The sequence below is a fragment of the Terrabacter sp. AAH1 genome (genome assembly GCF_054456855.1).
On sequence record NZ_JBTJJV010000003.1, the window covers coordinates 165,573 to 223,081 of the forward strand.

48 protein-coding genes (2 of these 48 cut by a window edge) are annotated in these 57,509 nt (G+C 71.9%); 21 read left to right on the plus strand and 27 right to left on the minus strand.

Translation table 11 applies throughout. The features are described from left to right. On the plus strand, positions 1–818 hold the 3' portion of the coding sequence (locus ACXR8F_RS06870) for a hypothetical protein (protein WP_458799302.1). The gene continues 214 nt to the left of window position 1, outside the view; only the last 818 of its 1,032 coding nucleotides appear in the window; its start codon lies beyond the left edge, outside the window; the stop codon is at positions 816–818. A 100-nt stretch (positions 819–918) separates the two neighbouring features. After that, complete coding sequence (locus ACXR8F_RS06875; RefSeq protein ID WP_458799566.1) at positions 919–3,186, plus strand: heavy metal translocating P-type ATPase; 2,268 nt, start codon at positions 919–921, stop codon at positions 3,184–3,186. Positions 3,187–3,297: 111 nt separating this feature from the next. On the opposite strand, the gene purB is transcribed toward ACXR8F_RS06875, so the two are convergent. The 3 genes from purB to ACXR8F_RS06890 form a co-directional block, all read right to left on the minus strand. After that, the gene (purB, locus tag ACXR8F_RS06880; protein ID WP_458799303.1) at positions 3,298–4,710 is read right to left on the minus strand and encodes an adenylosuccinate lyase; all 1,413 of its coding nucleotides are present in this window, start codon (positions 4,708–4,710) and stop codon (positions 3,298–3,300) included. Between the two features lie 108 nt (positions 4,711–4,818). Beyond that, a complete protein-coding gene (locus ACXR8F_RS06885; RefSeq protein WP_458799304.1) occupies positions 4,819–5,589 on the minus strand; it encodes a VOC family protein in 771 nt (256 codons plus the stop codon). Between the two features lie 26 nt (positions 5,590–5,615). Next, entirely contained in the window at positions 5,616–6,170 is a 555-nt protein-coding gene (locus ACXR8F_RS06890; RefSeq protein WP_045189736.1) for a low molecular weight protein-tyrosine-phosphatase, read from the minus strand. A 197-nt stretch (positions 6,171–6,367) separates the two neighbouring features. Here ACXR8F_RS06890 and ACXR8F_RS06895 point away from each other — a divergent pair, with 197 nt between their 5' ends. Next, entirely contained in the window at positions 6,368–6,784 is a 417-nt protein-coding gene (locus ACXR8F_RS06895; protein ID WP_458799305.1) for a YybH family protein, read from the plus strand. 9 nt (positions 6,785–6,793) lie between these two features. Next, a complete protein-coding gene (locus ACXR8F_RS06900) occupies positions 6,794–8,149 on the plus strand; it encodes an MFS transporter (protein WP_458799306.1) in 1,356 nt (451 codons plus the stop codon). 51 nt (positions 8,150–8,200) lie between these two features. On the opposite strand, the gene ACXR8F_RS06905 is transcribed toward ACXR8F_RS06900, so the two are convergent. Together ACXR8F_RS06905 and ACXR8F_RS06910 are read right to left on the minus strand one after the other, a co-directional pair. Then, positions 8,201–8,881: a response regulator gene (locus tag ACXR8F_RS06905; protein ID WP_458799307.1), complete on the minus strand. Its 681-nt coding sequence runs from the start codon at positions 8,879–8,881 to the stop codon at positions 8,201–8,203. Next, the gene (locus ACXR8F_RS06910; RefSeq protein WP_458799308.1) at positions 8,878–10,269 is read right to left on the minus strand and encodes a sensor histidine kinase; all 1,392 of its coding nucleotides are present in this window, start codon (positions 10,267–10,269) and stop codon (positions 8,878–8,880) included. Before ACXR8F_RS06910 ends, ACXR8F_RS06905 begins: the two co-directional genes overlap by 4 nt. Positions 10,270–10,415: 146 nt before the next feature. Here ACXR8F_RS06910 and ACXR8F_RS06915 point away from each other — a divergent pair, with 146 nt between their 5' ends. From ACXR8F_RS06915 to ACXR8F_RS06925, 3 genes are read left to right on the plus strand one after another with little or no spacing between them, the layout of a single operon-like run. Next, a complete protein-coding gene (locus tag ACXR8F_RS06915) occupies positions 10,416–13,544 on the plus strand; it encodes an efflux RND transporter permease subunit (protein ID WP_458799309.1) in 3,129 nt (1,042 codons plus the stop codon). After that, positions 13,541–13,981, plus strand: a complete 441-nt coding sequence (locus ACXR8F_RS06920) for a hypothetical protein (protein WP_458799310.1) — start codon at positions 13,541–13,543, stop codon at positions 13,979–13,981. Before ACXR8F_RS06915 ends, ACXR8F_RS06920 begins: the two co-directional genes overlap by 4 nt. Then, a complete protein-coding gene (locus ACXR8F_RS06925) occupies positions 13,978–17,130 on the plus strand; it encodes an efflux RND transporter permease subunit (protein ID WP_458799311.1) in 3,153 nt (1,050 codons plus the stop codon). Before ACXR8F_RS06920 ends, ACXR8F_RS06925 begins: the two co-directional genes overlap by 4 nt. Positions 17,131–17,218: 88 nt before the next feature. Here the strand turns inward: ACXR8F_RS06925 and galE are convergent, their stop codons facing one another. The 7 genes from galE to ACXR8F_RS06960 are packed head-to-tail and all read right to left on the minus strand — an operon-like array spanning position 17,219 to position 25,625. Next, positions 17,219–18,235: a UDP-glucose 4-epimerase GalE gene (galE, locus tag ACXR8F_RS06930; protein ID WP_458799312.1), complete on the minus strand. Its 1,017-nt coding sequence runs from the start codon at positions 18,233–18,235 to the stop codon at positions 17,219–17,221. A 33-nt stretch (positions 18,236–18,268) separates the two neighbouring features. Further along, complete coding sequence (locus ACXR8F_RS06935) at positions 18,269–19,165, minus strand: M56 family metallopeptidase (protein WP_458799313.1); 897 nt, start codon at positions 19,163–19,165, stop codon at positions 18,269–18,271. Between the two features lie 3 nt (positions 19,166–19,168). Next, complete coding sequence (locus ACXR8F_RS06940) at positions 19,169–19,582, minus strand: BlaI/MecI/CopY family transcriptional regulator (RefSeq protein ID WP_458799314.1); 414 nt, start codon at positions 19,580–19,582, stop codon at positions 19,169–19,171. Positions 19,583–19,594: 12 nt separating this feature from the next. Beyond that, positions 19,595–21,382 carry a thiol reductant ABC exporter subunit CydC gene (cydC, locus tag ACXR8F_RS06945; RefSeq protein ID WP_458799315.1) on the minus strand — a complete coding sequence of 596 codons (1,788 nt, stop codon included), beginning with the start codon at positions 21,380–21,382 and terminating at the stop codon, positions 19,595–19,597. Next, entirely contained in the window at positions 21,379–23,064 is a 1,686-nt protein-coding gene (gene cydD / locus ACXR8F_RS06950) for a thiol reductant ABC exporter subunit CydD (protein WP_458799316.1), read from the minus strand. The genes cydC and cydD overlap by 4 nt, the downstream gene beginning before the upstream one ends. Positions 23,065–23,083: 19 nt before the next feature. Further along, entirely contained in the window at positions 23,084–24,133 is a 1,050-nt protein-coding gene (gene cydB, locus ACXR8F_RS06955) for a cytochrome d ubiquinol oxidase subunit II (protein ID WP_458799317.1), read from the minus strand. Positions 24,134–24,149: 16 nt separating this feature from the next. Continuing rightward, complete coding sequence (locus tag ACXR8F_RS06960) at positions 24,150–25,625, minus strand: cytochrome ubiquinol oxidase subunit I (RefSeq protein ID WP_458799318.1); 1,476 nt, start codon at positions 25,623–25,625, stop codon at positions 24,150–24,152. Positions 25,626–25,741: 116 nt separating this feature from the next. Between ACXR8F_RS06960 and ACXR8F_RS06965 the strand changes: the two genes are divergently transcribed. Continuing rightward, complete coding sequence (locus ACXR8F_RS06965) at positions 25,742–26,122, plus strand: GntR family transcriptional regulator (protein ID WP_458799319.1); 381 nt, start codon at positions 25,742–25,744, stop codon at positions 26,120–26,122. A gap of 323 nt (positions 26,123–26,445) precedes the next feature. Next, positions 26,446–26,994, plus strand: a complete 549-nt coding sequence (locus tag ACXR8F_RS06970) for a hypothetical protein (protein ID WP_458799320.1) — start codon at positions 26,446–26,448, stop codon at positions 26,992–26,994. 98 nt (positions 26,995–27,092) lie between these two features. Here ACXR8F_RS06970 and ACXR8F_RS06975 read toward each other — a convergent pair whose 3' ends face one another. The 5 genes from ACXR8F_RS06975 to ACXR8F_RS06995 form a co-directional block, all read right to left on the minus strand. Further along, on the minus strand, positions 27,093–27,542 hold the full coding sequence (locus ACXR8F_RS06975) for a nitroreductase/quinone reductase family protein (RefSeq protein ID WP_458799321.1): 450 nt from the start codon (positions 27,540–27,542) through the stop codon (positions 27,093–27,095). A 117-nt stretch (positions 27,543–27,659) separates the two neighbouring features. After that, on the minus strand, positions 27,660–28,979 hold the full coding sequence (gene paaK, locus ACXR8F_RS06980; protein WP_458799322.1) for a phenylacetate--CoA ligase PaaK: 1,320 nt from the start codon (positions 28,977–28,979) through the stop codon (positions 27,660–27,662). 105 nt (positions 28,980–29,084) lie between these two features. Then, positions 29,085–29,942 (minus strand): amino acid ABC transporter ATP-binding protein, encoded by an 858-nt coding sequence (locus ACXR8F_RS06985; protein WP_458799324.1) that lies wholly within the window; start codon positions 29,940–29,942, stop codon positions 29,085–29,087. Next, complete coding sequence (locus ACXR8F_RS06990) at positions 29,942–30,895, minus strand: amino acid ABC transporter permease (RefSeq protein WP_458799325.1); 954 nt, start codon at positions 30,893–30,895, stop codon at positions 29,942–29,944. Before ACXR8F_RS06990 ends, ACXR8F_RS06985 begins: the two co-directional genes overlap by 1 nt. Continuing rightward, positions 30,892–31,794: an ABC transporter substrate-binding protein gene (locus ACXR8F_RS06995; protein WP_458799326.1), complete on the minus strand. Its 903-nt coding sequence runs from the start codon at positions 31,792–31,794 to the stop codon at positions 30,892–30,894. The genes ACXR8F_RS06990 and ACXR8F_RS06995 overlap by 4 nt, the downstream gene beginning before the upstream one ends. A 435-nt stretch (positions 31,795–32,229) precedes the next feature. Here ACXR8F_RS06995 and ACXR8F_RS07000 point away from each other — a divergent pair, with 435 nt between their 5' ends. Further along, positions 32,230–33,834, plus strand: coding sequence for a DEAD/DEAH box helicase (locus ACXR8F_RS07000; protein ID WP_458799327.1), 1,605 nt, complete (start codon positions 32,230–32,232; stop codon positions 33,832–33,834). A 169-nt stretch (positions 33,835–34,003) separates the two neighbouring features. On the opposite strand, the gene paaI is transcribed toward ACXR8F_RS07000, so the two are convergent. Together paaI and ACXR8F_RS07010 are read right to left on the minus strand one after the other, a co-directional pair. Continuing rightward, positions 34,004–34,438 carry a hydroxyphenylacetyl-CoA thioesterase PaaI gene (gene paaI / locus ACXR8F_RS07005; protein WP_458799328.1) on the minus strand — a complete coding sequence of 145 codons (435 nt, stop codon included), beginning with the start codon at positions 34,436–34,438 and terminating at the stop codon, positions 34,004–34,006. After that, positions 34,435–35,667, minus strand: coding sequence for a 3-hydroxyacyl-CoA dehydrogenase NAD-binding domain-containing protein (locus tag ACXR8F_RS07010; protein ID WP_458799329.1), 1,233 nt, complete (start codon positions 35,665–35,667; stop codon positions 34,435–34,437). The genes paaI and ACXR8F_RS07010 overlap by 4 nt, the downstream gene beginning before the upstream one ends. 82 nt (positions 35,668–35,749) lie before the next feature. Here ACXR8F_RS07010 and paaN point away from each other — a divergent pair, with 82 nt between their 5' ends. Both paaN and ACXR8F_RS07020 read left to right on the plus strand, forming a co-directional pair. Continuing rightward, positions 35,750–37,474 (plus strand): phenylacetic acid degradation protein PaaN, encoded by a 1,725-nt coding sequence (gene paaN, locus ACXR8F_RS07015; RefSeq protein ID WP_458799330.1) that lies wholly within the window; start codon positions 35,750–35,752, stop codon positions 37,472–37,474. A 54-nt stretch (positions 37,475–37,528) separates the two neighbouring features. Further along, positions 37,529–38,854, plus strand: a complete 1,326-nt coding sequence (locus tag ACXR8F_RS07020; protein ID WP_458799331.1) for an MFS transporter — start codon at positions 37,529–37,531, stop codon at positions 38,852–38,854. Between the two features lie 97 nt (positions 38,855–38,951). Here the strand turns inward: ACXR8F_RS07020 and ACXR8F_RS07025 are convergent, their stop codons facing one another. The 5 genes from ACXR8F_RS07025 to ACXR8F_RS07045 form a co-directional block, all read right to left on the minus strand. Next, a complete protein-coding gene (locus ACXR8F_RS07025) occupies positions 38,952–39,332 on the minus strand; it encodes a DUF1304 domain-containing protein (RefSeq protein ID WP_458799332.1) in 381 nt (126 codons plus the stop codon). Positions 39,333–39,562: 230 nt separating this feature from the next. Further along, a complete protein-coding gene (locus ACXR8F_RS07030) occupies positions 39,563–42,556 on the minus strand; it encodes an AAA family ATPase (RefSeq protein ID WP_458799333.1) in 2,994 nt (997 codons plus the stop codon). A gap of 1 nt (position 42,557) precedes the next feature. Beyond that, positions 42,558–43,754, minus strand: a complete 1,197-nt coding sequence (locus ACXR8F_RS07035; protein WP_458799334.1) for an exonuclease SbcCD subunit D — start codon at positions 43,752–43,754, stop codon at positions 42,558–42,560. Between the two features lie 114 nt (positions 43,755–43,868). Further along, positions 43,869–44,246: a phage holin family protein gene (locus ACXR8F_RS07040; RefSeq protein WP_045189596.1), complete on the minus strand. Its 378-nt coding sequence runs from the start codon at positions 44,244–44,246 to the stop codon at positions 43,869–43,871. Between the two features lie 4 nt (positions 44,247–44,250). Continuing rightward, positions 44,251–45,339 (minus strand): 6-phosphofructokinase, encoded by a 1,089-nt coding sequence (locus ACXR8F_RS07045; RefSeq protein ID WP_045189594.1) that lies wholly within the window; start codon positions 45,337–45,339, stop codon positions 44,251–44,253. A gap of 147 nt (positions 45,340–45,486) precedes the next feature. Here ACXR8F_RS07045 and hisC point away from each other — a divergent pair, with 147 nt between their 5' ends. The 4 genes from hisC to ACXR8F_RS07065 all read left to right on the plus strand — a co-directional run bounded on the left by hisC (position 45,487) and on the right by ACXR8F_RS07065 (position 48,492). Then, entirely contained in the window at positions 45,487–46,602 is a 1,116-nt protein-coding gene (gene hisC / locus ACXR8F_RS07050) for a histidinol-phosphate transaminase (RefSeq protein ID WP_458799335.1), read from the plus strand. Between the two features lie 63 nt (positions 46,603–46,665). Beyond that, a complete protein-coding gene (locus ACXR8F_RS07055; protein WP_458799336.1) occupies positions 46,666–47,343 on the plus strand; it encodes a hypothetical protein in 678 nt (225 codons plus the stop codon). A gap of 20 nt (positions 47,344–47,363) precedes the next feature. Further along, the gene (locus ACXR8F_RS07060; protein WP_458799337.1) at positions 47,364–48,026 is read left to right on the plus strand and encodes a hypothetical protein; all 663 of its coding nucleotides are present in this window, start codon (positions 47,364–47,366) and stop codon (positions 48,024–48,026) included. Positions 48,027–48,084: 58 nt separating this feature from the next. Then, positions 48,085–48,492 carry a glyoxalase superfamily protein gene (locus tag ACXR8F_RS07065; protein ID WP_045189583.1) on the plus strand — a complete coding sequence of 136 codons (408 nt, stop codon included), beginning with the start codon at positions 48,085–48,087 and terminating at the stop codon, positions 48,490–48,492. On the opposite strand, the gene ACXR8F_RS07070 is transcribed toward ACXR8F_RS07065, so the two are convergent. Beyond that, complete coding sequence (locus ACXR8F_RS07070) at positions 48,476–48,901, minus strand: nitroreductase family deazaflavin-dependent oxidoreductase (RefSeq protein ID WP_458799338.1); 426 nt, start codon at positions 48,899–48,901, stop codon at positions 48,476–48,478. The genes ACXR8F_RS07065 and ACXR8F_RS07070 overlap by 17 nt on opposite strands. Positions 48,902–49,037: 136 nt before the next feature. Here ACXR8F_RS07070 and ACXR8F_RS07075 point away from each other — a divergent pair, with 136 nt between their 5' ends. The 4 genes from ACXR8F_RS07075 to ACXR8F_RS07090 all read left to right on the plus strand — a co-directional run bounded on the left by ACXR8F_RS07075 (position 49,038) and on the right by ACXR8F_RS07090 (position 54,339). Next, complete coding sequence (locus ACXR8F_RS07075) at positions 49,038–50,471, plus strand: AAA family ATPase (protein ID WP_458799339.1); 1,434 nt, start codon at positions 49,038–49,040, stop codon at positions 50,469–50,471. A 236-nt stretch (positions 50,472–50,707) separates the two neighbouring features. Further along, positions 50,708–51,862 (plus strand): pyruvate dehydrogenase (acetyl-transferring) E1 component subunit alpha, encoded by a 1,155-nt coding sequence (gene pdhA / locus ACXR8F_RS07080; RefSeq protein ID WP_045189579.1) that lies wholly within the window; start codon positions 50,708–50,710, stop codon positions 51,860–51,862. Further along, positions 51,862–52,848, plus strand: a complete 987-nt coding sequence (locus ACXR8F_RS07085) for an alpha-ketoacid dehydrogenase subunit beta (protein ID WP_458799340.1) — start codon at positions 51,862–51,864, stop codon at positions 52,846–52,848. The genes pdhA and ACXR8F_RS07085 overlap by 1 nt, the downstream gene beginning before the upstream one ends. A gap of 15 nt (positions 52,849–52,863) precedes the next feature. Next, positions 52,864–54,339, plus strand: a complete 1,476-nt coding sequence (locus tag ACXR8F_RS07090) for a dihydrolipoamide acetyltransferase family protein (RefSeq protein WP_458799341.1) — start codon at positions 52,864–52,866, stop codon at positions 54,337–54,339. A 77-nt stretch (positions 54,340–54,416) separates the two neighbouring features. On the opposite strand, the gene ACXR8F_RS07095 is transcribed toward ACXR8F_RS07090, so the two are convergent. Next, the gene (locus ACXR8F_RS07095) at positions 54,417–55,250 is read right to left on the minus strand and encodes an oxidoreductase (RefSeq protein WP_458799342.1); all 834 of its coding nucleotides are present in this window, start codon (positions 55,248–55,250) and stop codon (positions 54,417–54,419) included. Positions 55,251–55,277: 27 nt separating this feature from the next. Beyond that, on the minus strand, positions 55,278–57,401 hold the full coding sequence (locus ACXR8F_RS07100) for an MDR family MFS transporter (protein ID WP_458799343.1): 2,124 nt from the start codon (positions 57,399–57,401) through the stop codon (positions 55,278–55,280). Between the two features lie 74 nt (positions 57,402–57,475). Between ACXR8F_RS07100 and ACXR8F_RS07105 the strand changes: the two genes are divergently transcribed. Continuing rightward, positions 57,476–57,509: the beginning of a TetR family transcriptional regulator gene (locus ACXR8F_RS07105; RefSeq protein ID WP_458799344.1), read on the plus strand. 575 nt of this gene lie beyond the right edge of the window; only the first 34 of its 609 coding nucleotides appear in the window; its start codon is at positions 57,476–57,478; its stop codon lies off the right edge, out of view.

The window sequence follows — 57,509 nt, forward strand, 5'->3', positions numbered from 1 at the left end:
CGGTCTCGTCCGCGCTGCCCGGCGGGCTCACCGTCGCCCAGGACGGCTACGCGCTGCGCCTGGCCTCCGCGACTGCCGTCGCGGGCCGGGCCGTCCCCGTGTCTTTCACCGTGACGGGGCCGGGCGGGACCGCGGTCACGGCGTTCGACGTCCAGCACGAGAAGCGGCTGCACCTCATCGCGGTGCGCCGCGACCAGAGCGGCTTTCAGCACGTCCACCCCACGCTCGCCGCCGACGGCACGTGGACGACGGCCCTCGACCTGACACCGGGCACGTGGCGGCTCTTCGCCGACTTCAAGGCCTCGGGCGGCGAGGCGCTCACCCTCGGCAGCGACCTGTCCGTGGCCGGCGCCTTCACGCCGGTCAGCGCGGCGCCGGTCTCGCGCACCGCCGTCGTCGACGGCTACACCGTCACGCTGACCGGCGACCTCGTCGCGGGCCGCGACGCCCGCCTAGGCCTCACCGTCACCAAGGACGGCCGGCCGGTCACCGACCTCGACCCCTACCTCGGCGCGTACGGCCACCTCGTCGCCCTCCGCGACGGCGACCTCGCCTACCTGCACGTCCACCCGGACGGCGAGCCCGGCGACGGTCGCACCACCGCCGGCCCCGAGGTCGTCTTCCACACGACGGTGCCGAGCGCCGGCGGCTACCGCCTCCACCTCGACTTCCAGCACCACGGCGTGGTGCGCACCGCCTCGTTCGTCGTGACGGCCTCCGAGGCCGCCGAGGCCGCCAAGGCCCCCGCGCCCGAGCCGGCGACTGCCCCCACCTCCGAGCCGACGCAGACAGGAGACTCCGATGGCCACGGCCACTGACCCGACGCCCGTCCTGGCCTCGCTGCGCCTCCCCGACGCCAGCGGGGCTCCTGGCGCGCCGACCCTGCCCGACGCGACGGTCGAGCTCGACGTCACGGGCATGACCTGCGCCTCGTGCGCCAACCGCATCGAGCGCAAGCTCAACAAGCTCGAGGGCGTCACCGCGACGGTCAACTACGCGACCGAGAAGGCGCGCGTCACGGTGCCCGACACCGTCTCGGTGGCCGACCTCGTCCGCACCGTCGAGGAGGCCGGCTACGGCGCGACGGTGCCGGCGCCGCCGGCGACGACGTCGCAGGGGCAGGGCGACGAGGCCGGCGTGGGCGCCGAGGGGAACGACCCGGCATACGACCGCGTGCGTCGGCTGCGCGAGCGCCTCCTCGTGTCCACGGTGCTCACCGTTCCGGTCATCGCGATGTCGATGGCGCCGGCGCTGCAGTTCACCTACTGGCAGTGGGCCTCGCTGACGCTGGCGGCGCCCGTTGTCGTCTGGGGAGCGTGGCCGTTCCACCGCGCGGCCTGGACGAACCTGCGGCACGGCACCACGACGATGGACACGCTCGTGTCGATGGGCACGATCGCGGCGTTCGGCTGGTCGCTGTGGGCCCTCTTCCTCGGCGAGGCCGGCGCGCCCGGCATGGTGCACCCGTTCGAGCTGACGGTGGCGCGTTCCGACGGCTCGGGCAACCTCTACCTGGAGGTCGCGGCCGGTGTCACGACGTTCCTGCTCGCCGGACGCTACGCGGAGGCACGCTCGAAGCGGCAGGCCGGCGCGGCCCTGCGGGCCCTGCTCGAGATGGGTGCCAAGGACGTCGCGGTCCTGCGGCCCGGTCTCGACGGACGTGAGGTCGAGGAGCGCGTGCCGGTCGGGTCCCTCACCGCCGGAACGCGGTTCGTCGTCCGGCCGGGCGAGAAGGTCGCGACCGACGGCGTCGTCGAGGACGGCTCGTCGGCGGTCGACGCGTCGATGCTCACGGGCGAGTCGGTGCCCGTCGACGTCGGCCCCGGAGACGCCGTCGTCGGCGCCACCGTCAACGCCGGTGGCCGCCTCGTCGTGCGCGCCACCCGGGTGGGCGCCGACACCCAGCTCGCCCAGATGGCCCGCCTCGTCGAGGACGCCCAGAACGGCAAGGCCCAGGTTCAGCGGCTCGCCGACCGGGTGTCGGGCATCTTCGTGCCGGTGGTCATCGCGATCGCCGTCGCGACGCTCGGCTACTGGCTCGGCACGGGGAACGGGACCGCGACCGCCTTCACCGCAGCCGTCGCGGTTCTCATCATCGCCTGCCCGTGCGCCCTGGGCCTCGCGACGCCGACGGCGCTCATGGTCGGCACCGGCCGCGGGGCCCAGCTGGGCATCCTCATCAAGGGGCCCGAGGTGCTGGAGTCGACGCGCCGGGTCGACACCGTCGTGCTCGACAAGACGGGCACGGTGACGACCGGCCGGATGCAGCTGCGGGACGTCGTGCCGACCGGGGGCGCGTCGGCCGACGAGGTGCTGCTGCTCGCGGGCGCCGTCGAGGACGCGTCCGAGCACCCCGTGGCCCGGGCCGTCGCGTCGGGCGCCCGCGACCGGCTGGACGGGTCGGCGGGCCTGCCGACCGTGACGGACTTCGCGAACAGCGAGGGCCTCGGGGTCCGGGGCGTCGTGACCGTGGACGGGGCGGCTCACGAGGTCGTCGTGGGGCGCGCGTCGTTCGTGGAGCGGCGCGGCGTCGACATGCCGGTCGAGCTGGCCACCGCGATGCGGCGGGCCGAGGAGTCGGGTGGCACGGCGGTCGTCGTCGCCTGGGACGGGACGGCGCAGGGCGTGCTCGTCGTCGCCGACACGGTCAAGCCGACGTCGGCGGAGGCGATCAGCCGGCTGCGCGGGCTGGGCCTGCGGCCCGTGCTGCTCACGGGCGACAACGCGGCGACCGCGCGCGCCGTCGCCGCCGAGGTCGGGATCGCCCCGGAGGACGTCGTCGCCGAGGTGCTGCCTGCCGGCAAGGTCGACGTCGTCAAGCAGCTGCAGGACGAGGGCCGGGTCGTCGCCATGGTGGGCGACGGCGTGAACGACGCCGCGGCGCTCGCCCAGGCCGACCTCGGCCTCGCGATGGGCACCGGCACGGACGTGGCGATCGAGGCCGGCGACCTGACGCTCGTGCGTGGCGACCTGCGCGTGGCCGCCGACGCGATCCGGCTCTCGCGGCGCACGCTGGCGACCATCAAGGGCAACCTGTTCTGGGCCTTCGCCTACAACGTCGCTGCCCTGCCGCTGGCCGCGGCCGGTCTGCTCAACCCGATGCTCGCGGGCGCGGCGATGGCGTTCTCGTCGGTCTTCGTCGTGACGAACAGCCTGCGCCTGCGCGGCTTCCGCCCGGGCGCCTGAAGGGGGATCCCCCCGTCGATGCACGAACCCGCCTCGCGGTGGGCCACCCTGCGTGGGTGGCCCGCTCGGGGCGGGGTTCGTGCGTCCGGCCGGGAACCGGGGCGCAGGCCGTCAGGCGAGGTGGTCGTCGACGAGGCGGCTCGCCAGCGCGGTGTAGGTCTGCGGGGTCAGCGCGACGAAGCGGGCCTCGACGTCTGCCGGCAGCCCGAGGCCGCGCACGAACTCGCGCACCTCATCGCCGCCGACGCGGCGGCCACGGGTCAGCTCCTTGAGCCGCTCGTAGGGCTCCTCCATGCCCGGAACGCCCTGCGCGCCAAGGGCCCTCATGGCCGACTGGATCGGCTCGCCGAGCACCTCCCAGTTGGCCTCGAGGTCGGCGGCCATGCGCTCGGGCACGGCGTCGAGCCCGGCGAGGCCACGCGCCACGTTGTCGAGGGCGAGCATCGAGTGCCCGAACGCAGTGCCGATGTTGCGCTGCATCGACGAGTCGGTGAGGTCGCGCTGCAGACGGCTCTGGACCAGCGTGCCGCCGAGCACGTCGAGCAGCGCGTTGCTCACCTCGAGGTTGGCCTCGGCGTTCTCGAAGCGGATCGGGTTGACCTTGTGGGGCATCGTCGAGCTGCCGACCGTGCCCTGGCCGCGCACCTGGGCGAAGTAGCCCATCGAGATGTAGGTCCACACGTCGGTGCAGAGGTTGTGCAGGATGCGGTTGAAGCGCGCGACGTCGGCGTAGAGCTCGGCCTGCCAGTCGTGGCTCTCGATCTGGGTCGTCAGCGGGTTCCACGTGAGGCCGAGGCCCTCGACGAAGGCGCGCGACACGGCGGGCCAGTCGACATCGGGCAGCGCGAGCGCGTGGGCGCCGAACGTGCCGGTGGCGCCGTTGAACTTGCCGAGGTACTCCTGCTTGTCGATGCGCCGCAGCTGACGGCCGAGACGGTGCGCGAGGACGGCGAGCTCCTTGCCCATCGTCGTCGGCGTGGCCGGCTGGCCGTGGGTGTGGGCGAGCAGCGGGACGTCCTTGAGCTCGCGCGCCATCTGCGACACCTGCTCGACGAGCGACTGCGCCTTGGGCAGCCACACCTGCTCGACGGCGCCCTTGACCATGAGGGCGTAGGAGAGGTTGTTGATGTCCTCGCTCGTGCAGCCGAAGTGGATGAGCTCGGCGAGGCCCTTGTCGGCCTCGGCCGGGGCGATCTCGGCGAGGCGCTTCTTGAGGAGGTACTCGACCGCCTTGACGTCGTGCACCGTGACCCGCTCGATCTCGCCGAGCTCGGCCACCTCGTCGGGTCCGAAGTCCTCGACGACCGCGCGCAGCGCCGCCACCTCGTCGTCGCTCAGCTTGCGCACACCCGGCACGACGCCGTTGGTCGTCTGGTGCACGAGCCACTCGACCTCGACGTGCACGCGCTGCCGGTTGAGGGCCGCCTCGGAGAGGTGGTCGACGAGGGGCGCGACGGCGGCGCGGTAGCGGCCGTCGAGCGCCCCGAGCGCGATGGGCGGGGTTGCGTCAGCAAGCGAAGCCATGCCGACATCCTCCCAGAGCGGGAGGAGTGGTTCGTATGCCGTCCGCCGCGCTCGGGAGGCGACGTGCAGTCCCGGCCACACGGCATACGCCACCGGTCTGTGCGAGCGTCAGTCCAGGTCGGGCACGAGGAGTGAGAAGACCTCTCCCTCCGGCCCGCTCAGCACGGCACCGAGCCCGAACGGCCCGTCGAACGGCGGCTGCAGCACGGTGGCGCCGTTGACGAGGGCCCGTTCCAGCGAACGGTCCACGTCGTGCGTGGCGAACGACGCGACCCAGTGGGAGGGGATCGTCGCCGGCCAGTCGTCGCTGATCTCGGAGAGGCCGTATGCCGGGTTGCCGTCGCCCGTGTGCGCGGTCGACCAGCGCGGGCCGTCGGGCTCGGTCTCGTCGGTGAACTCGTGGCCGAAGACGGCGTGCTGGAACGCCTGCACCTGGTCGTAGGCGCGGGTCAGCAGCTCGTTCCACGTCAGCGACCCGGGCTCGTCGAGGAGGCCGCTGCCGGGCAGGTCGCGCGGCTGCCACACCCCGAAGTACGTGCCACCGGGGTCGACGGCGATGAGGGTGCTCGCCAGGGCGCCGAGGGGGACGGGCCGACCGATCGTGCGGCCGCCGTAGGTGTTGATGGCCTGCGCGGCGACGTCGATGTCACCGACGCGCAGGTAGGTGGTCCACTGGCTGGGGATCGGGGCGTTGTCGGGCTTGCGGCTGATCCCGGCGACGGGGTGGCCGTCGAGCAACGCCATCGTGTAGCCGCCGGTGGCGGCGTCGCCGGCGATCCACTGCCAACCGAAGAGCTCGGTGTAGAAGCGTTTCGCCTGGGGGACGTCGCTGACGAGCAGGTCGACCCAGCAAGGGGATCCATAGGGATAGTCGGGCACAGTCAGGCTCGGGTCTCGCGTCGGGGTCAGGGCCGACCGGTCTCAGGCCGGTCGTCGAGGACGCCCGGTCGACCGTCCAGCCGGCGGTCCAGCTGGTCCCTGACGTGGTGAAGGATGCCACGGCAGGCCGCCTCCACCTCAACGAAACACCGGGCGAAGTGGTCCTCGCCGCCGTACCAGGGGTCGCCGGTCTCGAGGGTGCCCGCCGCGACCGCCTCGGGGTCGAACTCGCGCACGAGCCGGATCTTGCGGCGGTTGGCCTCCGTGCGGGCCAGCCGCTGGAGCGTGCGCACGTGTCCCTCGTCGGACGCCAGCACGAGGTCGACGTCGTCGAACTCGGCAGGGTCGAACTCGCGAGCGCGGTGCCGGCTGCCGTCGTAGCCGTGCCGGGCCAGCTCGGCGACGGTGCGGGGGTCGGCGTGCTCGCCGACGTGCCAGTCACCGGTGCCGCTCGAGCTGACCGTCACGTGCTCGCGCAGACCGGCGTCGTCGACCATCCGCTGGAGGATCACGTGACCCATGGGCGACCTGCAGATGTTGCCGCTGCACACGAACGTGACGTGGACGGGGCGAGGCGACATGATCCCCATTGAACACCGCGAACGTCGGCGGGAAGGCCGAAGCGATCCGACTCGTCGACCGGACATTCCGGACAGTCGTGCACGGCCCGGTGGCGGGGTGGCTGCGCGCCCCGTCGCAGTGGCGGACGAGCGGTGTCGGGGCCGGTGTCGGGGCCGGTGTCGGGGCCGGTGTCGGTGGGGGATGACATGGTCCTCGCATGACGACGACACCGCAGGCGGCACAGGGGACGGGCGCCCCGGAGGCGCTCGAGGCCCGTTTCGTCGAGCTCGCGCTGGCCCGTGACCTCGACGGCATCGTCGGGCTGTATGCCGCCGACGCCGTCGTGAGCCTGCCGCTGGGCCGCGAGGCGGCCGGGCACGAGGCGATCCGCGCAGCCTTCGCCGCGGCGCTCGCGGCCGAGGCCCTCGGGCCGTTCGACGGCGCGGTCCTGTCGCGGGCCGTCGTCGCGGGTGACCTCGCGATGACCACGTCGTCGTGCAGCGACGGTTCGGTGCGCACCCAGGTCGCGCGTCGCACGTCTGACGGGCGGTGGGTGTGGGTGCGCGATGGCTCGCGGCTGCGCGGCGTCCCGGCGTGCCTGCCCGTCGACTCGGCGCCCCTCGCCGTGGCGTAGCGTCGCTCTGTGACTGACGCCTCCCCCGGACCGGACACCCGTGTCGAGGCCGCCGCACCCGGGCGCCGGTCACACCTCATCGACCTCACCCCGCTGCGTGTCAGCCCCGCCTTCGCGCGGCTGTGGTTCGGCAACACCCTCGCCGGCATCGGCACCTTCGTCACCAACACCGCCGTCGGCCTGCACATCTACGACCTGACGCGCTCGACCTTCATGGTCTCGCTCGTGGCGTGGTTCTCGTTGCTCCCGATGGTCGTCGCCGGGCTCTACGGCGGGGCGATCGCCGACCGTTTCGACCGGCGCACCGTCGCGTTGTCCGCGTCGACCGTGGCCTGGGCCTCGACCGTGGTCCTCGCGACGGTCGCGTGGCTCGGGGCCGAGCACGTCTGGATGTTCTACGTCATCACGACGGTCAACGCCGTCGCCGCGACGATCGCGTCGGCGACGCGGCAGGCGATCACCCCACGGCTGCTGCCCAAGGAGCAGCTGCCGAAAGCCGCTGCGCTGCTTGGTATCTCGGCGGGCGTGATGGTGACGGTCGGGCCGGGTGTCGCGGGGGTGCTCGTCGCCCGCGCCGGCTACGCCTGGACCTACACGATCGACGTCATCCTCTTCTTCGCCGGGTTCTTCGGCCTCTGGACGCTGCCCCGCATCCGGCCCGAGGGCGACCGGCCGGCGGCCGGGGGGTTCCGGTCGGTCGTCGACGGGCTCGCGCACCTGCGCCGGGCGCCGAACGTCCGCATGAGCTTCGTCGTCGACATCATCGCGATGACCTTCGGGCAGCCCATGGTGCTCTTCCCGGCGGTCGGCGCCATCGTCATCGGCGGCGGCTCGGTGACGGCCGGCATCCTCCTCGCGTCGTTCGCCGTCGGCGGCATCCTCTCCAGCCTCGGCTCGGGGCGGGTGACCGGGCTGCGCTGGCAGGGCAGGGCGATCCGCGACTCGATCGTCGCGTACGGCCTCGGCATCCTCGCCTTCGGCACCGTGCTCGCGGTCACGACCCTCAGTGGCTCCGCCGTCGCGTCGATGGACTTCGGCGACGTCAACCGGTGGGCGCTCGCCGGCGCGGCCCTGTGCCTCGCCGTCTCGGGTGGCGCCGACAACATCAGCGCGATCTTCCGCCAGTCGATCCTGCAGTCGGCCGTGCCAGACCAGCTGCGGGGGCGCACCCAGGGCGTCTTCACCGTCGTCGTGACCGGCGGGCCACGGCTGGGTCAGATGTTCGCCGGCACGGTGGCCACCCTGACGGCGGCGACGTGGGTGCCGTCCGTCGTCGGCGGCGTCCTCGTCGTGGTGCTCGTCGTCGTCACGGTCGCCCGGGTCCCGTCGTTCCGCGACTACGACGCCCTCGACCCGCGTCCCTGACGCAGGGGGCTCGGGCTGCCCGAGCCACTCGGACTGCTGGGCTGCTCGCGGCTACTCGACGGTCGCGGGGGGCAGGGTCCCCGGCTGCACGAGCCCCGTCTCGTACGCGTGGATGACCAGGTGCACCCGGTCGCGTACGCGCAGCTTCACGAGCAGGTGACCGATGTGGGTCTTGACGCTGCTCTCGGCCACGTAGAGCCCTTCGGCGATCTGGGCGTTGGTCTGGCCGCGGGCCACGAGCTTGAGCACGTCGAGCTCACGGGGCGTCAGGTCGGTCTCGGGGGTCGCGTTCGAGGGCACGGGCAGGAACCGGGCGTAGAGATCCAGCAGCCTGCGGGTGACGCCCGGGGCCAGCAGCGCATCGCCGGCTGCCACGGTGTGCACCGCCTGGAGCAGCTCCTCCGCGGTCGCGTCCTTGAGCAGGAAGCCGCTCGCGCCGACCCGCAGCGCGCTGATGATGTACTCGTCGAGGTCGAAGGTCGTCATGACGATGACCCGCGGCGAGTCGCCGGAGCCGTGGACGATCCGCCGGGTCGCCTCGATGCCGTCCATCACCGGCATCCGGATGTCGATGAGCGCCACGTCGGGTGCGCTGGTGCGGGCCAGCTCGACGGCCTGCTCGCCGTTGCCCGCCTCGGCGACCACCTCGATGTCGGAGCCGGTCTCGAGGCAGTCACGCAGGGCGGTCCGCATGAGCGGCTGGTCCTCGGCGACGAGCACCCGGATCTTCACGCGGCACCGCCGGCGCTGATCGGCAGGCGTGCGTCGACGACGAACCCGCCGCCGTCCGCCGGGCCCAGCAGGATGGTCCCCCCGACCGAGGCGACCCGCTGTCGCATCCCCTCCAGTCCGCGGCCGGACGACCCGACCTGGCTGCGCCCACCGCCGTGGTCGCGGACGACCACGCGCAGGACGCCGGGGACCTCGGTGCCGAAGTCGACGCGTACCTCCACGGGTGACCCGGCCGCGTGCTTGAGGGCGTTGCTCAGGCCCTCCTGCACGATCCGGAAGGCGTTGAGCTCGATCGCGGGCGAGAGCGGCCGCCGCTCGCCGGTGACCTCGAGGCGGACGACGGTGCCCGCCTGGACGACGCTGTCGACGAGACCCTCGAGCTGACCCAGGCGGGGGGAGGTCGTCGGGAGGGCGTCCCCCGGCTCCGCGTGGAGCACCCCGACGAGGCGCCGCATGTCGGCGAGCGCGCTCTTGCCGAGCGACTCGATCGAGGAGAGCGCGTCGCGTACGGCGGTGGCCTCCCCCTCCAGGCCCCGACGGGCGGTGGACGCCCGGAGCACGATCACCCCGACGTCACTGGAGACGATGTCGTGCAGCTCGCGGGCGATCGTCGCGCGCTCGCGTGCGGACGACAGCGCGGCGAGCGTGGCGCGCTCGCGGGCGAGCTGAGCGGCGCGGTCCTCGAGCAGGCGGGCGTGCTGCTCGAGCAGCTGCGTGCGGCCCTTCTGGAGGCGGACACCGCGGCCGAGCGACCACGCGCAGACCAGCGTGGTCACCTCGGTCAGCGCCTCCTCGTAGTCGCCCGGGCTGAGGAACACGAGGACCCCCACGGCCATGACCGCGCACACGACGAACAACGACCAGGCCGACCGTGCGAGCGGCCACAGCTGCGCCGTCGTGTACACGGCGATGATTACGACGAACGGGAGGGCGGCCACCGAGTAGCGCTGCCAGTAGCGCAGGAACGTGGTGCCGACGCTCACGACGAGCACGACGGCGGGCAGCCTGCGGCGCCAGGGCAACACGGACATGCCGAGCAGGATCTCGACCTCCCCGACCGCGTCGGGGAGGTTGTAGTGCTGGTCGGAGTCGTCGCCCTCGAGGGTCAGCGACGACTGGTCGAGGTAGCTCACGAGGGTGAGCGCGGTGACGACGACGGCGATGACCACGTCGACCGCCGGCGGCCGCCAGCTGCGGTGGCCGGTCGGTGGTCCGCCCGGGGTGCCGGGCGGTCGGAACGCAGTCGAGGTGACCATGTCGGGGAAGTCACCAGCCTCCCCCCGTGGGTGGAGGACGACGTCACCCGAGGGGCGCTCGTCACCGCCGCGAAGGACCAGCTCCGCCTTCGCGCGGAGGAGGCCGAGACGGTCCCCTGGCTGGACGACCATGCGACCACCTCCAACTAGCGTCAACTCTCAGTAAAGACGCCCTGCAGTGGGAGGGGTTCGAAATGGGGATTCCGGGACTGCGTCGCAGGACAGCTGCGCCGCCGGCTGGGCAGGCGGGTCCGCTCGAGGCGTCGGCTGAAGGGTCGGTGACCCGCGGGCCCGGCCGAACGCGGGAGGGCACGCCCCGCTTCGGGCGGCTCGCCATCGCCGCTGCCGTCGGTGTCCTCGTGCTCGCCGGCACACAGCTGGGGTCGGCGAAGGTCGACTTCCTCCCGGAGTTCATGCCCCCGGCGGTCCAGGTGCAGACGGAGGCCCTCGGGCTGTCCGCGGCCGAGGTCGAGCAGCTCATCACCGTGCCCCTCGAGCAGGACCTCCTCAACGGTGTCCCGTGGCTCGACCACATCCACTCCCGCTCGCAGTCCGGGCTGTCGGCCATCGACGTGGTCTTCGAGCCGGGCACCGAGCTGTATGCCGCCCGCCAGATGGTGCAGGAGCGGCTCACCCAGGCGCACGCACTCCCCAACGTGGGCAGCGCGCCCGTCATGGTCGAGCCCCTCGCGTCGGCGAGCCGGGTGTCGATGATCGGTCTCACGTCCAAGAGCGTCTCGCTCATCGACATGTCCGTCCTCGCGCGCTGGAAGGTGCGTCCGAGGCTCATGGGCATCCCCGGTGTGGCCAACGTGTCCGTCTACGGCATGCGTGACCGGCAGCTGCAGATCCAGGCCGACCCCGCGACCCTGAGCAGCAAGGGCGTCACGCTGACCCAGGTCATCGAGACGGCCGGCAACGCCCTGTGGGTCTCACCGCTGACCTTCGTCGAGGCCTCGACGCCCGGAACCGGCGGCTTCGTCGAGGGCCAGACCCAGCGGCTCGCCGTCCAGCACATCCTGCCGATCACGACCGCGGACACCCTCGGCCAGGTGACGATCGAGGGCACCACGCCGCCGCTGAAGCTGTCCGACGTCACGAAGGTCATCGAGGACCACCAGCCCCTCATCGGCGACGCCGTGAACGCCGACCCGACGCTCTTCCTCGTCGTGCAGAAGTTCCCCGGAGCCGACACGGCAGAGGTCACCCGCTCGGTCGAGGAGGCGATGGCGAGCCTCGCGCCCGGACTCGGCGGCATCACGGTCGACACCTCGGTCTACCGGCCGGCGACCTACCTCGAGAGCGCCACTCGCAGCATCGGCCTGACGGGCGGACTGGCGCTGCTCGTCCTCCTGCTGGGCAGCTGGGCGCTGTTCCGCTCGTGGCGCCCCGCGCTCGTCGTGGGGGCGGCCGTCACGGTCACCCTGGCCGGCACCTTCACCGTGCTCTACCTGCTCGGCGAGACGTTCACGAGCATCACCCTGTCGGCGATGCTCGTCGCGACCGTGGTGACCTTCGCGGTGGCCACGGCCGACGTCGACGGCGTCCGAGCCCAGGCCCGGGCGCAGGAGCAGGCGCCGCACCGCCTTCCCCCGGGCGAGCTCGTGGCTCGGACCCTGCGCCGCACCCTGCGCAACACGGCCGTGGCTCTCCTCGTCGGTGCCCTGGCCCTGACCCCGACCCTGGCCCTCGGCCCCTCCGCGGCAGCGTTCAGCCGCCCCCTCGTCGCCGCCCTCGCCCTGTCGATGGGCGTCGGTCTGGTGGTGTCGCTGACCCTGACGCCGGCCCTGACCCATCTGCTCATGCAGGGTCCACCGCGGCCGGAGGCGTCATGGGCCTCGCTCAGGCGCGCGACGGACGCGGTCCGGCGGGTCGCCGAACGCTTCTCCCAGTCGCACGGGCTCGCCTGGGCCGCAGCGGGAGTGCTGCTGCTCGTCGCGCTCACGGCGCTTCCCCAGCTGTCGAGCACCTCCCTCGTGCCGCAGGCACGTGACCGTGACGTGCTCCTCACCCTCCAGGCCGCGCCGGGCACGTCCCTCCCGGAGATGAACCGCATCGCAGGTCTGATGGCCTCGAAGCTGCAGGCCGTCGACGGCGTGACCCACGTGGCCGGCCACAACGGCCGCGCCGTGACCTCCGACCAGCTCGGCGACGTCAACGCCGGCGAGCTGTGGCTGCGTCTGGACGACGCAGCCGACTACGGGACGACGCGGGCTGCCATCGACCGCGTGGCGCACGGTTTCCCCGGCGTACGCGTCGACCAGCTCACCTACACGCAGGACCGGCTCGCCGCCGCCACGGCCGGGGGTGAGCACGGCGTCATGGTGCGCGTGCTCGGTCAGGACCTGCCCAGCCTCCGGGCGACGGCCGAGCAGGTGGCGGACCAGCTGTCCGAGGTCTCCGGCCTCTCCGCTGCGCGGGTCCTGGCGACGCCGATGCAACCCACCGTCCGGGTCGAGGTCGACCTGGACGCGGCGAAGCGCTACGACCTGCGCCCGGGCGACGTCCGCCGTGAGGCGACGACGCTCGTCTCGGGCCTCACCGTCGGCAACCTCTACGAGCAGGCGAAGGTCTTCGACGTCGTGGTGCTCGGCACGCCGACCGCTCGGGCCAACCTCTCGACCCTGGCCGACGTCCGGATCGACACCCCGTCCGGCAAGCAGGTCCGGCTCGGTGACGTCGCCAAGCTCAGTGTCGGGCCCGAACCGGCCTCGATCGTGCACGACCAGGTGATGCGCTCGGTCGAGGTCGTCGCCGAGGTCACCGGCTCCGACGCGCAGGGCGTGCTCGACGACGTCCGCACCGCGGCCGCCCGAGTGTCCATGCCCAGCGAGGCACACCTGCAGGTGATCGGCAACGCCGTCGACCGGCAGTCGGACCTGCGCCGGGTCGGGCTCGTGGCGCTCGGGGTGCTCATCGCCATCCTCCTCGTCCTGCAGGCGGCGATCGGGAGATGGCGGCCGGCGGCCCTCCTGCTCCTGCTGGCACCTCTCGGCGGGGCGGGCAGCATCGGCGTCGCGCCCCTCGTGGGTGGGTTCGGCACCCTCGGCCCGATGCTCGGCTTCCTGACCGTCACCCTGCTGACGCTCGTCGGCGGGCTGGCGACGGTGCGCAGCCTCCAGTTCGAAGCCGAGGAGGCGAACGCGTCCGCGGCCGCCGACGGGTCGCCCATCGCCGTCGCGGCCGCACGTTCCGAGCTGACCCGCAGCAGGATCGTGCCCGTGGTCCGGACCGCCCTGATCACCGCGCTGGCTCTCCTGCCGGCCGTGGTGCTCGGTGACCGGGCCGGTTCCGAGGTGTTCCGGCCGTTCGCCCTCACCGTCATCGGCGGCCTCGTCACGAGCGTCCTCGTGGTCCTGCTCGTCGTCCCAGCCCTGTGTGCCGACACCAAGGAGGTGGACCGATGAGCATCGCCCGGTCCCTGTCGTCCGTGGCGGGCGTGGTCGCTCTCGCCTTCACCGTCACCGCCTGCTCCGCCGAACCCGAGCCGACGCCGGAGCCACCCTCCGTCGTCGAGGACGTCGCCGGCAGCGAGGTGAAGTCCGTCGCGCTGCGCGCCGACGCCGCCGAGGCCATCGGCCTCGAGACGGCAGCGGTCGCCAGGGCGACCACAGCCGGGCGCCTGACCATCCCGTACTCCGCCGTCGTCTACTACCTCGACGGGACGACGTGGACGTATGCGGAGACCGGCGAGCACAAGTACCAGCGGGCCCCGATCACGGTCGCCGGCATCGAGGGTGACGTCGCCACGCTCACCGCCGGCCCGGCTGTCGGCACCCCGGTCGTCGTCGTCGGCGCGCCGGAGGTGCTCGGTGCCGAGCTGGAGATAGACGGCGAGCAGTGAAGCCGCGGCGTTCGGCCATCGCCTGGATCGTCCGGACCAGCCTGAGCCTGCGCTTCATCGTCGTGGCCGCCTCGGTGGCGCTCATGGTCGTCGGCATCACGTCCATGTCACGGATGCGCGTCGACGTCTTCCCGGAGTTCGCACCGCCGCGCGTCGTCATCCAGACGGCGAGCGTGGGCCTGTCGACCTCCGACGTCGAGGAGCTCGTGACCGTCCCGCTGGAGCAGGGCCTCAACGGGCTCCAGGGCCTGGAGGACATGCGTTCCCGCTCGGTGCCCCAGCTGTCGTCCATCGAGCTGCTGTTCTCGGCCGACACCGACCTGCTCCACGCCCGGCAGCTCGTGCAGGAGCGGCTGGCCATCGTCTCGCCGACCCTGCCGACGTGGGCGGCGCCGCCGGTCATCCTCGCGCCGGTCTCCGCGACCGGCCGCGCGATGCAGATCGGGATGACCTCGTCGACGTCGTCGATCATCCAGATGTCGATGAGTGCCTACTGGAACATCCGGGCGCGGCTGCTTCAGGTGCCCGGCGTCGCCAACGTCGCCATCTGGAACGAGCGCCTCCAGCTCATGACGGTGCAGGCCGAGCCCGACCGCATGGCGACACGCAACGTCAGCCTCGACCAGGTCATGGAGACGACCGCAGCCGCTGTCGACTCGGGCCTGCTGCGCTTCTCCACCGGGAGCGTCATCGGCACGGGCGGCGTCATCGAGTCGGCGAACCAGCGGATGCCGGTGCGCAACGTCCTGCCCATCATCACTCCGGCCGACCTCGCCCAGGTGCCTGTGGAGGGCACGACGTCGCCGACGACCCTCGGCGACGTCGCCACGGTGGCCGAGGACCACCAGCCGCTCATCGGCAGTGCCGTCGTCAACGGTGAGCCGGGCGTGCTCCTCGTCGTCGAGAAGCTGCCGTGGGCCAACACGATCGACCTGACGGCCGGGGTCGAGAAGGCGATCGACGAGCTGCGGCCGGGGTTGCCCGACGTCGTCTTCGACACGCACGTCTTCCAGCAGGCCGACTTCGTCAAGCTCGCGATCTCCAACCTCTCGCAGGCGTTGTTCCTCGGGTTCCTGCTCGTCGTCGTGATCCTGCTGCTCTTCCTGTTCGAGTGGCGCGTCGCGCTGATCAGCCTGCTGACGATCCCGCTGTCGCTGATCATGGCGCTGCTCGTGCTGCACTGGCGCGGGGCGACGATCAACACGATGACGCTCGCCGGTCTCGTCATCGCCCTCGGCGCGGTCGTCGACGACGCCATCATCGACGCCGAGAACATCGTGCGAAGGCTGCGCGAGTCCCGCCTCGCCGGCGACGGGGAGCCGACGGCCTCGGTGATCCTGCGGGCCTCGCTCGAGGTGCGCAGCCCGATCGTCTACGCGACGTTCATCATCGTCGCCGCGTCGATCCCGGTCTTCCTGCTCGTCGGCCTGACGGGCGCGTTCTTCCGGCCGCTGGCGGTCACCTACACGCTCGCGATCCTGGCCTCGATGCTCGTCGCGCTCACCCTGACGCCGGCGCTCTGCCTCATCCTGCTGCGCAAGGCTCCCGTCGAACGGCACATGTCACCGGTCGTGCGCTGGCTGCAGAAGCACTACGCCGCCGGCCTGCGCCGCATCGTGGCCCGACCGCGACGGATCTACGCCTCCGCGGTGGTCGTGTTCCTGCTCGGGATCGGTGTCGGCTCGGGCCTCGGGCAGAGCCTGTTCCCGGCCTTCCAGGAGCGCGACTTCCTCATGCACTGGGTCGGCGTCCCGGGCACGTCCGTCGCCGAGACGGAGCGCACGACGACGGCCGTGAGCAAGGAGATCATGGCCGTGCCCGGCGTGCGCAGCTTCGGCGCCCACATCGGCCAGGCCCTGCTCGGCGAGGAGGTCTTCGGCGTCAACTTCGGCGAGAACTGGATCAGCCTCGCCCCCGACGCCGACTACACGGCCGCACGCGACCAGATCGACGAGATCGCCGCGAAGTACCCGGGGCTCTTCGCCGAGGTGCAGACCTACCTCGACGAACGCGTCGAGGAGGTGCTGACCGGTGGCAAGGAGCCGATCATCGTGCGCGTCTACGGCGAGGACCTGGACGTGCTGCGCGACAAGTCGGCCGAGATCCTCGACCTCATCGCGTCGGTGCCGGGCGTCGTCGACGCCCACACGGACATCTCGGCCGACATCCCGCAGGTCGACGTCGAGGTGAAGCTCGACGCCGCCGAGAAGCTCGGCCTCAAGCCCGGTGACGTCCGCCGGGCCGCAGCGACGATGGTGGCGGGCGAGGAGGTCGGCGACATCTTCCGGGCAGGGCGCGCGTACGACGTCGTCGTCTGGGGCACGCCCAGCAGCCGCGCTGACGTCAGCGCCCTCCAGCGGATGCCCATCGACACCCCGTCGGGCAAGAAGGTCCCGCTGAGCCAGGTGGCCACGGTCACCGTGGCGCCCAACCCCAACGCCATCGAGCGTCAGGGTGACTCCCGCCGGCTCGACGTCGGGGCCTCCGTCGAGGGTCGTGACCTGGCCTCCGTCGTGAACGACATCAACGCCAAGCTCAAGGGCGTCGAGTACCCCCTCGGCTACCACGCCGAGGTGCTCGGCGAGTACAAGGAGCTGCAGATGGCACAGAGCCGCCTCGTCACCTCCGCCGTCATCGCCGCGGTGCTCATCCTCCTGCTCCTGCAGGCGTCCTTCCGCAGCTGGCGGCTCGCCGCCCTCGTCTTCCTCACGCTGCCCATGGCGCTGGTGGGTGGGGTGCTCGCAGCCCGCGTCGGTGAGGGCATTCTGTCACTCGGCTCGATCGTCGGCTTCTTCACGGTCTTCGGCATCGCGGCGCGCAACAGCATCCTGCTCATCAACCACGCTCAGCACCTCGAGGAGGTCGAGGGTGAGCCGTTCGGCGTGGAGCTCGTCGTGCGCGCCGCCCGCGAGCGCCTCGCCCCGATCCTCATGACGACGCTCGCGACCGGGCTCGCGCTCGTGCCCCTCGTCGTCCTCGGCCAGCGGCCGGGCCACGAGATCGAGCACCCGCTGGCCGTGGTGATCCTCGGTGGCCTGCTCACCTCGACCATGCTCAGCCTGTTCGTCGTGCCGTCGCTCTACCTCCGGTTCCACCGCGCCGCGGCGACCGAGACGGCAACGGCCGCCGAGCTCGGCGTACGCGTGTGACCCCTCGAGTGCTCGCTCCCCGACGTCCTGGCGGGGTGGGCCGACGCGTGGGGTCGGCCGGCGGCATACGGCCTCGGGACCGGAGGGGTCAGGCGTCGGGGTAGCCGGTGGGGTTGGCCTGCTGCCACCGCCACTGGTCGGCGCACATGTCGTCCATCGTCCTCTCCGCACGCCAGCCGAGCTCGTCATTGGCGCGTGACGGGTCGGCGAAGGACTCGGGCAGGTCACCGGCGCGGCGGCCGACGACCTCATAGGGCAGCTCTCGGCCGACGGCGCGTTCGAACGCGTGCAGCACCTCGAGCACGCTCGTGCCGTGCCCGGTGCCGAGGTTCCACGTCGACACCGGCTCGTCTACCTGAGATAGCCGGGTCAGCGCGGCGAGGTGACCGGACGCGAGGTCCTCGACGTGGATGTAGTCGCGCAGCGGCGTGCCGTCAGGGGTGGGGTAGTCGTCGCCGAAGACCTGCAGCTTCTCGCGGCGACCGACGGCCACCTGGGCGATAAACGGCATGAGGTTGTTGGGGATGCCCTGCGGGTCCTCGCCGATGGTGCCGCTCGCGTGGGCACCCACTGGGTTGAAGTAGCGCAGTAGGGCGATGCGCAGCGACGGGTCGGCGGCCGCGACGTCGCGCAGGATCTGCTCGATCATCACCTTGGTCCAGCCGTAGGGGTTGGTAGCCGCAGTCGGCATCTCCTCGACCAGAGGAGGTGCGTTGTGGCCGTAGACCGTGGCGGAGCTGCTGAAGACCAGCTTGCTCACGCCGTGTCGCCGCATGGCCCGCACGAGGGAGAACGTCGAGACGAGGTTGTTCTCGTAGTACTCGAGGGGCAGCTCGACGCTCTCGCCGACGGCCTTGAGACCGGCGAAGTGGATCACCGCGTCGATGCGTTCGTTGGCGAAGAGGTGCTCGGTCTTGTCGTGGTCTCGCAGGTCGAACGAGTGCACCGGCAGGTGCCGCCCGGTGAGGGCTTCGAGCCGGTTGACCACCGTCGGCTTGCTGTTGGCGAAGTTGTCGACGATGAGCACGTCGTGCCCTGCCGCGACGAGCTGGACCACTGTGTGCGAGCCGATGTAACCGGCTCCGCCGCTGACGAGTACGCGCATGCGCCCACCCTATCGAGGGCGGCGCCGGGGGCGTCAGACGAGCGACAGCTCGGCGATCGCGAGGCCGTAGAGCGCGAGGGGGACGGCGACGAGGACGGCCGAGGCGGCATACATGGTCGCGGCGACCACGCCCACCGGGAGGCCGGCGATGCGGTCGGCGTCGAGCAGCTGGATGCGGGCGCTCGCGACGCGGGTGCTGTCGGCCATCGCCATCGCGCCCACCGGCTTGGGGCCCCCGGCCATCGCCACGATGGCGCGCCCGGTGTTGACGGCGCCGGCACGGCGCACGGCGGCGCGGTCGGCGAGCACTTCGATGAGCAGGTGCACCTCGCGCAGCGCCGCCTCGGAGCGCAGCCACGGCGGCATCGCCTCGTGCACGACGGTGAAGAACTCCATGACGAGGTCGTGCCGGGCGGCGAGGTGGGCGCGTTCGTGGGCGAGGACGGCGGTGAGCTCGTCGGGGCCGAGCCGGTCGAGGGTGCCCTGGGTGAGCACGACGCGGCGCCGCACACCGGGCACGCAGTATGCCGTCGGGGTCGTGTGCTCGAGCACCCGCATGTGGCGGTCGGCCCCCTCACCGGGCGTGCCGAGCAGGTCGACGAGCTCGCGGTGGCGGCGTCGCGCCGCGCGCAGGTTGCGCCCGACCCGGTCGCCCGAGAGCAGCAGCCGCACGGCGACGACGGCGCTGAGGAGGGCGGCGACGGTGACGGTGGGCCAGCTCTGCGACAGGCGCACCTCGCGCCCGAGCAGCGCCGGCAGGGCTGCAGGTGCGGCGAGCAGGGCGGCGAGCACCGCCGCCACGGCCGTCGACTGCCACAGGACGAGCGCCGCGCGCGGGGCACGACGGAGGCTGGTCACCCGGGCGAGGGCGCGGGGGACCGGCCAGGCGAGCAGGACCGCCAGGGCGACGAGTCCCGCGACGACGAGCACAGGTCAGGCTCTGCGCTGGTCGGGTCGGCGCGCCTCGAGCTCGGCGAGGGCGGCCTTCAGCTCGTCGATCTCCTCGGGGGTCGACTCGTCGAGGAAGTGCAGCAGGGCCGACCGGCGCGTGTCGCCGGCGAGCTCGCCGAGGGTGTGGTGCAGCGACTCGGACGTCAGCTCGGCGCGGCTCGACGCGGGCGTGTAGCGCCAGGCGCGGCCGTCGCGCTCGCGCTGGACGAGGTCCTTCTTCGCCATGCGGTCGAGCACCGTCATGAGGGTCGTGTAGGCGAGGCCGCGCTCGACGCCGATGGAGTCGTGGACCTCACGCACCGTGCGGCCCTCGGGGTGGGCGTCGGCGGTGCGCCAGAGCTCTTCCATGACGGCGCGCTCGAGGTCGCCGAGGCGGTTGCGGGGTGTGCTGGGCATGGCGGTTCCAATCTATCGGCCGGTGCGGCCGCTTCCGTGCGTGCGGTCGCCCGGCTGGGTGACCGCGGTGGGTGCCATCGTCGCCGATGGCCGGCGCCGCACCTCGACGACACGGTCGAACAGGTCGGCGCCGTCGTCGCGGTGGGTCACCATGATGATCGTCCGGGGAGTGCCGCGGGCGCCCGGCCGGTTCGTGAGGGACGTGAGGTCCTCGACGACGGCACGGGCCGTGGGCGGGTCGAGGTGGGCGACCGGCTCGTCGAGCAGCACGAGCGGCCGCTCGCTGAGGTGGGCCCGCGCGATGCCGAGGCGTGCGCGCTCGCCACCCGAGAGGCCGCGTCCCCCGGCGCCGAGGGTCGTGTCGAGGCCGTCGGGGAGGCTCGTACGGAGGGCCGTGAGGCCGGCGGCCGCCAGGGCGGCGTCGACGGCGTCGTCGGTGGCGTCCGGACGGGCCAGCACGAGGTTGTTGCGCAGGCTCGTCGCGAGCACGTGGGTCTCGTCGTCGACGACGGCGACCTGCGAACGCGTCTGTGCCAGAGGGAGGTCGAGCGCATCGACGCCGTCGAGGTGGTAGGTGCCGCTCGTCGGGTCGAGGTGCCGGGCGAGCACGGCGAGCAGGGTCGACTTGCCGCTGCCGTTCGCGCCCGTGACGGCCACCGACGTGCCGGGCTCGACGACGAGGTCGGTCGAGGCGAGGTCGGTGCGTTCACCGGTCCACGACGCCGTGACGTCGCGCAGCACGACGCCGCCGCGTCCGTATGCCGTCGCGCCGGGTCGGGCGGCCACGGTGACGTCGGTGTCGGCTGCGGTGTCGCGCACGGTGTCGGCCGCGGTGTCGGCCGCGGTCTCGGTGGTGCGGTCGACGACGGCGGGGGAGAGGCCGAGCAGGGCGTCGACGCGGCGCTCGCTGCCGCGGGCCCGGGCCAGCGCGCGCATGGCGTCGACGAGCGGCGTGACGGCGTCCGAGACCGCGACCGGCGTGAGCACGAGCAGCGCCTTGACCGGCGTGGCGACGTCGAGGTCGCGCGCGATGACGGCCGTCACCGCCACGGCCGCGCCCACGGCCACGAGGTAGAGCGACGCAGCGAGCGAGCGACCCGCGCTGATGCGCCGGGTGCTGCGGGCCAGGGTGTCGTGGGCCCGGTCGAGCCAGGTCATGGCGGTCGCCCAGCCCCCGACGGCCCGCAGCTCACCGGACTGGCTCGCGACGAGCTCGCAGACCCGGGTGACCTCGGCGCGTGCAGCCAGCAGCTCGGGGAAAGAACGGGACTCGAGCGCGGCGGCGAGCGCGCTGACGAGGACCACGACGCACCCGAGCGCGAGCATCACCAGTCCGACCGGCATCGAGAGGGCCATGGCCAGGGCGATGACGATGCCTCCGGCGACCGCCGTCGACAGGACGGGCACGGTGACGCGCACCTGCGCGTCGACGGCGTCGGTGAGGTCGTCGACGACGCCGGTCAGCACGTCCGCGCGGCGCCGTCGGCCGAGCCTCGCCGGGGTGAGGGGGATGAGGCCCTCGTAGGCCCGGGTGCGACGGTCGGCGAGCAGCCGCAGCGCGGCGTCGTGGCTGACGAGCCTCTCCCAGTAGCGGAACACGGGCCGGGCCATGCCGAACGCGCGCACCATGACGATGGCGGTGAGCAGGGTGAGGATGACCGGCCGCTCGGCCGCCCGGACGATGAGCCAGCCGGACGTCGCGGTCAGGGCCATGCCCGAGGCGGTCGCGATGCCGCCGAGGAGCCCACCTCGCAGGGTGCCTGCGGTGGGCCACCAGACGGGCCGGGTGTCAGCGCTCATCGGACGGACTCCTCGGTGTCGAGCGGGGAGCCTGCGGCGTCGGGGCGCCTCACCACGACGTGCTGGTCGGCGTGGGCGAGCAGCTCGTCGCGGTGCGTGACCGCGATGACGACGCGCCGCTCGGCGAGGTCGGCGACGACCTGGGCGAGGTGCGCCGCCCCGTCGGGGTCGAGGTGCGCGGTCGGCTCGTCGAGGAGCAGCACCGTCTCGGGGGCGAGCCAGGCCCGGGCGAGCGCGAGGCGCTGTCGCTGGCCCGCGGAGAGGCCGAAGCCGTCGTCGCCGAGGTCGGCCGAGAGCCCGCCGGGGAGAGAGGCGACGACCCCGTCGACGCCGACGGCGCGGAGCGACTCCCACAGCTGCTCGTCGGTCGCAGGGTGTCCGATGGTGAGCGCCTCGCGCACCGAGCCGGTCGCGAGGAACGGCCGCTGCGTGACGTAGTGCGCACGCGGTGCGGCGACGGTGCCCGCGGTGGGCACCCGCAGCCCGGCAACGAGGTCGAGCAGCGTCGACTTGCCGCCGCCGGAAGGCCCGGTGACGACGGTCAGCCCGGGCCCGGCCACGAGCGAGAGGTCCCGGGTGACCGGGACGGCCGAGCCGGCATACGCGTAGGTGACCCTCTCGAGTCGCACCTCCCCACCCACACCGAACGCAGCGTTCGACGCCGAATGCGCTGTTCTAACAGCGCGTTCGCGATCGAACGCTGCGTTCGGCGAGGAGAGGGTGGCAGGGGAGGGGGAGGACGGCTGGGCGTGGTCGAGCTCGGCGAGGATGGCGTCGAGGGCGATGGCGCCGTCGGCGGCGGAGTGGTACTCGGCACCGACCCGGCGCACCGGCCAGTACGCCTCGGGCGCGAGGAGGATCGCGACGAGCCCGGCGCCGAGGGCCATCGAGCCGTGCGAGAGCCGCAGGCCGACGGTCACGGCGACGATGGCGACCGAGATCGTCGCCAACAGCTCCAGGGCGGCCGACGAGAGGAAGGCGATGCGCAGCGTCTCCATCGTGGCGCGGCGGTGCCGGTCGCTCACCGCAAGCACGGTCTCGACCTGGCGTCGTGCTCGCCCGTAGGTGACGAGCGTCGGCAGGCCGCGGACGACGTCGAGGAAGTGACCGGAGAGCGCGGCCAGCGCGGACCAGCGCCGCTGCGTCGACTCCTCGGTGGCGCGGCCGATGAGGGCGGCGAAGAGCGGGAGCAACGGCAGCGTCAGCACCACGACGAGGGCGCTCGGCCAGTCGACGACGACGAGCGTGCCGACGGCGAGGGCCGGCACGACGGCGGCGTGCACGAGCGTCGGGAGGTAGCGGGCGGCATACGGCTCGACGGCGGCGGCGCCGGAGGTCGCGAGCGACACCGCGGTGCCGGGGTCGGGCCGCGAGTCGGCGTCACGGGCGCCCCACGCGCGCAGCAGCGACGCCCGCAGGGCCGACGACACCGAGACCCCGGCCCACGCCCCCACCCACTCGGTGGTGGCGGCGAGGGCGGCTCGCGCGACGAAGAGCGCGAGCAGCCAGACGAGGGGCTGCGTGAGGTCGCCGCGCTCGACCACCGCCACGACCACCGCCGACAGCGCGAACGCCGTGGCGATGGTCGCGACACCCGTCAGCACACCTGTGGCGGCGAGCACGCCGACGGGCCTCCGGGCGGCCGGGACCGCCCGGAGGAGTCGTGGGTCGAAGGGCTTCATCGGCTGGCCTCGGGCATCGTCAGTGGTGGGCGGTCTCGAGCGGCGCGTCGTCGGGAATGTGCTTGGTGCCCAGACGCTTCCGGAACACCCAGTACGTCCAGCCCTGGTAGAGCAGCACGATCGGGGTGAAGACGAGCGCGACGACCGTCATGACCTTGAGCGTGTACTCCGTGCTCGAGGCGTTGTCGACGGTGAGGCTCCACGCGGGGTTCGTCGACGACGGCATGACGTTCGGGAAAAGGGTCAGGAAGTACGTCGCGACGGCCATGGCGATGGTGACGGCGGTGCCGATGAACGCCCACCCCTCGCGCCCGGCCCGGTTGGCGGCGAGCCCACCGAGCAGGGCGACTGCGGCGACGACGGTGGTCACCCAGGACGCGGCCTTGCCGTCGGTGAACCCGAGCCAGAGCAGCAGGGCCACGGCGAGCACGGCGGCGAGGCTGCCCACCCGCTCGGCGATCGCGCGGGCCTCCTGCCGGATGCGGCCCTCCGTCTTCAGTGCGACGAAGATCGCACCGTGCGTGAGGAAGAGGGCGACGAAGACGAAGCCACCGAGCAGGCCGGCCGGGTTGAGCAAGGTGAAGACGGTGCCGGTGAACTCCTTGCTCGCGTCGATCGGCACACCGCGCACGATGTTGGTCAGCGCCACACCCCAGAGGAAGGCCGGAACCAGCGAACCCCAGAAGATCGCGAGGTCCCAGCGTGCCTTCCACTGCGCCTCGGGCCGCTTGTGGCGGTACTCGAAGCCGAGGTTGCGCAGGATGAGCGCGACGAGGATGACGAGCAGCGGCAGGTAGAAGCCACTGAAGAGCGTTGCGTACCAGTGCGGGAAGGCGGCGAAGGTCGCGCCCCCGGCCGTGAGCACCCACACCTCGTTGCCGTCCCAGACCGGACCGATCGTGTTGAGCAGCACGCGGCGGCGCTTCTCGGCGTCGGCGGCGTCGGTGGCGTACCTCTTGCCGCCGAGGACGGGAAGCAGCATGCCGACGCCGAAGTCGAAGCCCTCGAGGACGAAGTAGCCCGTCCACAGGATGCCGAGGACGATGAACCAGAACGTTGCGAGATCCATTGCGGTCCAGTGCCTTTCAGTAGGCGAAGGCGAGGGGGGCGTCCTCGTCACGGTCGGCGGGGTCCTGCGGCTGCTCGAAGGGCTCGGCACCCTTGCGCACGTAGTGCAGGAAGAGCTTGATCTCGACGACGGCGAGAGCGCCGTAGAGGAGCGTGAAGACGGTCATCGAGGTGATGACCTCGCCGATCGAGACGCCGGGCGAGACGCCGGTCGCCGTGGTCATGAGGCCGAAGACGAGCCAGGGCTGGCGGCCCATCTCGGTGAAGATCCAGCCGAAGCTGTTGGCGAAGATCGGCAGGAACGGCGTGAGGATCGCCGCCCAGAGCAGCCAGCGGTGGGTCGGCGTGCGGCCCTTCCGGGTCAGCCAGAGCACGGCGATGGAGACGGCCGCGCCGGCCAGGCCGAGACCGATCATGAGACGGAAGGTCCAGTACGTGGTCGGGATGTTCGGTGCGTAGCCCGTCGCCGACGCCACGAGCGGGTTTCCGCTCGCCCCGTACGTGTCGGCATACAGGGCCTTGAGGTCGTTGATGCCCTCGACCGCGCCGCCGAAGTTGCCGGTCGCGAGGAAGCTGAGCAGGCCGGGCACCTCGATGATGGCGTTCGCATGGGAGCCGTCGAGCGAGCCGACTGAAAGCACCGAGAAGGGTGCGCCCTCGCCGGCAGGCACCGACTCGTAGAGGGCCTCGGCGGCCGCCATCTTCATCGGCTGCACCTCGGTCATGATCTTCCCCTGCACGTCGCCGGTGAGGGAGACACCGAGGGCGGCGACGAGGGTCACGACGGCGCCGATGCGGGTGGCGCGGCGGTACATCGGGGCGTCGCTCTGCGCAAGGTCCTCACCCGCGTCCGTGGCGCGCAGCGCCTCTCGTCGCATGCACCAGAGCGCGACGCCCATCACGACGGCGCCTCCGGCCATGTAGGCGGCGAAGATGACGTGCGGGAAGGTGACGAGCTGAACCTTGTTGGTCAGCACCGCGAAGAAGTCGGTGAGCTCGGCACGCCCGGTCGCCTTGTTGTACGTGTAGCCGACGGGGTGCTGCATGAACGAGTTGGCCGACAGGATGAAGTACGCGGACAGCACCGTGCCGACGTGGACGATCCACATCGTCGCCGCGTGGAGCTTCTCGGGGATGCGGCCCCAGCCGAAGATCCAGAGGCCGAGGAAGGTCGACTCGAGGAAGAAGGCGAGCAGCGCCTCGACGGCGAGCGGGGCGCCGAAGATGTCACCGACGAAGCGTGAGTAGTCGCTCCAGTTCATGCCGAACTGGAACTCCTGCACGATGCCGGTCACGAGGCCGAGCGCGAAGTTGATGAGGAAGAGCTTGCCGAAGAACTTCGCCAGTCGGAGCCACCGCTCGTGGTGCGTGCGCACCCAGGCGGTGTGGAAGAAGGCGACGATCGCGGACATGCCGATCGTGATTGGCACGAAGAGGAAGTGGTACACGGTGGTGATCGCGAACTGCCACCGTGCCAGGTCCGTTGCATCCATCAAGGCTCCCCGGAGGGTCAGCGGAACTACAGGTCGTAGTAGATACTACACGTCGTAGTTGATGCCCTGGTTCGGGTCGGGAGCCAGCCGCATTGACACGCGCGCAGGCTCGATGGGTGAATCTCGGGATGGCCGACCTCGCGCTCGACGTGGACCACGCATCGCACACCGCACCGTTCGAGCAGGTACGCGCCCAGCTCGAGGCGCTCATCCGTGACGGCCGCCTGCTGCCGGGTGACAAGCTGCCGACCGTGCGAGGTCTGGCCGGCCAGCTCGGTCTCGCCGCCAACACGGTGGCGCGCGCCTACAAGCTGCTCGAGACGGCTGGTCTCGTCGAGACGCACAGCCGCGCCGGCACGAGCGTCGCCTCAGGTGCGCACGCGGCAGAGGCGGCCCTCGCCGCTCTCGCCACGCGCTTCGTCGCCGAGTGCCGTCAGGCCGGTCTCGACGACGCGGCCGCGCTCGAGCTCGTCCGCGACGCCCAGCGCGCCGGCTGAAGCATGGTGGTGAGGCGGCGGCGCGAGCGGTCGCGCCGCATCTGACGGGCGGTGGACGACGGCCGGGGCCCCGATGGCGCCAGACCGGTCGACGGCGTCTGTAGCGACGGCGCCGACTGTGCCGTCCAGGTGCCGACGAGGCGAGCGGCGTGCGGAGGGATGCCCATGGTGTGCTCCTGCTGCTGTGGGGATGCTCGGGCCGTGGGCCCTGTGGGTCAGAGCCCGTCGTCGGGCCGCTGATACGTGACACCACGCGCCAGGCCGGTCGGCGCAGTACCGTGCAGTGGCAACCAGCCGGTCGGGGAGGGGTGACGGTGAGCGTCGTGGCTGTGCAGCGCGTGATGGCGGCCGTCGGTGCGTGCCTGCTGCTCGGTGGGGCGCTCGCGGCGTGCACGGCCGGGACCCCGGCGCCGGCCCCGACGGTCACGGTCGACGGGCCCGACATGACTACCGTCCCCGAGGGTGGCGCCGCCGTGACGGCCGACCGCCTCGGGCTGCCGCCACGGTCCGAGGACGAGGTGTCGCGGATGCAGGTGCGCGACGCCGAGGGCCTCTTCTGGAACGGGTCGCAGGAGACCGGGCAGCTCACGAGGAAGGGCCAGCGCTACCGGATCGCCGGGCGCTGTCTACCCGCAACCACGGGTGGCAGGCTCGTCGTCGACGTGCTGGGCCCGGCCGAGGGTGGCGCCGTCGACGGGGCACCGTCGGAGCCGATGTCGGGCGATCCGGTGGCGACGATCACGGTGCCCTGCGACGGCACCGAGGCGTCCCTCGTGCTCGACACGCTCCCCGCGTCGTCAGGAGCCCTCATGGTGGCCGAGGCCACGCGCCAGGTCTCGGTGGGCTGGGTCGTGCTCACCCCCATCGCCTGACCCGCCGGCACCCGCTGACCGCGCGGCCGGTGAATGCGACCCCGTGGAGGTTTCCTGCCGTCCTGGCAACGCGAACCCTCCACGATCCCGGCCGGACGTCAGGTGGTGGACCCGGGCCCGGCCGGGGTGAGCTTCGCGACCGCGATGCGGCGCCCCGACTTCGTCTCGTAGTCCGCGAAGAAGGGTGCCGTCGCGACGACGAGATCGGTCCAGACGGAGTCGCGTTCCGTGCCCCTCAGGATCTCGACGGTGACCGGGCTGCTCTCGCGGCCGATCTGGACCGTCGCCGTCGAGCTGGCCCGGAGGTTGCGGATCCACTGCGGCTCCTTGGGCTGCCCGCCGGCGGATGCCCCGAGGTAGTAGGAGCCGTCGCGCTCGAAGTAGCCGACCGGCGTCGTGTGCGCCACGGAGGTCCTGCGCCCGGGCACGGTGAGCAGCAGCACGGGCACGCCGCGCACCCGCCCGCCGACCTTCCCGCCGGTGCGGCGGTAGAGCCAGACCGACGCCGTGTTGCCCGCCTTCCAGAGGCGCTGACCGATCGATGCCACGAGGCCCTCCTCACCACCGACGCGCCCGGTGAGGCCCGGACGCGCTCCTGCTCCCGAGTCAAGCACGCACGAACCAGAGATGGCCGCGGAACAGCCGAGACGGCATACGGGAGGGGCTCAGGCCTTGGGGCGCTCGTCGACGATGCGGCGGGCCTTGCCGATGGAGCGCTCGATCGAGCCGGGACCCCGCACCTCCACGCGGCACGACGTGCCGATGCGCCGCTTGATCGTCGCCTCGAGCGTGCGGGCGATCTGGTCGGCCTCACCGGCGCCCAGCGGGGCGAGCGGCTCGACGAGAACGGTGAGCTCGACCATGCGACCGGGCTGCGTCAGCACGCACTGGAAGTAGGGGGAGAGGCGCGGCTCGGCGAGCACGTGCTCCTCGATCTGGGTGGGGAAGACGTTGACGCCGCGGATGATCATCATGTCGTCGGTGCGGCCGGTCACCTTCTCCATGCGGCGCATCGACGGGACCGCGGTGCCGGGGAGCAGGCGCGTGAGATCCCTGGTGCGGTAACGGATCACAGGCATCGCCTGCTTGGTGAGCGAGGTGAAGACGAGCTCGCCCAGCTCGCCGTCGGGCAGCACCTCCTCGGTCACCGGGTCGATGACCTCGGGGTAGAAGTGGTCCTCCCAGATGTGCAGGCCGTCCTTGGTCGTCGCCGCCTCCTGCGCGACACCCGGGCCCATCACCTCGGAGAGGCCGTAGATGTCGACGGCGTCCATGCCGGTGCGCCGCTCGATCTCCTGGCGCATCGACTCGGTCCATGGCTCGGCGCCGAAGATGCCCACCCGCAAGGTCGTCGAGGCGGGGTCGACGCCCGAGCGCTCCATCTCGTCGAGCAGGCTGAGGAAGTAGGAGGGCGTCACCATGATGACGCGCGGGCCGAAGTCCTGGATGAGCTGCACCTGCCGCTCGGTCATGCCGCCGCTGACCGGCACCACGGTCGCGCCGAGCCGCTCGACGCCGTAGTGCGCGCCGAGGCCGCCGGTGAACAGGCCGTAGCCGTACGCCACGTGCACGATGTCACCCGGGTGGCCGCCGGCGAGGCGGATCGAGCGGGCCATGAGGTCGGCCCACGTGTCGATGTCGTCCTTCGTGTAGCCCACCACGGTGGGACGTCCGGTGGTGCCCGAGCTCGCGTGGATGCGGACGACCTGCTCGCGGGGCACGGCGAACATGCCGAAGGGGTAGTTGGCGCGGAGGTCCGCCTTGGTCGTGAACGGCAGACGGGCGACGTCGTCGAGCGACCGCAGGTCGTCCGGGTGGAAACCCTTGGCCTCGAGGGCTGCCCGATAGTGAGGGACGTTGTCGTATGCCGCCCGCACCGTCCGCTGGAGCCGCTCGAGCTGGGTGGCGCGCAGCTCGTCGACCTCGAGGGTCGGGATCTCGTGGTCGGGCAGTGCCGGGCGGCCCGAGGGTGACTCCGTCGTCATGGCCCCCATTCTGCCCACGTCGGCCCTGAGCAACACACCCGGTAACAGTCAACGCGTCACGGGTGCAACCGTGACGCGTTGACTGTTACCGGGTGTGTCTGGGGCTCAGGGCCGATGGGTGTCGGTGGCCTCTTCGGCGTCCTCGGTGCGCATGCGCGCGAGGAACGACTTCGTACGCTCGTGCTGCGGGTTGCGGATGACGTCCTTCGGCTTGCCCTCCTCGACGACGACACCGCCGTCCATGAAGACGACGTGGTCGGCGACGTCGCGCGCGAAACCCATCTCGTGCGTCACGACGATCATCGTCATGCCCTGCCGGGCGAGCTCGCGCATCACGCGCAGCACCTCGCCGACGAGCTCCGGGTCGAGGGCCGAGGTCGGCTCGTCGAAGAGCATCAGCTTCGGGTCCATGGCCAGCGCGCGGGCGATGGCGACGCGCTGCTGCTGTCCGCCCGAGAGCTGCGCCGGGTAGGCGTTCGGCTTGTCGGCCAGGCCGACCTGCTCGAGCAGCTCGAGCCCCCGCGCACGCGCCTGCTTCTTGCCGACGCCCTTGACCTGGACCGGCGCCTCCATGACGTTCTCGAGCGCCGTCATGTGCGGGAAGAGGTTGAAGCGCTGGAACACCATGCCGATCTCGCGACGCTGGGTGGCCACCTGCTTGTCGGTGAGGTGGTGCAGGTGCCCGCCCTCGTCCCGGTAGCCGACGAGGTCGCCGTCGACCCAGATGCGGCCACCGTCGATGGCCTCGAGCTGGTTGATGCAGCGCAGGAACGTCGTCTTGCCCGACCCCGACGGGCCCAGGAGACAGACGACCTCACCGCGGTGCACGTCGAGGTCGATGCCCTTGAGCACCTCGTTGCCGTGGAAGCTCTTCATGACGTTGACCGCGTGGACGAGCGGCTGCTCCTCACCCGTGCGGGTGCGGGCCGCCGCGGTGGACGCAGTGCTGGTGGTCTCCGACATCAGGCGCCTCCTGCTCCGGCGGGACGGGCGAACCGCTTGTTGCTCGGGGTGCCGAAGCCGCGCCCGAACCGCTTCTCGAGGAAGTACTGCCCGACCATGAGCACCGACCCGACGATGAGGTACCAGGCGGTGACCGCGACGAAGGCCGGCATGATGAGCAGCGTCCGGTTGCCGATGGCGCTGGTCTGGTAGAAGAGCTCGGTGATGACCGGGATGGCCGAGAGCAGCGAGGTGTCCTTGACCATCGCGATCGTCTCGTTGCCGGTCGGGGGCACGATGACGCGCATCGCCTGCGGCAGCACGATGCGGCGCATCGCCTGCCCCCGGTTCATGCCCAGCGCGGCGGCCGCCTCACCCTGCCCGCGGTCGACCGAGAGGATGCCCGCTCGAGCGATCTCGGCCATGTAGGCCGCCTCGGAGAGGCCCAGGCCGATGATGCCCGCGATCAGCGTGCTCGAGAACTGGTTGACGTTGAGGGTGAAGAAGGTGAAGTCGCTCGACAGACCCATGAACGAGGCGAGCTGCTGCCCGAACGGGAGCCCGAAGTCGACCCGGTTGTAGAGGAAGCCGATGCCGCTGCCGATCATCGCGAGCAGCACGAGGCGCGGGATGCCGCGGAAGAACCATGTGTAGACGAACGACACCCCGCGCAGGACGGGATTCTCCGACAGGCGAAGCACCGCGATGATGATGCCGCCGACGATGCCGATCACCATCGAGCCGATGGTGCCGATGATGGTGCCCTTCCAGAGGCCCTCCAGCACCGGCGTCTGCTGCATGATCTCGAACGCCTTGGGGAAGTTCCAGCGCTCGTTGGTCACGAACGAGCTGACCAGCATCCCGAGCAGCACGAGGATGACGGCCAGCGCCACCCAGCGGCCGGGGTGCCGGACCGGCCGGGCGTCGATGACACCCGGCCGGTCGGTGGTCGTGTCGGTCACCGCGTGGCTCACGGGTTGAGGGCGAAGGTGTCGATGGCGCCGGCCTCGACCGAGTACTTCTTGAGAGCCGCCTCGTAGGAGCCGTCCGCCTTGGCGGCCTTGAGGGCCTCGACGAGGAGGTTGGCGAAGTCCGTCTGGTTCTTCGGCACGACGTAGCCGTAGGGGGCCGAGTCGTAGATCTCACCGAGCGCCTCGAGCGTGCCCGTCTGCTTGACGGCATACAGCCCGACCGGCGAGTCGGCGAGCATGGCGACCGTCTTGCCGCTCGCGACATCGGCCGTGACCTGGTCCTGACCGGTCTGGATGACCTGCGTGATGGCCGGCTTGCCGGCGTCGGTGCACTTCTTGCTGCGAGCGGCGAGGTCCTCGGCCTGGACGGTGTCCTTCTGGGCGCCGACGCTCTTGCCGCAGACGTCGTCGATGTTGACCTTCTCGGGATTGCCCTTCGCGACGACCCACTGGGTGCCGGCGCTGTAGTAGCTCACCATGTTGACCTGCTTCTTGCGCTCGGGGTTGATGGTGAAGCTGGAGACGCCGACGTCGTACTTGCCGCTCGTGACGCCGAGGATGATCGTGCCGAACCCGGCCGGGACGTACTCGGTCTTCAGGCCGAGCTTGGCCGCGACCGCGTTGAAGACGTCGACGTCGAAGCCCTCGACGGTCTTGCCGTCGGTCGCCAGCATCTCGTTGGGCGCATACGTCGGGTCGGTGCCGACGACGATCTTGCCGGCCGTCTTGAGCTTCGCGGGCACCTTGGCCGCGAGGGCCTGGTCGACACCGCCGCCTGCGCCGGTCGAGCCCGACCCGGCGGAGGTGTTGCCCGCTCCGGGCGAGGTGGACAGAGAGTCCGACCCGCAGGCCGAGAGGGTGAGGCCGAGGGCGACGGCGCCGCTGACGGCGACGATGGACATGCGACGCATGTTGCTTGGTCCTTCCGGGCGTTCAAACGATCGGGGCGCGACGGTGCGCCGGCTGATTGGCCGATCCTGCCACCTTTCCCCGCGGCAGCCCACGGCAACCGCCGAACCGTTAGCGAGGTGTGCCCATGGCGTGGCCGGCCCGTGGCTGCAGGGGTGGCCGCGGGTCCGGCAGGGGTCCGGCAGAGGTCCGGCAGGGGTCCGGCAGGGCTCGTCGCCAGGGGGTGCGGGCGGCCCCGGTTAGGGGATGAGCAGGTCGCTCCGGTAGTCTTGTCAGCAGCGGTCCGCCCAGTTCTGCCTCGGGCCGCCTCTTCTTGGCCTGGCGTCTGTTCGCCGGCCCCGTCGATTCGCTCTTGCGCCGCGACCCTCACCGTTGAGGCCCCTCGCGCCGGGCAGAACGACCAGCCACTTTTTCTGGAGTACCCACCTGTGTCCACTGACACGAACTTCGCCGTGCTCGGCGTGCCCGCCCACCTCGTCCGCGTGCTCGACGACCTCGGCATCACGATCCCGACCCCCATCCAGGCGGCCACGCTGCCCGACTCGATCGCCGGTCGCGACGTGCTCGGCCGTGGCCGCACCGGCTCCGGCAAGACGTACGCGTTCCTGCTGCCGCTGCTGACGCGGCTGTCCCAGTCGGGCGGTCGCCGTCAGGCGCGCCGTCCGCGCGCCCTCATCCTCGCCCCGACGCGCGAGCTGGTCGCCCAGATCGACACGGCCATGGCGCCCCTCGCCAAGGCGCTCGGCCTCACCTCGCAGACGATCTTCGGCGGCGTCGGCCAGAACCCCCAGGTCCAGGGCCTGCGGGCGGGCGTCGACGTCATCGTCGCCTGCCCGGGGCGCCTCGAGGACCTCATGCAGCAGGGCCATGTCTTCCTCGACGGCATCGAGGTGACGATCCTCGACGAGGCCGACCACATGGCCGACCTCGGCTTCCTGCCCGGCGTGCGCCGCATCATGGACAAGACGCCGCGCGACAGCCAGCGGCTGCTCTTCTCGGCGACGCTCGACGGTGCCATCAACGTCCTCGTCAAGCGTTTCCTCACGAATCCCGTGACGCACGAGGCCGACTCGGCCCAGTCGCCCGTCGCGACGATGAGCCACCACGTGCTCCACGTCGACAACGGCTCGCACCTTCCCGTCATCCTCGACCTCACCGCGGCGCCCGGCCGCAAGGTCGTCTTCACGCGCACGAAGCACCGCGCGAAGAAGCTCGCCAAGCAGCTCAACGCCTCGGGAGTTCCGGCCGTCGAGCTGCACGGCAACCTCAGCCAGAACGCGCGCACGCGCAACATGGACGACTTCCACTCGGGTCGCGCGCAGACGCTCGTCGCGACCGACATCGCCGCCCGCGGCATCCACGTCGACGACGTCGCGCTCGTGATCCACGCCGACCCGCCCGTCGAGCACAAGGCGTACCTGCACCGTTCGGGCCGCACGGCCCGCGCCGGCAACGAGGGCACCGTCGTCACGATGATGCTCGACGACCAGGTGCGCGACGTGCGCGACCTGACCCGCAAGGCCGGCATCAAGCCGACGACCACCCGCGTCGCCCTGGGCCACCCGCTGCTCAGCGAGCTCGCACCCGGCCAGCGGTCGTATGCCGGTGGGCTCGTCCGCGAGGCTGTCCCCGCGGGCGCCGGGAACCGGGGTGGCTCCGGTGACGGGGCCGGCTCGGCAGGGTCGACGTCCGGTGGCGCGGGCCGCGGTCGCGGCCGCGGCCGGGGTCACGGTGGTCAGCGTCCCGAGGCTGCCGGCGGCGCCGGTGGCTCGGGCACCCGCGGGTCCGGCCGCTCCGGCGGCCGTGGATCCGGAAGTGCTGCCGGTCGCTCCGGTCAGGGTGGCGACGGGCAGCCCGCCGGTCGCCGCAGCGACGGCGCGGGCTCGCGTCGTCGCGGCGGCGCCACGGGCTCCGGCTCCGGCCGTCGGGGTGCCGGCTCGGGCGGTTCCTCGACCGTCTACTCGACGAGCAGCGGCAGCAGCGCCGCGGCGTTCTCCGCCGGCACCCGTGCCGGCGCCCGCCGCTCCCGCTGACGCAGCCTCCCCACCCCGTCGAGTGCTCACTTCCTCGCGAAGCGTTCGTGTCGGGAAGGCTGCACTCGACGCGTAGGGCCGGTCGAGTGCTCATTTCCTGACGCGCATCGTGGGTCGCGAACTGAGCACTCGAGGCTGAACCCGCATCGAGTGCTCAGTTCCTCAGGGTTCAGGGGCGCTTGAGGGAGCGGCTGCGGCCGCGGAACTCGGCGATGATCTGACCGTCGGACTCCCGCCTGACCGTCACGTCGGTGATGCCGCTGCGTCCGAACGCCGAGCGCACCCTTGCCTCGGCGACGAGCACGTCACCGAGTCTGCCCGGTGCGGTGAAGGAGATGTCGGCCCCGGCCGCCACCGTGAGGCGCCCCCGCGAGTTGCAGGCGAGCGCGAAGCACGAGTCGGCCAGGGTGAAGATGTAGCCGCCGTGGCAGATGGCGTGGCCGTTGACCATGTCGTCGCGGATCTCCATCCGCACCACGGCGTGGTCCTGCTCGACGACCGTGGCGTCCATGCCGAGGCGGCGGGAGGCCTGGTCGTCGGCCCACATCTGCCGTGCGAAGGCGACGCCCTCGTCGCTCGACGCGGTCTCCCCGGTGTCGGTCACGACAGGCTCCCGTCTGTCAGCGCCGGGCTCGGCCGGTAGCGGCCTCCGGGGTAGGCGGCGTCGAGCGCGGTCAGCTGGGCGGCCACGACGTCGAAGCCGATCTCACGCCCCCACTCGACGGGGCCGCGGGGGTAGCGGGTGCCGAGCCGCATCGCCGTGTCGACGTCGTCGGCCCCGGCCTCGCCTCGGGCCACGAGGTCGACGGCCTCGTTGACGAGCATGGCGAGCGTGCGGGCCAGCGGGTCGGTCTCGACCGGCCCCCCGACGAGCCGGGCGGCGAGCTCGAGGTCGGGCTCGGCCCCCTCCACCGTGCCGTCGGCGGCATACGCGTAGACGCCCGAGCCGGTCTTGCGACCCAGCCGCCCCGCCTCGACGAGGCCACGCTGGAAGTCGGTGGGCGCGTACCGCTCGTCGTGGTCGGTCTGCTCCCACACCGACGTGCCGACGGCGAGGTTGACGTCCTGTCCGATGAAGTCGGTGAGCTCGAGCGGTCCCATCGGGAAGCCGCCCTTCTCGCGCAGGATCCAGTCGACCGTCGCCGCGTCGGCGATCCCCGCCTCGACGATGCGCTGCGCCTCGCCGTAGAACGGGCGCGCCACCCGGTTGACGATGAAGCCCGGCGTCGAGCTGCAGCGCACCGGGGTCTTGCCCCAGGCCTCCATGAGCGCGATCGCGTGCTCGACGTACGCCTGCGCGGTGCGCTTGCCGTGCACGACCTCGACGAGCGCCATGACGGGTGGCGGGTTGAAGAAGTGCAGACCGAGCACGCGCTCGGGGTCGGCGACGTCGTCGGCGATCGCGTCGATGTCGATGCTGGAGGTGTTCGTCGCGAGCACCGTCGTCGGTGGCTGGCGTTCGGCGAGCTCGGCGAAGATGCCCTGCTTGACGGCGAGGTTCTCGGGCACCGCCTCGATGACGAGCCCGCACTCGGGCAGCTCGTCGAGCGACCGGGCGGGCGTGATGCGGGCGAGGGCCGCCGACGCGGCGTCCTGGGACAGGCGTCCCTTCTCGACGAGGCGGGTCAGCGCCGAACCGATCTTCTCGACGGCAGCGACCGCGGCTCCCTCGACGAGGTCGACGAGCGTCACCCGGTGGCCGGCGGTCGCCGCCACCTGCGCGATGCCGGCCCCCATCGCGCCCGCTCCGACGACGCCGACGGGGCCGAACGTCGCTCCGACCGCGCCCTCGTCGTCGCGTGCAGCACCGGCCTCGGGGGTGTCCGTGTCCATGTCCGCCATCCTGCCGGGTCGGGGCGGTCGCGTGCTCACCGGGCGGTCAGGCACCCCCCGTGGCCGGGGCTAGCATCGCCTTGTGACTGCACCGGCAACGACGCCCACCCACGCACTCCTCGACACGCACGCCGGGGTCCTCGACGAGATCCGTCAGGCCCTGACCACGCGCGTCTGGTACTCCCGCTACCCCGAGTCGCCCAGTCCCCGTGTCTACGGCGAGACCGCCGCGGCGGAGGGCCTGGCGGCCTACGAGGCCCACCTCGGGCAGCCGTATGCCGCCCTGTCGAGCCAGCCGACCGACGGCACCTTCGTGGGGAGTGAGGTGTCGCCCTACGGGCCGACGCTCGGCACGACCTACCCGGCGCTCGACGTCGACGCCGCGTTCGAGGCGGCCAGGGCAGCGATCCCCGCCTGGCGCGACGCCGGGCCACAGGTGCGCGCGGCGGTGTGCGTCGAGATCGTCGATCGCATCAACAAGCGCAGCTTCGAGATCGCCAACGCGGTGATGCACACGTCGGGGCAGCCGTTCGTCATGTCCTTCCAGGCCGGCGGTCCGCACGCGCAGGACCGTGCCGTCGAGGCTGTCGCGGCGGGGCTCGTCGAGCAGGAGCGCGTGCCCGCCTCGGTCGTGTGGGAGAAGCCCGGCCGTGACCGCGAGGGCAACCCGGCGCCGACGCGCATGCAGAAGGACTACCGCATCGTCCCGCGCGGCATCGCGCTCGTCATCGGCTGCAACACGTTCCCGACGTGGAACGCCTACCCGGGCATCTTCGCGTCGCTCGTCACCGGCAACCCGGTCGTCGTCAAGCCGCACCCGCGGGCCGTGCTGCCGCTCGCGATCTCGGTCGAGGTCGCGCGCGAGGTGCTGGCCGAGGCCGGCTTCGACGCCGCTCTCGTGCAGCTCGCCGCCGAGGCCGACGGCCAGGGGCTCGCCAAGACGCTCGCCGAGCGCGACGACGTCGCGATCATCGACTACACGGGCGGGCCGACGTTCGGCGCCTGGCTCGAGGAGACCGCCGGCGCCCACGGCGCGCTCGTCTACACCGAGAAGGCGGGCATCAACTCGATCGTCATCGACTCGACCGACAACCTCAAGGGCATGCTCGGCAACCTCGCCTTCAGCCTCACCCTCTACTCCGGGCAGATGTGCACCGCCCCGCAGAATCTCTACGTGCCTGCCGACGGCATCGACACCGACGAGGGCCACCTGTCGTTCGACGAGTTCGGCGACAAGCTCGCGGGGGCGGTGGGGCGTCTCACCGGTGACGACGCGAAGGCGGTCGAGCTGCTCGGCGCGACGGTCAACGACCAGGTGCGTGCCAACGCCGACTCGCTGGCGCAGCTCGCGTCGGACTCCGACGGCCGGGTCGTGCTCGACTCACGTCGCGTGACGCACCCGGCGTACGCCGACGCGGTCGTCCGCGCTCCCGGCCTCGTCGCGCTCGACGTCGCCCGCGAGGACGTCTACACGCAGGAGTGCTTCGGGCCGGTCGGCTTCCTCATCCGCACCGCCTCGACCGACCAGTCGCTCGCCCAGCTCGCCGACACCGTGCACGAGCACGGCGCGATGACGGCCGCCGTCTACTCGACCAGCGAGGACGTGCTCGACGCGGCTCGCGACGCGGCGGCCGCGGGCGGGGTCGCCCTCTCCGAGAACCTCACCGGCCAGATCTTCGTCAACCAGACGGCGGCGTTCTCCGACCTGCACGGCACGGGCGCCAACCCCGCCGCCAACGCGGCCTACACGGACGCCGCGTTCGTCGCGAACCGCTTCCGCGTCATCACGTCACGCCGGCACGTCTGAGGTCTCGTGGTTCTGGCTCCAGCGTCGATCGACCGGGATGCCCTGCAGCGCAGGGTGATTCGCACTCTGGTGGGCTCGCAGGTGCTCGGCGGAGTCGGCATGGCCTGCGGCATCGCGGTGGGCGCGCTGCTCGCCGAGGACCTCAGCGGCACCGAGGCGCTCGCCGGCGTCGGCACCACGGCACAGGTGCTCGGCACGGCCCTCATCACCATCCCGGTCGCGAGGGCGACGGCCGCGCGCGGCAGGCGGCTCGGGCTGCGCCTCGGCCTCACCCTCGCCTTCGTCGGCGCGGCAGTGGTCCTCGCCGCCGCCGTGCTGCGCTCGTTCCCGCTCTTCGTCGTCGGCATGTTCCTCTTCGGCGGTGGCACCACCGCCAACAACCAGACGAGGTATGCCGCCGCCGACCTCGCGCTTCCGGCGCGCCGGGGGCGTGACCTGAGCATCGTCGTCTGGGCGACGACCATCGGGTCGGTGGCCGGGCCCAACCTCGTCGGGCCGGGCAAGGCCGTGGCGCACGCCGTCGGGGTGCCGGAGCTGTCGGGCGTCTTCGTCTTCTCGCTCGCGGGGTTCGTGCTGGCGTGGCTCGTCGTCGACCGGCTGCTGCGCCCCGACCCGCTGCTCGCGGCGCGGACGCTCGATGCCCAGGCGCGTCGGGCCGACGCCGAGATGGTCCGGGCAGACGCGGTCGTCGCGGGCGTGGGCGGCGACGATCCGACCTCGGGTTCGGTCGCCGACGCCTCGCAGCACGACGGCCCGAACCACGACGGCTCGATGCGGCGTGGCCTCGCCGTGCTGCGCGCCAACCCGGCAGCACTCCAGGGGATGCTCATCATGGCCCTCGGCCACCTCGTGATGGTGAGCGTCATGGTGATGACACCGATCCACATGAAGCACGGCCACGCCGAGCTCGAGGTCATCGGCTTCGTCATCTCCATGCACATCCTGGGCATGTTCGCGCTGTCGCCGCTCGTCGGCATGGCCGTCGACCGCTGGGGCGGCCCGGCCGTGGCGACAACCGGCGGCGCGGTGCTGGCGTTCGCCGCGGTGCTGGCGTCGCGCTCGCACGCCGGCTGGTCGGGGCTGCTGCTCGTCGCCCTCTTCCTGCTCGGGGTCGGGTGGTCGTGCACGCTCGTGTCGGGCTCGACCCTGCTCACCTCGGCGGTCTCCACCGACGAGCGGCCGGCGGCCCAGGGCCTGGCCGACGTGCTCATGGGCCTCGCGGGTGCCTTCGGCGGTGTGGCGGCGGGTGTCGTCGTGGGGTCCGCCGGCTACGGGATGCTCGCCCTCGGCTCCGCCGTGGTCGGTGTCGTCGTGCTCGTCATCGGCGCGACGCGCGGCCCCCGCCGGCGTGGAGACGCGGACGTCCCGACCCCCGCCTGACCCCGCCTTTCCCCGTCTGGCCCCATCGAGTGCTCACTGTCCGACCGAGCCCGCGTCGGGAATCGAGCACTCGAGTGGAAGTGGGGTCCTGGCCAGGTCAGGTGAAGAGGGTCAGCACGAAGCCGATGAGGGGGATCGTGCCCTGCGACAGCGCGGCCCGCAGGTAGCTCTTGCCGGTCGTGATGAGCACCGTCGCGGCGGCCACCATCGATCCGGCGCAGAAGAGCATGAGGGTCTTGCCGACCTCGTGGTGGCCGGTCCACCACAGCACGATGCCCAGCGCGGCGCCGATGCCGAGGAAGAGGTTGTAGAAGCCCTGGTTGTACGCCATCGGCCGGGTCACGTCGGCGGCCGTCTGGTCGGCGACCCCGAACCGACGCCAGATGTCGGGACGAGTCCAGGCGACGCTCTCCATCCAGAAGATGTAGGCGTGGAGCAGGGCGGCCAGACCGACGAACACGCTCGCGACGAAGCTCATGCTCGCGATCGTAGAGCGGCCCGCCCGCCGACGCCGTGCACCGAACCGGCGGATCGCTTTCTCGATCGCTGGCCTCCGCCCGCCACCGCCGCAGTCGAGAGAACGCTTTGTCACTCGCGGGACGTGACGGAGCGTTCTTTCGATTGGGTGGGGGGAACGCGGGTGCGCGGCGAACGGCGGACCCGGGTCGTGTGACGGAGTGCTCTCTCGGTCGGCGCGGAGCGAGCCGGTCAGGCGGTGATGCGGAGGGTGCTCGTGCGGTCGGGGCGGACGAGCACCTCGATGCGGTCGGCGACGCGGGACTTCAGCTCGGTGACGTGGCTGACGATGCCGACCGTGCGACCACCCTCGCGCAGCCCCTCGAGGGTGTGCATCACGTCGTCGAGCACGTCGGGGTCGAGGGTGCCGAAGCCCTCGTCGACGAAGAGGGTGCCGAGGTCGACGCCACCGGACTCGGCGCGCACGACCTCGGCGAGGGCGAGCGCGAGCGACAGGGAGACGTAGAAGGTCTCGCCGCCCGAGAGCGTGCCGACCTCGCGCACCTGGTTGGTGTGCATGTCGTGGACCCGCACCCCGAGGCCCGACTTGGCGTTGCCCTTCTTCGCGTCGGTGTGCTCGAGCGTGTAGCGACCGCCGGAGAAGCGGCCGAGCTCCGTGTTGGCGGCCGCGAGCACCTCGGTGAAGCGGCGGATGAGGACGTACTTGGCCAGGTCGAGGTTGAGCTGGTTGTCGCCGTTGCCGGCGACGAGCTGACCGACCCGGACGGCGTCGGCGGTCTCGGCAATCACCGCGGCGTTGCGCGACAGGGCTTCGCGGATGTCGGCCACGCGCCGCTTGGTGCGGGCGACCTGGTCGCGCAGGCTGCCGTGCTCGTGGGCGGCGGCCTCCATGTCCTTCTTGGCGGCGACGGCGAGGGCTTCGAGCTGCTCGATGTCGTCGAAGAGCGCATCGAGCTGGACGTCGGCGAGCTCAGGACCGGTGAGCCCCGCCCGCACCTGTGTGCAGGCGCGCTCGAAGTCGTCGATCTCCTTGGTGCGGGCGCTGATCCACTCGGCGCTGCGGTCGGCTGCCATCCACTCGGCGACGTCGGCGAAGCCGAACTGGGCGAGGTCGGAGTCGCGGACGGCGGTGTCCTCGGCGACGGCCGCGGCGGCGACGTCGCGCTGGCCGATGGCGTCGACGAGCGCGTCGATGCGACCGGCGGCCGCCACGAGGTCGCTTCGTCGGGCGGCGACGCTGGGGTGGCCGTCGCGTGCCTGCTCGACGAGGGTGGTCTCCTCGGCGATTCGCGTGTCGAGGTCAGTGACGGCCTGCTCGGTGCGAGCGAGCTCGGCGGCCAGTCGCGCGGCCTGCGCCGACAGGGTGTCGACACGGTCGCGCAGCTCGCGGAGTCGCGCCGCCCCGGCCTCGACGTCGGAGCGGGCGCTGACCGACTCGGCCAGGTCGCGGCCGGCGGCCTCGGCCCGGGCGCGGGCGGTGTCGACGTCCAGTCCGTCTGCGCGAGCTGCGAGCTCGCGCACCTCGGAGCGCAGGGCCCCGAGGACGTCGGCGGCGTGCGTCGCGCGTCGCCGCAGGTCCACGACGCGGGTCTCCTCGGCGTCGATCTGCTCGGGCGTGACGGCGTCGAGGGTCGGGTGCGCCGGGGAGGGGTGTTCGGTCGACCCGCACACGGGGCACGGGTCGCCGTCGACGAGGGAGAGGCCGAGCTCGCCGGCGATGCCCTCGATGCGGGCGCGACGCAGCCCGGCGAGGCCGGTCTCGGCAGCTGCCACGACAGACAACGCCTCGGCCGCCGCGGCCTCGCACCCGGGGACCCGTCCCGCGGCAGCGGCGTGCGCGAGCGCCGCCTCGAGCCGCTCCTTGGCGCGGGACCCCTCTGCCGTGCGTCCGTCGACGAGGGCGGTCAGCCGCCGTGCCTCGGTGAGCGCCTCCTCGTGGGTGCCGATGGTCACCGGCAGGGCCTCGAGCTCGGTGGTGACCGCGGCGACGGAGCGCCGGATGCCGTCTCGGTGCTCGGCCAGTCGTCGTTGCTCGGACAACCTTGAGGCGAGGGCGGTCTCGACCGCGATCGCGCCGGTGAGCGAGCCGACGACCTCGCGAGCCCGGGCAGCTGCTTCGCGCAGGGCGGCTGGACCGTGGTCGCGCAGGGCCGGCTCCACCTGCTCGCGCGCCTTGGCCAGCGCCGCGGCCGCGCGCTTGAGGGCGGCCTCGGACAGCGCCAGGGTGCGCACCGCGCCGGCGACGGGCCGAGCCTGCTGCGCGCGTGCCACCTCCTCGCGCAGCTCGGTGAAGCGCACCGCCTGCTTGCCGAGGTCGTGCTCCTGCTGCTGCAGCGCCAGCAGGCGCTCGCGGCGCTGCATGCGCAGCCTGGCGTCGCTGACCATGTCGGCCATCTGCTTGTGGCTCTCGATGGCCTCGCGGCTGGCCTTGCCGGCGTGGCGCTCGCGCGTGGTCAGCTCGTCGACGACCTGCGACAGCTCGGCCTCGAGGGCATCCGGCGCCGTGCGGCTCAGGGCCTCGAGCACGTCGCGGCGCTCGGTCTCCAGACCTGCCGACACCGCGAGCGCGTGCACGGCCAGGCGGATCTCGTCGACCGCCGACTGCCGGCGCGCCTGGGCGGCCTTGCCCGCCTCGACGATCTCGTCCTGCACACGGCGGAAGAACGCCGTGCCGAACACCTTCTCGAGGAGCTTGCCCTTGTCTTCGGACCGGGCCCGCAGGAAGGTGGCGAACTCACCCTGCGGCAGGATCACGGTCTGCACGAACTGGTCGCGGGTGAGACCGACCGCCCGGGTGATCTCGTCGTCGCAGTCGCCGATGTTGGTCGAGAGCAGCTCGCCGCCCGTCAGGTCGTCGGGGGTCTGCAGGCGCCACAGCTTGATCGTCGGTTGCTGCACGGTCGAGCCGGTGCCGCGCGACTTCGGCCGCTCGAAGCGGGGTGTGCGCTGCACCCGGTAGAGGCCCGACTGGGTCTCGAAGACGAGGACGACGACCGGCACCGTGCGCGGGTCGGCGTGGTGCGAGTGAATGCGCTCGACGTCGGCGGAGGCCTGGGCGACCTTGCCGTAGAGCGCGAAGGTGATGGCGTCGATGATGGTCGACTTGCCGGATCCCGTCGGTCCCTCGAGCAGGAAGAGCCCGGCCCGACCCACGGTGGTGAAGTCGATGACCTCGGTGCCGGCATACGGCCCGATCGCCGTCATGGAGAGGTGGTGCAGCTGCACGTCACGCCACCTCCTGCGCCTCGGCCTTGTGCTGGGCGACGACGGCGGCCTCGTAGCCGGCTGCGAAGACGTCGACCTCACCGTCGCTCGCCTCGGTCTTGGTGACGTAGGCGATGAAGTCGGAGCCGAGCTCGCGCGGGTCGCGCTCGCTCACGACGGTGGTGCCGCCCCGGGTGCGCTCGACCGCCCCCTCGGGGTCGTGGAAGACCTGGAGGGCGTGCGGGAAGCGTGACTTGAGGCGGTCCATGAGCGAGTCGGGCCGCACGCGGTCGGTGACCGTGACGCGCACCCACGCGCTCTCGGCGTGCGTGTGCTCGGGTGCCTCGAGCAGCTCGTCGAGTCGGCCCCGGAGCGTCGCCATCGGGCGAGGCTGGGAGATCTCGACCGGAGTCACGCGAGCCGGGCCGGTCTCGTCGAGGTCGACGAGCAGCACGACCTTCTCGTGGTCCTGCTCGGAGAACGAGTAGCGCAGCGGCGACCCGGAGTAGCGCACCACCGACCCGTCGGCCGAGTCGGGGGCCTGGGGTCCGTGGAGGTGCCCGAGCGCCGCGTAGTCGATGCCGGCGAAGACGGTGCCGGCCACCCGGTCGACGCCGCCGACCATGATCGAGCGCTCGGAGTCGCTCGGCTCGGCGCCTGCGACGAACGCGTGGGCCAGCACGACCGAGCGGACGCCGGGGCGGTCGGCGAGGTCGGCCCGGATGCGCTCGACGGCGGCGCCGACGACGGCCTGGTGCGACCTCGGCAGCGGCTCACCACCACCGGCCAGCGCAACTCGCGCGTGGTCGGGGTCGAGGTAGGGGATGCCGTAGATCGCGCCCCGCACGCCGTCGCTGCCCTCGAGCAGGACCGGTAGGTCGAGCTGCTCGAGGTCGGTGACCATGCGGATGCGGTCGCGGAAGAGGCCCGAGCCGTAGCCGAGGCGGATGGCGGAGTCGTGGTTGCCCGAGGTCACGACGACGGTGGTGACGGCGGACAGTCGCGACAGCGTCCACTCGAACAGCTGCACCGACTCGACGGGCGGGACGCCGCGGTCGTACACGTCGCCTGCGACGAGCACCGCGTCGACGGGGATGCCGTCGGGCGGCGACTCGACGAGCTCGCAGATGCGCTCCAGGACAGCCGTCTGGGCCTCGTGGAGGTTCACGCCGTGGAGCGTGCGCCCGAGGTGCCAGTCGGAGGTGTGGAGCAACCGCATGCCCCGACGGTAGGACTCCGCGCCGACAGCCCCGAAACCGACACCCCGGTATGCCGTGAGCCCACCTCCCCGGAGGGAAGCGGGCTCACGGCATACCGGGGTGTCTGGTGGTGGTCAGTCGCGCTTGGCGAAGCTGAGGATCATCGACACGAAGGTGACGATGAGCGCCCCGAAGACGGCGTCCCAGAAGAAGTGGTCGATGTGGAACGCGAGGTTGAGCTTGCCGGCGAGCCACGAGGTGAGCTCGAGCATCAGCGCGTTGACGATGAAGACGAACAGTCCCAGCGTCAGGATGATGAACGGCATCGACAGCAGCTTCGCCACGGGCCGGATGAGGGCGTTGACGACGCCGAAGATCAGGGCGACGAGGACGACCGTCCAGAAGATGTTGCCCGTGCGGCCCTCGCCGAACGTGATGCCCGGGATGGCCCACGCGGCGATCCACAGGGCGACGGCGTTGATGACCGTCTGCAGCGCGAAGTTGATGAGCATGCGCTCAGTGTTCCACGGCGGCAGGCGAATCGTCGGGCAGGCCGGGGTGCTCGTCGCCGGGGATGCGCGGCTGGAACATTGCGTTGAGGCGCAGCAGGTCGGGCTCGACCATCTTGAGCGACCCGATGGCCTCGGCCACGGGCACGCGCTCGATGTGCCCGTTCTGCAGGGCCACCATCTGGCCCCAGGCGCCGTCGAGGGCGGCCTCGACCGCGGCGACGCCGAACCGGGTGCCGAGCACGCGGTCGAAGGCGACGGGCGAGCCACCGCGCTGGATGTGACCGAGCGCGGTCATGCGGCTCTCGATGCCGGTGCGGCCCTGGATCTCGCGGGCGAGGATCGAGCCGATGCCGCCGAGGATCTGGTGGCCGTACTTGTCGACCTCGGGCGCCGGGATCTCGATCGTGCCCTCCTTGGGGAGGGCGCCCTCGGCGACGACGACGATCGTCGCGAAGCGGCCCTTCTTGTGACGGTGGACGATGCGCTCGCACACCTCGTCGATGTCGAACGGCTCCTCGGGCACGAGGGTGATGGCGGCGCCGCCGGCGAGGCCCGACCAGATGGCGATGTGCCCGACGTGCCGGCCCATCACCTCGACGACGAGCACCCGGTGGTGCGACTCGGCGGTGGTGTGGAGGCGGTCGATGGCGTCGGTGCAGATCTGCACGGCCGTCTGGAAGCCGAAGGTCATCTCGGTGAGGGAGATGTCGTTGTCGATCGTCTTCGGCACGCCGATGACGGGGAACCCGTTCTCGTGCAGGCGGTTGACGACGCCCATGGAGCCTTCGCCGCCGATGCCGATGATCGCGTCGAGGCCGTGCCGGTCGTATGCCTTGCGCACGCGCTTGAGGCCGTCCTCGTGGGCGAACGGCTGGTCGCGGGACGTGCCGAGGATCGTGCCGCCGAGCGGGAGGATGCCGCGGCAGCGGTCGACGTCGAGGATCTCGTAGTCGTTGTCCATGACACCGCGCCACGCGTTGCGGAAGCCGATGACGGTGCTGTCGTAGGTGACCTCGGCGGCGCGGGTCGCGCCGCGGATGACGGCGTTGAGGCCGGGACAGTCCCCGCCCCCGGTGAGAATGCCGATGCGCATTGAGTGGACTTTCGGAGAGTGGGCAGCAAACAGGGTGTCGTGGCGGCGCTGACGCGACGATGTGAGCCTAGCCACAGAGCGGGCGCCGCGTCAGTCCTGCGTCCATGGGGCGGTCGCCGCCGTGGACACTGCCTCTACAGTTCGGGTATGAGCGACGCGGCCGAGCACCCCTCCCAGCACCCCGACGTGAACCCCGGCGTCAGGCTCCGTGAGGTCCTCGCGCAGATGCCGGACTACAAGCCGGGCAAGCCGGCGGCGGCGCCCGCCGGCGTGACGGCCTACAAGCTGTCGTCCAACGAGAACCCGTACGGCCCGCTCCCGTCGGTGCTCTCGGCGATCGACGGCGCTGCGGCGTCGGTGAACCGCTACCCCGACATGGCAGTCACCGCCCTCACGCAGCGTCTCGCCAAGGCGCTCGACGTGCCGACCGAGTGCATCGCGACGGGCACCGGCTCGGTCGCCGTGCTGGCGCAGATCGTCAACGCCGCCTGCGACGCCGGCGACGAGGTCGTCTTCGCGTGGCGCTCCTTCGAGGCCTACCCGATCGTCACGCAGCTCGCCGGCGCCACGCCCGTCATGGTGGGTCTCGACGAGCAGGCCCGCCACCGGCTCGACGCCATGTTCGCCGCGATCACCGAGCGCACCCGCGTCGTGCTCGTCTGCACGCCGAACAACCCGACGGGTCCCTGCGTGCACCAGTCCGAGCTCGAGGCGTTCCTCGACAAGGTGCCGAGCGACGTCATCGTCGTGGTCGACGAGGCGTACGTCGAGTTCGTCCGCGACCCCGAGGCCGTACGCGGTCTCGACGTCTGGCGCCACCGTCCCAACGTCGTCGTCCTCCGCACCTTCTCGAAGGCGTACGGCCTCGCCGGCCTGCGCGTCGGGTATGCCGTCGCGCACCCTCCGGTCGCCGCTGCGCTCCGCAAGACGGCCACGCCGTTCGGCGTGAACTCGATCGCGCAGGCGGCCGCGATCGCCTCGCTCGACGCGTTCGACGAGCTGACCGAGCGGGTCGAGACGATCGTCGCCGAGCGGGACCGCGTGGTGCGGGCGCTCGCCGACCAGGGGTGGAAGCTGCCGCAGTCCGACGCCAACTTCGTGTGGTTCCCGCTGGGGGCCGACTCGACCGCGTTCTCGCAGGCGTGCGAGGAGGCCGGCCTGATGGTGCGGCAGTACGGCGACGACGGCGTGCGGGTCACGACCGGCGAACCCGAGGCCAACACGCGCCTCGTCGAGGTGGCGGGGCGTTTCGGGGCGCGCTGATCGAGGCGAGAATGGACTGGCCGCCCGGAGTGGTGCGGCACAGCTCTCCTTCGGAGGTCGCCCATGGACACGCAGGGCACCCGGCGCGCCGCCCGCTGGTCGAGCGGCGGCCTCGCCCTGGTCGGAGTGCTGCTGCTCCTGCCGTCGTTCGTCGAACCGACGAGGACCATGTCGGTCTCGGACCGCGAGCGCGGGGCCCTGCTCAAGACCGAGTCCGACTGGCGCTGGGGCAGGGTCCGGGTCACCGGGGTCGAGAACGTCGAGCTGCAGGACACCTGGAGCTGGCTGGGGCTCGTCGTGTTCGGTCTCCTCGCGGCCGGCGCGACGGTGTGCGTGGTGCTGTGGCTGCTGCACCGGCCGCTCGCCTCGGCGGCCGCCCCCGCCGGCGTGGGACTGCTCGCCGGTAGCGCCCTCACGACCGTGGCATCACGGGTGAACGCCTCGCTCACCGAGGTCGACCAAGGCGTGGCCGGGCTCACCGTGCGCACCCAGATGACGCTTCCCGCGACGCTCGAGACGGCATCGGTCGTCGTGTTGCTCGGCGCGGTCGTCGCGATGGTGGTCACCTCGAGACTCGACCGTGCAGAGGTGCCGGCGGCGCACGAGGAGCCGCAGCACGGTCGCACGCCGGGCCGGGTGCTCCCGGGCCGCCCGGTTGCAGTGGAGAGGGGCGCCCTGCGGCCCGCGGGCGAGCACCTCTCCGGGCCGCCCGTCGAGCTCGTGGAGGACGAGCGGGGGTGAGGACGAGCGGGGGTGAGGGCGTGACAGGGCGGCGCGGTGGACGGGTCGTTCGCGCGGCCCCGGTGGCCGCGGCGACGCTGGGGGGTCTCGGCCTCGTGCTCGCTGGGACGACGACGGTCTGGCCCACGCTGGTCCTGTCGGTGCGGATGCCCGGGAGCGGCGACCCGACGCGTGGGTCGGAGCAGCGTTTCTGGGCGTGGGGTCGCGACGTCGTCAGCTACACCTCCGACGGGCTCGTGCTCGACGACGACATCGGGCCGCACCCGGTCCCGCGCCTGCTGCTCCTCGTGGCGGTCCTGGTGCTCGCCGCGGTCGCGCTCGTCGCCGTCGCCGTGCGGCCCGGGCGGCGGACCGAGCAGCTCGCCGCGGTCTGCACGGCGCTGGCGCTCGGCACCGTGGCCTCGTCGACCGTCGCGCGGTGGTCCTTCGACGACAGGACGGCGATGCTCCAGCCCTCGGTGCGCACCGTGACGACCGCTGCCGGTTGGTCGGAGTCCCTGGCCGTCGTCCTGCTGCTCGTCGCCCTGGCGCTGCTGCTCGGACCGTCCGCGGCCTCGAGGGTCCGCGGGACCGTCGCGGCGTGGGTCCGTGCCGGGGGCCGGAGACCGTCGCCCGAGCCCGACGAGGCGAGGGACCGCGCGCAGGTCGGGTTCACCGACGACCGCGACGCCGGACGGCCCTGACCCGCATCCGTGGCTGCTCGGGCCCCGCAGCGTCGGTGGTCGGGGCTAGCGTGCCGTCATGGACATGAAGCTCGAGCTGGTGGCCGTCCCCGTGACCGATGTCGACCGGGCCAAGGAGTTCTACGTCGACCGGGTGGGTTTCAACGCCGACCACGACTACACCGTGAGTGACGAGGTCCGTTTCGTCCAGCTGACGCCCCCGGGCTCGGCCTGCTCGATCGCCATCGGCAAGGGCCTGACCCAGATGGTCCCCGGTGGTCTGGACAACCTCCAGATGGTCGTCGCCGACGTCGACGCGCTGCGCGCCGAGCTCGTCGGTCGCGGTGTCGAGGCGTCCGAGGTCGACGAGCAGGCGTGGGGGCGCTTCGTCTACTTCTCCGACCCCGACGGCAACCGCTGGTCGCTGCAGCAGCTCCCTGCCTGGTCGGCCGGGGCCGGTGGCGACGGGGTCAACCCGCAGGACTGACGTCGACCGGCCGCAGCACGGCAACCGGGATGATGCGGCCCGCCTTCGCCTCGTACTTCGCGACACCCGGGACGGCTGCCAGCACGACCTCCCGCCAGACGCGGTCGCGCTCGGTGCCGGCCAGTACCTGTGGCACGACCTCAAGCGGGGTCGTGCCGATCTCGACGCGTGCACGCGAGGCGCGGCGCAGGTTGCGGAACCAGTCCGGCTCGGTGGGTGAGCCGCTCCCGGTGCCCCAGACGAGGAACCCGCCTTCGTAGTCGAGGAAGCGAACCATGACCGACCGGGGGAGGCCGGTGCGTCGACCGGGGGCGCAGAGCATCAGCACCTTCTGGTCGCCGAAGGCGTCGAGCCGCCCCTTGAGGGCTCGATGAAGGAAGAGCCCGATCGCGTTTCCGTTCCGGGTCATCTGATGCTTGAACGTCGCCACCGAACCCTCCTCCGGATGACTCCAGAATCCCGCTTCCCGTTCGACGGCGTCAACGTGCGCGGGCGGGCGAAGGGGGCAGGCGCGCGGTGTCGGCGCCGCGGCATACGGTCGGGTCATGCTCACCGCCGTCGCCGTCTCGGGCTACCGGTCGCTGCGCGACGTCGTCGTGCCGCTCCACGGGCTCGACGTCGTCACCGGCGCCAACGGCAGCGGCAAGTCGAGCCTCTACCGCTCCCTCCGGCTGCTCGCCGGCTGTGGTCGGGGCGACGTCATCGGCACGCTCGCGCGCGAGGGCGGGCTCCAGTCGGCGCTCTGGGCCGGGCCCGCGACCCTCGGTGGTGCACGCGACCGGGGCCATGCCGTCCAGGGCACACGGCGCAAGGGGCCGATCAGCCTGCAGCTGGGATTCGCGTCCGACGACTTCGGCTACCTCGTCGACCTCGGCCTGCCGCAACAGGCCTCCGGGGTGGACGCCGGGTCGGCCTCCGCGTTCCTGCGCGACCCCGAGATCAAGCGCGAGGTCGTGTGGTCCGGGCCGGTCATGCGTCCCGGTTCGGTGCTCGTGCGTCGCCGGTGGGGCGTCGTCGAGACCCGCGCGACCTCCGGCAGCGACGACGACTGGGACGCCGGCTGGGGCGGCAGCGAGGGTGAGGACGAGTCCGAGTGGGAGTCCGACCCCGTGGAGGCGCCCGGCTCACGCACCGGGTCGCGCGCCGCCTACCGTGACCCCGCGCCCTCCGGCGGGCCGGGCGCCCGGTCCGCCGGTGGCAGCCGACGCGGTCGGCCGGGCTGGACCGAGCTGACCCGGTCCCTGCGGCCGTGGGAGAGCATGCTCACCGAGCTCGCCGACCCCGAGCGGGCCCCCGAGCTGCTGCGCGTGCGCCGGATGATGCGCGGCTGGCGCTTCTACGACGGCTTCCGGGCCGACGCCGGCGCGCCGGCCCGTACGCCGCAGGTCGGCACCCGCACACCGGTGCTCGCCGACGACGGCAGCGACCTTGCCGCGGCGCTCCAGACCATCCGCGAGCAGGGCGACCGCGCGCTCGACCACGCCGTCGCCGACGCCTTCGACGGGGCGATCCTCGACGTCACCGTCGAGGGCGGCCGCTTCGACGTGGCGCTGCACCAGCCGGGCATGCTGCGACCGCTGTCGGGCGCCGAGCTCTCCGACGGCACCCTGCGCTACCTGCTGCTCGTCGCGGCGCTGCTCACCCCCGACCCGCCGCCGCTCATGGTGCTCAACGAGCCCGAGACCTCGCTCCACCCGCAGCTGCTGCCGCCCCTCGCGCGCCTCATCCGCGCGGCAGCCGAGCGCAGCCAGGTCATGGTCGTCTCCCACTCCCGGGCCCTCGTCGACGAGCTCGGCGTCGTCGACCTCGACGACGACGACGACCAGGACGAGGACGAGGACGAGGACCAGGACGACACCCGCGTCGGTCTCGGCTCACCGGCCCGTGGCATCACCCTGGCCAAGGACCTCGGTGAGACCTTCGTGCAGGGCCAAGGTCTGCTCACGACGCCCGCCTGGTCGTGGGGCACCCGCCGCTGACCGCACCGACGCCCGCACCCGACGCGACGGCATACCTGCTCGGGAACGTCCACGACGGTCGCCCAGTCGTCCCGCATTGTGAGATTCGCAGGGCTCTCCGGTAAGTTCCGGGTCGAGGACCAAGCACGTGTCCGTCGTCACGAACGGCGGCTCTGCGCCCCCCAGAAGCCGACAGCGGGTGACCCCCGTATGCGGGCCGAACGAGTAGGCCGGTCTCACCGGCAAAGGAGCCCCACGTGAGCGACAAGGTTGTCGCCGAGCTGCACGAGCCGACCCCCGCGGTCGGCGACGGTGGCCCGGACATGATCCAGTTGCTGACCCCCGAAGGTCAGCGCGTGTCCCACCCCGACTACGACAAGTACGTCGCGGACCTGACACCCGAGGACCTGCGGAGCTTCTACCGCGACCTCGTCCTGATCCGTCGTCTCGACGCCGAGGGCTACGCGCTCCAGCGTCAGGGCGAGCTCGGCCTGTGGCCCAGCCTGCTCGGCCAGGAGGCCGCCCAGGTCGGCTCCGGCCGCGCGCTCAAGCCGCACGACTTCGTCTTCCCCACCTACCGCGAGCACGGCGTCGGCTTCGTGCGCGGCATGGACCCGCAGAGCTCGCTGCAGCTCTTCCGCGGCGTCAGCCAGGGCGGCTGGGACCCGCAGGAGAACAACTTCCACCTCTACACGATCGTCATCGGCGCGCAGGCGCTGCACGCCACCGGCTACGCCATGGGTGTGCGCATGGACGGCAACGTCGGCACCGGCGACCCCGACCGCGACACCGCCGTCATCTGCTACTTCGGTGACGGCGCCAGCTCGCAGGGTGACGTCAACGAGGCGTTCGTCTACGCGGCGAGCTTCGATGCCCCGGTCGTCTTCTTCTGCCAGAACAACCAGTGGGCCATCTCCGAGCCCGTCGAGAAGCAGACCCGCATCCCGCTCTTCCAGCGCGCCCGAGGCTTCGGCTTCCCCGGCGTGCGCGTCGACGGCAACGACATCCTCGCCACGTATGCCGTGACACAGCACTGTCTCGACGAGGCCCGCAACGGCAACGGCCCACTGCTCATCGAGGCCTACACCTACCGCATGGGTGCGCACACCACGGCCGACGACCCGACGAAGTACCGCGTCTCGGCCGAGGTCGAGGAGTGGAAGTTCCGCGACCCGATCCTGCGCCTCAAGACCCTCCTCGCCCACGAGGGCATGGCCGACGAGGAGTTCTTCGCCGGCGTCGACGAGGAGGCCGACCGCTTCGCCGCGGAGCTGCGCGACGGCTGCGTCAACATGGAGACGATGGCCGGCGAGACGATGTGGGACCACATCTACGCCGAGGACCACCCCGTCATGGAGGCGGAGCGTGCCGCCTACCTTGCCTACAAGGCGAGCTTCGAGGAGGCGAACTGATGGCGCTCGAGAAGGTCACCCTCGGCAAGAGCATCACCAACGGCCTGCGCAAGGCCATGGAGGCCGACCCCAAGGTCGTGCTCATCGGTGAGGACATCGGCAAGCTCGGCGGCGTCTTCCGCATCACGGAGGGCCTGCAGAAGGACTTCGGCGAGGAGCGCGTCATCGACTCGCCGCTCGCCGAGTCGGGCATCGTCGGCACCGCGGTCGGCATGGCGCTGCGCGGCTACCGGCCCGTCTGCGAGATCCAGTTCGACGGGTTCGTCTACCCGGCGTTCGACCAGATCGTCAGCCAGGTCGCGAAGATGCGGGCCCGCTCGCTCGGCGCGATCAAGATGCCGATGGTCATCCGCATCCCGTTCGGCGGCGGCATCGGCAGCCCCGAGCACCACTCCGAGAGCCCCGAGGCGTACTTCGCGCACACCGCCGGCCTTCGCGTCGTCGCGTGCAGCAACCCCGAGGACGCGCACTGGATGATCCAGCAGGCCATCGAGTGCGACGACCCGGTGATGTTCTTCGAGCCGAAGCGGCGCTACCACGACCGCGCCGAGTACGACACGGCAGCGACGTCAGCGCCCCGCAGCCTCTTCGAGGCTGCCGTGCTGCGCGAGGGCACCGACGTGACGCTCCTCGGCTACGGCCCCGTCGTCAAGACGATGATGGAGTCCGCCGCGGCCGCCGAGGCGGAGGGCACGAGCATCGAGGTCATCGACCTGCGCTCGCTGTCGCCGCTGCCGATCGACACCATCGTGGCGTCGGTGCGCAAGACGGGCCGTCTCGTCATCGTGCACGAGGCGAGCAGCTTCCTCGGCATGGCGTCGGAGATCTCCGCCCAGGTGACCGAGCAGTGCTTCTACGAGCTCGAGGCACCGGTCATCCGCGTCAACGGTGCGAACATCCCCTACCCGCCGAGCCGGATGGAGGAGGAGTTCCTCCCCGACCTCGACCGCATCCTCGACGGCGTCGACCGCGCGCTCGCGTACTGAGAAGGGCTGCGACACATGGCAATCAAGACGTTCAACCTGCCCGACCCCGGCGAGGGCCTCGTCGAGGCCGAGATCGTCGAGTGGAAGGTCGCGCCCGGCGACTCCGTCAAGGTCAACGACATGGTGCTCGAGATCGAGACGGCCAAGTCGCTCGTCGAGCTGCCCATCCCGTGGGCGGGCACCGTCAAGGAGCTGCTCGTCGAGGTCGGCCAGACCATCGACGTCGGCACACCGATCATCTCGATCGACGACGGCAAGGGTGGCGACGAGACCCCGGCCGCACCCGCCGCCGACAAGGCCGACGGTGCGTCGGAGGCGATCCTCGTCGGCTACGGCGCCAAGGCGGGCGCGACCGCGCGTCGCCCGCGCAAGGCCGCCGCCCCGTCCGGGTCCGCTTCCGCGCCCGTGGCATCCGCCGCCGTGGCCTCGGCCCCGACCGAGACCGAGCAGGTCGCCGCGGCCGCACAGGTCGCCGAGCATGTCGCCCCGGCGCCGCGCACCGAGTCCCCGGCCCCCGCGGTCGCCGAGCCCGTCTCTCGCGAGGGCCGCCCGAAGGCGAAGCCCCCAGTGCGCAAGCTCGCCAAGGACCTCGGGGTCGACCTCTGGTCCGTCCAGGGGTCCGGCACTGACGGCATCATCACCCGTGACGACGTGCACGCCTTCGTGTCCGGCTCGGGTTCCGCTGCGGCGCAGGCCGTCTCGGCCCCGGCCGCAGCCGCCGTCAACGGTGCGGCGGCACCGGGCGGCGCGGCATACGCCCCCTTCGGCTCGGGCCCGCGCGAGGAGCGCACCCCGATCAAGGGCGTGCGCAAGATGACCGCGCAGGCGATGGTCGGCTCGGCGTTCACCGCCCCGCACGTCACCGAGTGGATCACGATCGACGTCACCAAGACGATGGAGCTCGTCGACCGCCTCAAGGGCAGCCGCGAGTTCAAGGACGTCAAGGTCACGCCGCTGCTCGTGCTCGCCAAGGCGCTCGTCCTCGCGGTGAAGCGCAACCCGGGCATGAACGCGACGTGGGACGAGGCCGCCCAGGAGATCGTCCAGAAGAACTACGTCAACCTCGGCATCGCCGCGGCGACCCCGCGGGGCCTGATCGTCCCGAACATCAAGGACGCCCACGGCATGTCGATGCTCGAGCTGGCGCAGGCCATCGGCGCGCTCACGGCGACGGCCCGCGAGGGTCGCACCCAGCCGGCCGAGATGTCGGGCGGCACGATGACGATCACCAACGTCGGCGTCTTCGGCGTCGACAGCGGCACGCCGATCATCAACCCGGGCGAGTCGGCCATCGTCTGCTTCGGCGCCATCCGCAAGCAGCCGTGGGTCGTCACCGACGCCGACGGCAACGACGAGATCGCGATCCGCCACGTCACGCAGCTGGCGGTCAGCTTCGACCACCGCCTCATCGACGGCGAGCTCGGGTCGAGGTTCCTCAGCGACCTCGCGGCGATCCTCGCCGACCCCGCCCAGGCCCTCGTCTGGGGCTGACCGCCGAGCCCCACACCCCCCGCACCAACCGAACGCGGCGTTCGCGCGTTGTGGGGGACGGCAGGGGAGGTAGGGGGTCAGCCTCCCGCGACGCGCTTCAGGACGACGTCCATGAGGCGGTCCGGGAGCAGGCGTCGCGCCGCGAGGATCGTGCGGGCACCACGCCCGGCCGGGTAGCGCGCCGCCGGGTTCGCCGCCTCGAGCGCGACGAGCACCTTCTCGGCGACCGCGTCCGGACTCGAGATGCGCCTCGGGTCGTAGGTGCGCTCGTAGGCTGCGGCCATCCGCATCGCCGCCTTCTCGTAGTCCGTGCCACGCGACCAGGCGAGCATGCTCTCGCGGGCGATGCCGTCCCACTCCGAGACGATCGGGCCGGGCTGGATGAGCACGACGTCGATGCCGAACGGTGCGAGCTCGAGGCGCAGGCTGTCGCTGAACCCCTCGACCGCGAACTTCGTCGCGTGGTACCAGGCGCCGAGCGGCTCGTAGATGCGTCCGCCGATGCTCGAGATGTTGACGATGGTCCCCGACCGCTGCCGCCGCAGCTGCGGGATGACGAGCTGCGTGAGGCGAGCCAGCCCGAAGACGTTGACCTCGAACTGCCGGCGCGCCTCCTCGAGCGGGACGGTCTCGACGGGGCCGTAGGAGCCGTAGCCCGCGTTGTTGACGAGGGCGTCGATGCGGCCCTGCTCGTCGATGACGCGGCGCACGCCAGCCACCATCGAGCCGTCGTCGGTGACGTCCATGGCGAAGGTCGTGACGCCGCGCGACGCCAGGCCGGCCATCCGGTCGACGCGCCGCGCGACGGCATACACGGTCCACCCCGCCTCGACGAGGTGGACCGCGATGGACTCGCCGATGCCGGCGGAGGCGCCCGTCACGAGGGCGACCTTCTTCGTCCCGTCAGTCATGCCGCCACCGTATGCGGCCCTGTGGCGTCAGCGGGCGGCGACTGCCTCCTGCTCGGCGACGCGGGCGTTCTGCCGGTCGACGAGGTAGGCGGCGCCGAGGTCGTCGCCGACGGACGACAGCATCTGGATGTCGACGGCCTCGTGCCGCTCGGCAACGGTCGGCTCGACGGTCGTCATCACCGTGCGGGCGTCACGCTCTGCCACGGCGGTCGCGAGCTCGCGCTTGAGAGCGTCGTCGAGCACGCCGCCCAGCGCCTTGGCACGGGCCCCGACCTCGACGGCGAAGCGCTCGGTCTCGGCCGCGAGGGCGAGGTCCTCGGTGGTGAGCATCCGGGCCGTGCGGTGGAGCAGCGCCGCGCCGGCGTCGAGGTCGCCGTCGCCGAGCCGGGTCACGGCCCGCGTCAGCAGCGGACGGTCGCCGCGCAGCGCCGAGTCGGCGAGCAGGCCCAGACGCAGTCCGAGCAGGCGCTCGTGGGTACGCGTGTTGCCGGCCTCGCGGCCGAGCGGCACCTTGAGCTCGTCGTCGGGGGCCGACTGCGACAGGGTGTCGAGCATCTCGATGCCGGCCTCGTCGGGCGTGTGCACCGTGTCGCGCAGCGGCAGCTCCTTGATGAAGAGCGCGGCGAGCAGCGCGAGGGCGAAGGGCACGAGTCCCCAGACGAAGACCGTGTGGAGCGAGTCGGCGAGACCCTGCTGGACGCCGGTGGCGACCCGGGGCGGCAGCTTCGCGAGAGCGGACGGGTCGAGCACCGAGCCGGCGCTGACCTGCTGTCCGGACGCCTGCATCTGCTGCACGACCGAGGCCGGCAGGTGCGAGGCGATGTTGCCGGCGAGGCCGCTCGTCATGATCGTGCCGAAGACCGCGGTGCCCACGGTCGATCCGACGTTGCGGAAGAACTGCGTCGAGGCGGTGGCGACACCGAGGTCCTTGCGCTGCGCGGAGTTCTGGATGATCAGGGTGAAGACCTGCAGGGCCATGCCAAGGCCGACACCGAAGACGATCATCGAGAGCGTCAGCTCGGTCTGGCTCGAGCCGTAGTGCAGCTGGGTCAGCAGCCAGAAGCCGACGCCCATGATGAGGATGCCCGCGATGGTCTGCAGCTTGTAGCGGCCGGTCTTCGTGATGACCAGACCCGACACGATCGAGAGGCCGATCATGGCGACCGACATCGGCATGAGGATGAGGCCCGAGTTGGTCGCCGAGGCGCCGAGCACGCCCTGCGCGTAGACGGGCAGGTAGATCATCGCGCCGAACATCATGACCGAGACCATGAACGCCGCGATGTTGGAGAGCGTGAAGAGCGGGCTCCTGAAGAGGCGCAGCGGCAGCACCGGCTCGACGGCCCGGCGCTCGATCGCGATGAAGGCGCCGAGCGCGACGACGCCCGCGGCATACATGCCGATGATGGCGGGGGAGCCCCAGGCGAGCGTCGTGCCACCGAGCGAGGTGGGCACGAGGAGGAGGATCAGGGTCAGCGACAGGACGCCGATGCCTGCCTTGTCGACGACGGACTCGCGGGGCGTGTGCTCGAGGTGCAGGAAGCGGCTGATGCCGAAGAAGGCGAAGACGCCGACGGGCAGCGTGATGAAGAAGAGGTAGCGCCAGCCCCAGTTGTCGGTGACGAAGCCACCGACGAGCGGGCCGAGGATCGAGGCGAGTCCGAAGACGCCGCCCATGAGGCCCTGGTACTTGCCCCGCTGACGCGGCGGGATGATGTCGCCGATGATCGTCTGCGAGAGCGGCATCAGCGTGCCCATGCCGGCGCCCTGGATGGCGCGGGCGGCGATGAGCCACCAGAAGTTCTGTGCGAAGCCGGAGAGGATCGAGCCGGCCATGAAGACGACGAGGCCGCCGAGGTAGAAGCCGCGCCGGCCGTAGAGGTCGCTCATCTTGCCGACGATCGGCACCGTGATCGCGCTGACGAGCATCGCGGCCGTCGCGAGCCACGAGTAGTGGTCGATGCCGCCCAGCTCGGCGACGATGCGCGGCATGGCCGGCCCGACGATGGTCTGGCTGATCGACGCCACGAGCATGCCGAGCATGAGCGCGATGAAGATGTTGCGGGTCGAGCGGTCGAGGCCGGCGGCCTTGGCGGGGCCGGCGGCGGCGGTCGCGGAGTTCGTGTCTACCCCCTGGGTCGTCTGTGGCATGCCGACCACGGTACGCCGATTGTGCAGTGACTGCAAAATTGCAGTCCATGCAGTGAACGTGACACCATGGGGACATGAGCACGACCATGCCGACCGACGACGGCTGCG

Coding starts and splice junctions, on each gene's coding strand:
- ACXR8F_RS06875 (WP_458799566.1), top strand. CDS start 919: ATGACCTGCGCCTCGTGCGCCAACCGCATCGAGCGCAAGCTCAACAAG.
- purB (WP_458799303.1), bottom strand. CDS start 4,710: ATGGCTTCGCTTGCTGACGCAACCCCGCCCATCGCGCTCGGGGCGCTC.
- ACXR8F_RS06890 (WP_045189736.1), bottom strand. CDS start 6,170: ATGTCGCCTCGCCCCGTCCACGTCACGTTCGTGTGCAGCGGCAACATC.
- ACXR8F_RS06895 (WP_458799305.1), top strand. CDS start 6,368: ATGACGACGACACCGCAGGCGGCACAGGGGACGGGCGCCCCGGAGGCG.
- ACXR8F_RS06910 (WP_458799308.1), bottom strand. CDS start 10,269: ATGGTCGTCCAGCCAGGGGACCGTCTCGGCCTCCTCCGCGCGAAGGCG.
- ACXR8F_RS06920 (WP_458799310.1), top strand. CDS start 13,541: ATGAGCATCGCCCGGTCCCTGTCGTCCGTGGCGGGCGTGGTCGCTCTC.
- galE (WP_458799312.1), bottom strand. CDS start 18,235: ATGCGCGTACTCGTCAGCGGCGGAGCCGGTTACATCGGCTCGCACACA.
- ACXR8F_RS06940 (WP_458799314.1), bottom strand. CDS start 19,582: ATGCCCAGCACACCCCGCAACCGCCTCGGCGACCTCGAGCGCGCCGTC.
- cydC (WP_458799315.1), bottom strand. CDS start 21,382: ATGAGCGCTGACACCCGGCCCGTCTGGTGGCCCACCGCAGGCACCCTG.
- cydD (WP_458799316.1), bottom strand. CDS start 23,064: ATGAAGCCCTTCGACCCACGACTCCTCCGGGCGGTCCCGGCCGCCCGG.
- cydB (WP_458799317.1), bottom strand. CDS start 24,133: ATGGATCTCGCAACGTTCTGGTTCATCGTCCTCGGCATCCTGTGGACG.
- ACXR8F_RS06960 (WP_458799318.1), bottom strand. CDS start 25,625: ATGGATGCAACGGACCTGGCACGGTGGCAGTTCGCGATCACCACCGTG.
- paaK (WP_458799322.1), bottom strand. CDS start 28,979: ATGACGACGGAGTCACCCTCGGGCCGCCCGGCACTGCCCGACCACGAG.
- ACXR8F_RS06985 (WP_458799324.1), bottom strand. CDS start 29,942: ATGTCGGAGACCACCAGCACTGCGTCCACCGCGGCGGCCCGCACCCGC.
- ACXR8F_RS06995 (WP_458799326.1), bottom strand. CDS start 31,794: ATGTCCATCGTCGCCGTCAGCGGCGCCGTCGCCCTCGGCCTCACCCTC.
- ACXR8F_RS07010 (WP_458799329.1), bottom strand. CDS start 35,667: ATGGACACGGACACCCCCGAGGCCGGTGCTGCACGCGACGACGAGGGC.
- ACXR8F_RS07025 (WP_458799332.1), bottom strand. CDS start 39,332: ATGAGCTTCGTCGCGAGCGTGTTCGTCGGTCTGGCCGCCCTGCTCCAC.
- ACXR8F_RS07035 (WP_458799334.1), bottom strand. CDS start 43,754: ATGCGGTTGCTCCACACCTCCGACTGGCACCTCGGGCGCACGCTCCAC.
- ACXR8F_RS07040 (WP_045189596.1), bottom strand. CDS start 44,246: ATGCTCATCAACTTCGCGCTGCAGACGGTCATCAACGCCGTCGCCCTG.
- ACXR8F_RS07045 (WP_045189594.1), bottom strand. CDS start 45,339: ATGCGCATCGGCATTCTCACCGGGGGCGGGGACTGTCCCGGCCTCAAC.
- hisC (WP_458799335.1), top strand. CDS start 45,487: ATGAGCGACGCGGCCGAGCACCCCTCCCAGCACCCCGACGTGAACCCC.
- ACXR8F_RS07055 (WP_458799336.1), top strand. CDS start 46,666: ATGGACACGCAGGGCACCCGGCGCGCCGCCCGCTGGTCGAGCGGCGGC.
- ACXR8F_RS07065 (WP_045189583.1), top strand. CDS start 48,085: ATGGACATGAAGCTCGAGCTGGTGGCCGTCCCCGTGACCGATGTCGAC.
- ACXR8F_RS07070 (WP_458799338.1), bottom strand. CDS start 48,901: ATGACCCGGAACGGAAACGCGATCGGGCTCTTCCTTCATCGAGCCCTC.
- ACXR8F_RS07075 (WP_458799339.1), top strand. CDS start 49,038: ATGCTCACCGCCGTCGCCGTCTCGGGCTACCGGTCGCTGCGCGACGTC.
- ACXR8F_RS07085 (WP_458799340.1), top strand. CDS start 51,862: ATGGCGCTCGAGAAGGTCACCCTCGGCAAGAGCATCACCAACGGCCTG.
- ACXR8F_RS07090 (WP_458799341.1), top strand. CDS start 52,864: ATGGCAATCAAGACGTTCAACCTGCCCGACCCCGGCGAGGGCCTCGTC.
- ACXR8F_RS07095 (WP_458799342.1), bottom strand. CDS start 55,250: ATGACTGACGGGACGAAGAAGGTCGCCCTCGTGACGGGCGCCTCCGCC.
- ACXR8F_RS07100 (WP_458799343.1), bottom strand. CDS start 57,401: ATGCCACAGACGACCCAGGGGGTAGACACGAACTCCGCGACCGCCGCC.